Annotated in this window: 45 protein-coding genes, 1 rRNA gene and 2 pseudogenes (1 of these 48 running past the window's edge); 22 read left to right on the forward strand and 26 right to left on the reverse strand. The window is 70.6% G+C overall.

The window, feature by feature from the left end:
- Both rrf and ACWDR4_RS32390 read left to right on the forward strand, forming a co-directional pair.
- Positions 1-86, forward strand: a 5S ribosomal RNA gene (gene rrf / locus ACWDR4_RS32385); the annotation flags it as partial.
- A gap of 88 nt (positions 87-174) precedes the next feature.
- Positions 175-732 carry a GNAT family N-acetyltransferase gene (locus ACWDR4_RS32390; RefSeq protein ID WP_450413680.1) on the forward strand — a complete coding sequence of 186 codons (558 nt, stop codon included), beginning with the start codon at positions 175-177 and terminating at the stop codon, positions 730-732.
- On the opposite strand, the gene ACWDR4_RS32395 is transcribed toward ACWDR4_RS32390, so the two are convergent.
- The 7 genes from ACWDR4_RS32395 to ACWDR4_RS32425 all read right to left on the reverse strand — a co-directional run bounded on the left by ACWDR4_RS32395 (position 721) and on the right by ACWDR4_RS32425 (position 9,750).
- A complete protein-coding gene (locus ACWDR4_RS32395) occupies positions 721-2,178 on the reverse strand; it encodes a type IV secretory system conjugative DNA transfer family protein (protein ID WP_450413742.1) in 1,458 nt (485 codons plus the stop codon). The genes ACWDR4_RS32390 and ACWDR4_RS32395 overlap by 12 nt on opposite strands.
- 5 nt (positions 2,179-2,183) lie before the next feature.
- Positions 2,184-3,611 carry an ATP-binding protein gene (locus tag ACWDR4_RS32400; protein WP_450413681.1) on the reverse strand — a complete coding sequence of 476 codons (1,428 nt, stop codon included), beginning with the start codon at positions 3,609-3,611 and terminating at the stop codon, positions 2,184-2,186.
- Between the two features lie 13 nt (positions 3,612-3,624).
- Positions 3,625-5,175, reverse strand: coding sequence for an SCO6880 family protein (locus ACWDR4_RS32405; RefSeq protein WP_450413743.1), 1,551 nt, complete (start codon positions 5,173-5,175; stop codon positions 3,625-3,627).
- A gap of 14 nt (positions 5,176-5,189) precedes the next feature.
- Positions 5,190-6,518, reverse strand: a complete 1,329-nt coding sequence (locus ACWDR4_RS32410) for a hypothetical protein (RefSeq protein WP_450413682.1) — start codon at positions 6,516-6,518, stop codon at positions 5,190-5,192.
- A complete protein-coding gene (locus tag ACWDR4_RS32415; protein WP_450413683.1) occupies positions 6,508-7,395 on the reverse strand; it encodes a hypothetical protein in 888 nt (295 codons plus the stop codon). The genes ACWDR4_RS32410 and ACWDR4_RS32415 overlap by 11 nt, the downstream gene beginning before the upstream one ends.
- Before the next feature lie 229 nt (positions 7,396-7,624).
- Complete coding sequence (locus tag ACWDR4_RS32420; RefSeq protein ID WP_235477065.1) at positions 7,625-7,942, reverse strand: hypothetical protein; 318 nt, start codon at positions 7,940-7,942, stop codon at positions 7,625-7,627.
- Between the two features lie 428 nt (positions 7,943-8,370).
- Entirely contained in the window at positions 8,371-9,750 is a 1,380-nt protein-coding gene (locus ACWDR4_RS32425; RefSeq protein WP_450413684.1) for a S53 family peptidase, read from the reverse strand.
- Between the two features lie 766 nt (positions 9,751-10,516).
- Here ACWDR4_RS32425 and ACWDR4_RS32430 point away from each other — a divergent pair.
- The 4 genes from ACWDR4_RS32430 to ACWDR4_RS32445 all read left to right on the forward strand — a co-directional run bounded on the left by ACWDR4_RS32430 (position 10,517) and on the right by ACWDR4_RS32445 (position 14,635).
- A complete protein-coding gene (locus tag ACWDR4_RS32430; RefSeq protein WP_450413685.1) occupies positions 10,517-11,305 on the forward strand; it encodes a trypsin-like serine peptidase in 789 nt (262 codons plus the stop codon).
- Between the two features lie 87 nt (positions 11,306-11,392).
- The gene (locus ACWDR4_RS32435) at positions 11,393-12,400 is read left to right on the forward strand and encodes a C40 family peptidase (RefSeq protein WP_450413686.1); all 1,008 of its coding nucleotides are present in this window, start codon (positions 11,393-11,395) and stop codon (positions 12,398-12,400) included.
- 282 nt (positions 12,401-12,682) lie between these two features.
- The gene (locus ACWDR4_RS32440) at positions 12,683-13,411 is read left to right on the forward strand and encodes a phosphatase PAP2 family protein (RefSeq protein WP_450413687.1); all 729 of its coding nucleotides are present in this window, start codon (positions 12,683-12,685) and stop codon (positions 13,409-13,411) included.
- 345 nt (positions 13,412-13,756) lie between these two features.
- Positions 13,757-14,635 (forward strand): alpha/beta fold hydrolase, encoded by an 879-nt coding sequence (locus ACWDR4_RS32445; protein ID WP_450413688.1) that lies wholly within the window; start codon positions 13,757-13,759, stop codon positions 14,633-14,635.
- Between the two features lie 200 nt (positions 14,636-14,835).
- Here the strand turns inward: ACWDR4_RS32445 and fxsT are convergent, their stop codons facing one another.
- The 5 genes from fxsT to ACWDR4_RS32470 all read right to left on the reverse strand — a co-directional run bounded on the left by fxsT (position 14,836) and on the right by ACWDR4_RS32470 (position 23,584).
- Positions 14,836-18,771: an FxSxx-COOH system tetratricopeptide repeat protein gene (gene fxsT / locus ACWDR4_RS32450; protein WP_450413689.1), complete on the reverse strand. Its 3,936-nt coding sequence runs from the start codon at positions 18,769-18,771 to the stop codon at positions 14,836-14,838.
- Positions 18,768-20,135 carry a TIR-like protein FxsC gene (locus tag ACWDR4_RS32455; protein WP_450413690.1) on the reverse strand — a complete coding sequence of 456 codons (1,368 nt, stop codon included), beginning with the start codon at positions 20,133-20,135 and terminating at the stop codon, positions 18,768-18,770. Before ACWDR4_RS32455 ends, fxsT begins: the two co-directional genes overlap by 4 nt.
- Positions 20,136-20,228: 93 nt before the next feature.
- The gene (locus ACWDR4_RS32460) at positions 20,229-21,026 is read right to left on the reverse strand and encodes an AAC(3) family N-acetyltransferase (RefSeq protein ID WP_450413691.1); all 798 of its coding nucleotides are present in this window, start codon (positions 21,024-21,026) and stop codon (positions 20,229-20,231) included.
- Positions 21,027-21,138: 112 nt separating this feature from the next.
- A complete protein-coding gene (gene fxsBH / locus ACWDR4_RS32465) occupies positions 21,139-23,274 on the reverse strand; it encodes a radical SAM/SPASM protein FxsBH, inactivated beta-hydroxylase extension form (protein WP_450413744.1) in 2,136 nt (711 codons plus the stop codon).
- Between the two features lie 133 nt (positions 23,275-23,407).
- Positions 23,408-23,584 (reverse strand): hypothetical protein, encoded by a 177-nt coding sequence (locus ACWDR4_RS32470; RefSeq protein ID WP_450413692.1) that lies wholly within the window; start codon positions 23,582-23,584, stop codon positions 23,408-23,410.
- 218 nt (positions 23,585-23,802) lie between these two features.
- Here ACWDR4_RS32470 and ACWDR4_RS32475 point away from each other — a divergent pair, with 218 nt between their 5' ends.
- The 10 genes and pseudogenes from ACWDR4_RS32475 to ACWDR4_RS32520 all read left to right on the forward strand — a co-directional run.
- Positions 23,803-24,684, forward strand: a complete 882-nt coding sequence (locus ACWDR4_RS32475) for a DUF4231 domain-containing protein (protein ID WP_450413693.1) — start codon at positions 23,803-23,805, stop codon at positions 24,682-24,684.
- A 113-nt stretch (positions 24,685-24,797) separates the two neighbouring features.
- Entirely contained in the window at positions 24,798-25,697 is a 900-nt protein-coding gene (locus tag ACWDR4_RS32480; RefSeq protein WP_450413694.1) for an FAD binding domain-containing protein, read from the forward strand.
- A 5-nt stretch (positions 25,698-25,702) separates the two neighbouring features.
- Positions 25,703-26,248: a (2Fe-2S)-binding protein gene (locus ACWDR4_RS32485; RefSeq protein WP_450413745.1), complete on the forward strand. Its 546-nt coding sequence runs from the start codon at positions 25,703-25,705 to the stop codon at positions 26,246-26,248.
- Entirely contained in the window at positions 26,245-28,677 is a 2,433-nt protein-coding gene (locus ACWDR4_RS32490) for an aerobic carbon-monoxide dehydrogenase large subunit (protein WP_450413695.1), read from the forward strand. Before ACWDR4_RS32485 ends, ACWDR4_RS32490 begins: the two co-directional genes overlap by 4 nt.
- A 9-nt stretch (positions 28,678-28,686) precedes the next feature.
- Entirely contained in the window at positions 28,687-29,481 is a 795-nt protein-coding gene (locus ACWDR4_RS32495) for an XdhC family protein (protein WP_450413696.1), read from the forward strand.
- A gap of 12 nt (positions 29,482-29,493) precedes the next feature.
- A complete protein-coding gene (locus tag ACWDR4_RS32500) occupies positions 29,494-30,450 on the forward strand; it encodes an AAA family ATPase (RefSeq protein WP_450413697.1) in 957 nt (318 codons plus the stop codon).
- A gap of 4 nt (positions 30,451-30,454) precedes the next feature.
- Entirely contained in the window at positions 30,455-31,093 is a 639-nt protein-coding gene (locus tag ACWDR4_RS32505; protein WP_450413698.1) for an SRPBCC family protein, read from the forward strand.
- Positions 31,090-32,307 carry a vWA domain-containing protein gene (locus tag ACWDR4_RS32510; protein ID WP_450413699.1) on the forward strand — a complete coding sequence of 406 codons (1,218 nt, stop codon included), beginning with the start codon at positions 31,090-31,092 and terminating at the stop codon, positions 32,305-32,307. Before ACWDR4_RS32505 ends, ACWDR4_RS32510 begins: the two co-directional genes overlap by 4 nt.
- 293 nt (positions 32,308-32,600) lie before the next feature.
- A pseudogene (locus ACWDR4_RS32515) lies at positions 32,601-32,990 on the forward strand (RICIN domain-containing protein); the annotation flags it as partial.
- Positions 32,991-33,236: 246 nt separating this feature from the next.
- A pseudogene (locus ACWDR4_RS32520) lies at positions 33,237-33,926 on the forward strand (pectate lyase); the annotation flags it as partial.
- 263 nt (positions 33,927-34,189) lie between these two features.
- On the opposite strand, the gene ACWDR4_RS32525 reads toward ACWDR4_RS32520, so the two are convergent.
- The 8 genes from ACWDR4_RS32525 to ACWDR4_RS32560 all read right to left on the reverse strand — a co-directional run bounded on the left by ACWDR4_RS32525 (position 34,190) and on the right by ACWDR4_RS32560 (position 44,360).
- Positions 34,190-35,194 (reverse strand): LysR family transcriptional regulator, encoded by a 1,005-nt coding sequence (locus ACWDR4_RS32525; RefSeq protein ID WP_450413700.1) that lies wholly within the window; start codon positions 35,192-35,194, stop codon positions 34,190-34,192.
- A gap of 241 nt (positions 35,195-35,435) precedes the next feature.
- A complete protein-coding gene (locus ACWDR4_RS32530; protein ID WP_450413746.1) occupies positions 35,436-35,975 on the reverse strand; it encodes a hypothetical protein in 540 nt (179 codons plus the stop codon).
- A gap of 102 nt (positions 35,976-36,077) precedes the next feature.
- Complete coding sequence (locus ACWDR4_RS32535) at positions 36,078-37,613, reverse strand: sensor histidine kinase (protein ID WP_450413701.1); 1,536 nt, start codon at positions 37,611-37,613, stop codon at positions 36,078-36,080.
- 32 nt (positions 37,614-37,645) lie between these two features.
- A complete protein-coding gene (locus tag ACWDR4_RS32540) occupies positions 37,646-38,683 on the reverse strand; it encodes a rod shape-determining protein (protein WP_450413702.1) in 1,038 nt (345 codons plus the stop codon).
- Positions 38,684-38,812: 129 nt separating this feature from the next.
- A complete protein-coding gene (locus ACWDR4_RS32545; protein WP_450413703.1) occupies positions 38,813-40,237 on the reverse strand; it encodes a carboxyl transferase domain-containing protein in 1,425 nt (474 codons plus the stop codon).
- Positions 40,238-40,241: 4 nt separating this feature from the next.
- Positions 40,242-41,735 carry an acyl-CoA synthetase gene (locus tag ACWDR4_RS32550; RefSeq protein ID WP_450413704.1) on the reverse strand — a complete coding sequence of 498 codons (1,494 nt, stop codon included), beginning with the start codon at positions 41,733-41,735 and terminating at the stop codon, positions 40,242-40,244.
- Positions 41,736-41,804: 69 nt separating this feature from the next.
- Complete coding sequence (locus tag ACWDR4_RS32555; RefSeq protein WP_450413705.1) at positions 41,805-43,124, reverse strand: SLC13 family permease; 1,320 nt, start codon at positions 43,122-43,124, stop codon at positions 41,805-41,807.
- Between the two features lie 117 nt (positions 43,125-43,241).
- Positions 43,242-44,360: a MerR family transcriptional regulator gene (locus tag ACWDR4_RS32560; RefSeq protein ID WP_450413706.1), complete on the reverse strand. Its 1,119-nt coding sequence runs from the start codon at positions 44,358-44,360 to the stop codon at positions 43,242-43,244.
- 151 nt (positions 44,361-44,511) lie between these two features.
- Between ACWDR4_RS32560 and ACWDR4_RS32565 the strand changes: the two genes are divergently transcribed.
- Complete coding sequence (locus ACWDR4_RS32565) at positions 44,512-45,393, forward strand: ATP-grasp domain-containing protein (protein WP_450413707.1); 882 nt, start codon at positions 44,512-44,514, stop codon at positions 45,391-45,393.
- Positions 45,394-45,478: 85 nt separating this feature from the next.
- On the opposite strand, the gene ACWDR4_RS32570 is transcribed toward ACWDR4_RS32565, so the two are convergent.
- Positions 45,479-46,060, reverse strand: a complete 582-nt coding sequence (locus ACWDR4_RS32570; protein ID WP_450413708.1) for a hypothetical protein — start codon at positions 46,058-46,060, stop codon at positions 45,479-45,481.
- Between the two features lie 144 nt (positions 46,061-46,204).
- On the opposite strand from ACWDR4_RS32570, the gene ACWDR4_RS32575 reads away from it, so the two are divergent.
- Positions 46,205-46,978 carry an IclR family transcriptional regulator gene (locus ACWDR4_RS32575; RefSeq protein ID WP_450413709.1) on the forward strand — a complete coding sequence of 258 codons (774 nt, stop codon included), beginning with the start codon at positions 46,205-46,207 and terminating at the stop codon, positions 46,976-46,978.
- Entirely contained in the window at positions 46,975-47,904 is a 930-nt protein-coding gene (locus tag ACWDR4_RS32580; protein WP_450413710.1) for an SMP-30/gluconolactonase/LRE family protein, read from the forward strand. The genes ACWDR4_RS32575 and ACWDR4_RS32580 overlap by 4 nt, the downstream gene beginning before the upstream one ends.
- A 33-nt stretch (positions 47,905-47,937) precedes the next feature.
- On the opposite strand, the gene ACWDR4_RS32585 is transcribed toward ACWDR4_RS32580, so the two are convergent.
- Genes ACWDR4_RS32585 through ACWDR4_RS32600 form a run of 4 tightly spaced genes read right to left on the reverse strand, consistent with a single transcriptional unit; the run spans position 47,938 to position 51,899 of the window.
- Entirely contained in the window at positions 47,938-49,335 is a 1,398-nt protein-coding gene (locus tag ACWDR4_RS32585; protein ID WP_450413711.1) for an FAD-dependent monooxygenase, read from the reverse strand.
- Complete coding sequence (locus tag ACWDR4_RS32590) at positions 49,328-50,596, reverse strand: MAB_1171c family putative transporter (protein WP_450413712.1); 1,269 nt, start codon at positions 50,594-50,596, stop codon at positions 49,328-49,330. The genes ACWDR4_RS32585 and ACWDR4_RS32590 overlap by 8 nt, the downstream gene beginning before the upstream one ends.
- Positions 50,593-51,258 carry a toxin-antitoxin system, toxin component family protein gene (locus tag ACWDR4_RS32595; protein WP_450413747.1) on the reverse strand — a complete coding sequence of 222 codons (666 nt, stop codon included), beginning with the start codon at positions 51,256-51,258 and terminating at the stop codon, positions 50,593-50,595. Before ACWDR4_RS32595 ends, ACWDR4_RS32590 begins: the two co-directional genes overlap by 4 nt.
- Before the next feature lie 26 nt (positions 51,259-51,284).
- Positions 51,285-51,899 (reverse strand): transcriptional regulator, encoded by a 615-nt coding sequence (locus tag ACWDR4_RS32600; protein ID WP_450413713.1) that lies wholly within the window; start codon positions 51,897-51,899, stop codon positions 51,285-51,287.
- A 220-nt stretch (positions 51,900-52,119) separates the two neighbouring features.
- Between ACWDR4_RS32600 and arfA the strand changes: the two genes are divergently transcribed.
- A complete protein-coding gene (arfA, locus tag ACWDR4_RS32605) occupies positions 52,120-53,634 on the forward strand; it encodes an arabinosylfuranosidase ArfA (RefSeq protein ID WP_450413714.1) in 1,515 nt (504 codons plus the stop codon).
- Positions 53,635-53,643: 9 nt separating this feature from the next.
- Here arfA and ACWDR4_RS32610 read toward each other — a convergent pair whose 3' ends face one another.
- Positions 53,644-56,616: a beta-galactosidase gene (locus ACWDR4_RS32610; protein ID WP_450413715.1), complete on the reverse strand. Its 2,973-nt coding sequence runs from the start codon at positions 56,614-56,616 to the stop codon at positions 53,644-53,646.
- Between the two features lie 65 nt (positions 56,617-56,681).
- Between ACWDR4_RS32610 and ACWDR4_RS32615 the strand changes: the two genes are divergently transcribed.
- Both ACWDR4_RS32615 and ACWDR4_RS32620 read left to right on the forward strand, forming a co-directional pair.
- A complete protein-coding gene (locus tag ACWDR4_RS32615; protein ID WP_450413716.1) occupies positions 56,682-57,140 on the forward strand; it encodes an RrF2 family transcriptional regulator in 459 nt (152 codons plus the stop codon).
- A 188-nt stretch (positions 57,141-57,328) separates the two neighbouring features.
- Positions 57,329-57,671 carry the beginning of a peptidoglycan recognition protein family protein gene (locus tag ACWDR4_RS32620; RefSeq protein ID WP_450413717.1) on the forward strand. The gene runs 1,937 nt beyond the window's last position, so the window shows 343 of its 2,280 coding nt (coding positions 1-343); it begins with the start codon at positions 57,329-57,331; the stop codon falls past the right edge of the window.

The raw sequence follows: 57,671 nt of genomic DNA on the forward strand, positions 1-57,671 counted from the left end.
GTTACATTCCGAACCCGGAAGCTAAGCCTTACAGCGCCGATGGTACTGCAGGGGGGACCCTGTGGGAGAGTAGGACACCGCCGAACAAATATTGAGAAAAGCCCCGTACCGGGGATACCGGTACGGGGCTTTTTTGTTTTCCGGGATGCTGTCGGGGGGACTACCGTGATCCCTATGAGCAGCTTTGTGATTCGCTCCGTGCGGGCTGATGAGTGGCGTGCCGCCAAAGAGCTTCGGCTGGCTGCCCTGCGGGATCCTGTCGCGCATCTTGCCTTCCTGGAGACGTACGAGGAGGCCGTGGGCCGGCCTGACTCCTTCTGGCAGGAGCGGGTTCGGCGAGCGGCCGAGGGGGAGACCGGCGCTCAGCAGATCATTGCCGAGGGGCCCGACGGGGAGTGGGTCGGGGGGCTCGTGGTGTTCGTCGAGGAACCCGGGGACGTCGACTGGGCCGGGTTCGCCGTTGAGGAGAAGCAGGGGCACATCGTGGCGGTGTTCGTGCTGCCCGAGCATCGGGGGTGCGGGCTGACCGATGTGCTCTTCGATGCCGCCCTGGAGTGGGCTTGGGAGGCCGCGGGCGTCGAGCGGGTGCGGTTGATCGTGCATCAGGACAACGCGCGGGCGCAGCGGTTCTATCGGCGCGTGGGATTCGTACCCAGTGGGGTCACTGTGCCCCTGAGCGGCTCGGACGACTCCGAGCTCGAGTTCGTGCTGGAGCGCGAGCTACACCCGTAGGTCGTGGTGGGGCCAGCGTGCTCGGAGTTGTTCTCTTGAGCGGAGCAGGGCCAGGGTCGGCATGCCTCGGTCCGCTCCGGTGGTGAGCAGGTCCGGGAGTTGGGGAAGCGGGGCGACCGCCGCGACGTCGTCCAGGACGAGCGTCAGTGGTGGGTCGAGGCGACCGGAGGATGACCGTTCGGCCATGCGCCGGCCGCGCTCGACCACGCTTGCGGCCAGTGCCGTCAGGAGGGGCATCGCGCCCGGGTTCGTCCTGGGGTCCTCGATCGGTTCACCGACCACATAAAGCGTGCCCCCTTCGGCGATGAAGGAATCCAGTACGAGGGCGTCACTTCGGTTCGCCGTGCACGCCTCGCGGATGTTCACCGTCGAGAGCGCGGCGAGGGCTCGGCTCGTCAACTCCTGGGCGATGTCCCGGCGTTCGGGGTGCGCGGTGAGGGCGGCTTCGAGTTCGCCGGCGGCGCCGGGGGCCGCCTTGGAGTTCGTGCGGAGGATGCGTACGGCTTCCTGGACGTTGGTGCCCTGCGCCCAGCGGTGTACGTGGCGGATCGTGCGGGCGTCTATGGCGGCGGCGTGCAGGTAGCTGCGGAGGAGCGTTTCCGCGGTCTCCGCTGTGGTCTGGTCGATCTTTGCCGTGGGGCGGACCGGGGAGAGGAGGGCGACTGCTCTTGCGGCCGCTGTGGGTCTGTCCTCGCAGCCGGTGGTGGGGGGCCAGTGGAGGCGGGCCGGGGTGTCGCAGAGGTGGGTGGGGTCGTAGAGGAGGGTGGGGCCGAGCTTGGCTCGGGCGTCCTTCGTCTCCTGCCAGAGGGCGGGGTTGGAGGTGAGGATCAGGGCGGGGCCCTCTGCGTCCTGGATGGCTTGGGTTGCGGTGAGGGTGCGGGTTTCTGGGGGGCTGAAAAGGATTTTTTCCCGCCCACCCACCCGTTCACCGTCCGTTGCCACGGGTGCCGTCGAAAACGCCTTCGGGGGTTCCGGCGACAGGATCTTCGGGGGTTCCGGCGACGGTGTCTCCTCGACGGGCTCAGGCTGTACCTGTGCCGGTTCCTCCGGCTCGGGCTTCGGTTCCGCCCGCTGTGCCGGGATCTTCCTCGCCGCCCGTACCGCCTTCCAGCGGGCCAGTGTGCCCAGTACGAAGATGGTGAGGACGAACAGGACCATCAGCTGGCCGATGAACAGGCCCCAGAACAGGCCCCACCCCGAGAGCCGGCCCGCCGGTGTCTCCGGCCAGGCGCCCGGTACGTCACGTGGGTCCGTGATCAGGTGGCGCAGCGCCTCCGGGGTGCGGGTGAACGTGACTCCCTGGGGCCAGGAGCCGTGGGAGAGGAAGCCCGCGACGCCTGTTGCCGTCCACACCAGTACCGTCAGGCCCAGCAGGAAGGCGATCAGGCCGACCAACAGGCCGTCGGAGACGCCGCGTTCGGCCTGTTGCCGTTCGTCCGGTCTCATCGTCGTCACGCCACCGTGGACTCGGAGGAGTCGTCGAGGTCGGCGAGGTGCTGTTCGACGAAGGCCGCCGCGCGTTCCTCCGCCTCCAGTTCCGCCGCTCTGAGGGCGTCGTCGGTGAGTTCGAGGTCGCGGGACGACTCCGTCATCGCGCGGTCGGTGAAGACGAGGGCGCGTTCCGTCTCCGTGACCAGGTGTTTGACGACCTGGACGTTGCCGTTGACGTCCCAGACCGCGATGCCTGGGGTGAGAGTCGGGATGATCTCCACCGCCCAGCGCGGTAGGCCGATCACTCTGCCCGTCGCCCTCGCCTCGTCGGCCTTCTGGGCGTAGATCGTTCGTGTCGACGCCATTTTCAGGATCGCCGACGCTTCCTTCGCCGCCGCTCCGTCCACCACGTCACTCAGGTGGTGGACGACCGCCACGAAGGACAGGCCCAGGCGGCGGCCGAACTTCAGCAGGCGCTGGAAGAGTTGGGCCACGAACGGGCTGCTGATGATGTGCCAGGCCTCCTCGACCAGGAAGATGCGCTTCTTCCGGTCGGGGCGGATCCAGGTGTGCTCCAGCCAGACGCCGATGATCGCCATCAGGATCGGCATGGCGATGGAGTTGCGGTCGATGTGGGACAGGTCGAAGACGATCAACGGGGCGTCCAGGTCGATGCCGACCGTCGTCGGGCCGTCGAACATGCCTCGCAGGTCGCCGTCGACCAGGCGGTCGATGACCAGGGCGACGTCGAGGCCCCAGGCCCGTACGTCGTCTATGGCGACGTTCATCGCCTCCGCCGACTCCGGCTCGGGGTGCCGTAGTTGCTCGACGATGTCCGTCAACACCGGCTGGCGTTCGACGATCGTCTCGTTGACGTAGGCGTGCGCGACCTTCAACGCGAAGCCGGAGCGTTCGTCGAGGCCGTGGCCCATCGCCACTTCGATGATCGTGCGGAGCAGGGCGAGTTGGCCCGTTGTGGTGATCGCGGGGTCGAGCGGGTTCAGGCGGATACCCATGTCCAGGGCGGCCATCGGGTCCAGGCGGACGGGAGTTATCCCCAACTCCTCCGCGATGAGGTTCCATTCGCCGACGCCGTCCTCGCCCTGCGCGTCCAGGACGACCACCTGGCGGTCCCGGAAGCGGAGTTGACGTAGGACGTACGTCTTCTCCAGGGCTGATTTGCCGTTGCCCGATTCGCCGAGCACCAGCCAGTGCGGGGCGGGGAGTTGTTGGCCGTACAGCTGGAAGGGGTCGTAGATGTAGCCCTTTCCGGAGTACACCTCGCGGCCGATGATGACGCCGGAGTCGCCGAGGCCGGGGGCGGCGGTGGGGAGGTAGACGGCCTGGGCCTGGCCCGTGGAGGTGCGGACGGGCAGGCGGGTCGTCTCGATCTTGCCGAAGAGGAATGAGGTGAAGGTGTCGGTGAGGGCGGTCAGCGGGTCCCGCATCAGCGCATCAGCCCTACCTTCGGATTCCGGTGGCGAACGGGAGTGTGTTGACGAACGCTCGGTGGTGCTCGCGGTCGCACCATTCCAGCTTCAGGTACGACTTGCCCGCCGACGCCCTTATCGTGCGCTTGTCGCGCGCCAGGGCTTCGGGTGAGCGGGAGGAGACGGTGATGTAGCCGACCAGGTTGACGCCGGCCGCGCCGCTCGCGAGGTCCTCGCCGCGCTGGTCGATGCGGTTGTGGGAGGCCACGTCGCGGGGGTCGACCGTGCGGTTCATCTTGGCCGCCCGGCTCGCTTCCGCGTCGTCGTTCGTCTTCTCCGTCAGCATGCGCTCGATGGCCACCTCGGTGGGTTCCAGGTCCATCGTGACGGCCACCGTGCGGATCACGTCCGGGGTGTGGACCAGGAGCGGGGCCAGGAAGTTGACGCCGACCGGGGTCATCGGCCATTCCTTCACCCAGGCCGTGGAGTGGCACCAGGGGGCGCGGGTCGACGACTCGCGGGTCTTCGCCTGGAGGTACGTCGCCTCCATGGCGTCCAGTTCGGCCGGCCAGGCGTTGCGCTTCGTCATCGCCTGGATGTGGTCGATCGGGTGGTCCGGGTCGTACATGGAGTGGATGAGGGACGACAGCCGGCCCTGGCCGAGGGGTTGGCGGACGCGGATGTCCGCCTCCTGGAGGCGGGAGCAGATGTCCGTCAGCTCGCGGGCCATGACCACCGCCAGGCCCGCGTCGCGGTCTACCTTCCTGCCGCCCTGGGGGCGGGCCGCGCGGGCCATCGCGTGGGCCTCGGCGGCCAGTTCGCGGTTGAAGTGCATACAGGCGACCAGATACGCGCGGTGCTGTTCGCTGCTCGTCGACACCATCGACTGCAGCTGCTCGTACGAGTGCTGCAGCCACGGCGGTGACTTCTCGTCGCCGCGTACGGACACGTCCTTGGCGTGGGCGTCCGGGTCGGCGGGGAGGGTGCGGGCGAGCATCTGGAGGCGGGTGACGAAGCCGTCGCCGTTCGCCACGTGCTTGAGCAGCGTGCCGAAGCGGTCTACCAGGGCCTCCTGGTCCTCGCTGTCGCGCAGGCCGACGCCCGGGCCCTCGATCTCGATCGCCGCCGTCACCGTACGGCGGTCCGCGTGCAGGAGTACGGCGATCTCGTCCGGGCCGAACGGGGCGGCGAGCCAGTTGATGCGGCCGATGCCCGGGGGCGGGCCGATCTCGACCTCGCGGCCGTCGATCTGGGTGCCGGCCTCCATGACGGAGCTGCGGTAGGCGGTGCCCTGGCGGAGGCTGCGCTTGTAACTGCGGTTGATCTCGAACCACTTGTAGAACGTGCGGCGCTTGTACGGGACGTACACCACCGCGAGAGCCAGCATCGGGAAGCCGGTCAGCAGCACGATGCGCAGGGCCAGCACGGGGACGACCAGGCCGCACACCATGCCGAGGAAGGCGCCCACGATGATGAGCGCGATCTCGCCGGACTCGCGGTTGCGGCCGACGATCGCGTTCGGTCGGGCGCGGCCGATGAGATACGTACGGCGGGGCGAGATGGCATGGGACACATGGGCCATCTGGGAATCCGTCGTCAACGCCCGTCACCTCCAGGGCGGTTGGATCGGTTGCTGTTGCCGGCGGGGCCGCGGCGTGGCGGGGGTGCGGCGGAGGGGACAGATCCGCCGCCGCCCGAGGGCCGTGAGCTGTGCGCGGCCACGCCGCCGGACGCGGGGTTGGCCGGGCGCGGGGTGGACGACTGGCCGCCGCCTCCACCGCCCCCGTTGTTGTCCGCCCGGCTGCTGTGGGTCTTGATGCCCTGGGCGACGAGGGTCGCCGGGGAGCTGATGACGGCGGCGGCCTTGCTCTCGGCGCCCTGCATGATGCGGTTGTTGCGGGAGTTGGCGACCTCGTCGCCGAAGCCCGGGACGAAGCGGTAGATCATCGCGCTGGCGAAGATGGCGAGGAGGATGATGGACAGGCCGGAGACGACCGCCGAGAAGGCGTCCGGGCCGTCGTCGTTCGTGGCCAGCGCGCCGGCCAGGCCCAGGACGATGGCGATCACCGGTTTGACCAGGATGACCGCGATCATGATGCCGGCCCAGCGGCGGACGTGCCCCCACAGGTTCTTGTCGACCAGCCCCGCGTACACGACCGTGCCGAGCAGGGCGCCGACGTACAGCAGGGCGGCCCGGATGACCAGTTCCAGCCAGAGGACGCCGGCCGCGAGGATCGACACCATGGAGACCACGATCAGCATGATCGGGCCGCCGCCGATGTCCTCGCCCTTGGCCAGCGCGCCGGAGAAGGTGCCGAAGAACGTGTCGGTCTGGTCGCCGGTCGCGCTCGCGAGGACCTCGGTGACGCCGTCGGTCGCCGAGACGACGGTGTAGAGGATGAGGGGGGTGAAGGCGGAGGCGATGACGGTCAGCCAGAGGAAGCCGATCGCCTCGGAGATGGCCGTGGTGAGGGGGACGCCTCGCATGGCCCGCTTGGCGACCGCGAGCAGCCACAGCACCAGGGTCAGGACGGTGGACGCGGCGAACACGACCGCGTACTGCTGGAGGAACTTGGTGTTGGTGAAGTCGACGTTCGCGGTGTCCTTCACGGCCTCGCTGAGCTTGTCGACCGTCCAGGAGGCGGCGTCGGCACACCCCTTGGCGAGGGAGGACAGCGGGTCGAGGGTGGAGGCGGGGTTGGTGACCGAGCCCGTGCCGGTGCCCTGCTGGCTTTCGCAGACGTCCTTGGCCTCGTCGACGAGCAGCTCGCACTCCGCTTTGCCGGCCGTCGGCGAGGGGGAGGGGGACGGTGTCGGGGCCGCGTACGCCTGGGACGCCAGGAGTACGGCGGCCGTCTGTACGGCCGTCACCGCGCCGGCGAGCTTGAGCACGAGGTAGGGCCTAGCTGGCGTGTTACCGGGCATAGGTGAACCCTCCGTACTCGTCGATGGCCTTGCTGATCTCGTCGGAGGTGGAGGCCTTGTCGTCGCCGGGGACCGGGTTGGGGCCGTCCTTCTCCGAGTAGGAGACGATCTTCCAGTCGTCTCCCGACCAACGCATGTCGTACGTCCAGGTGTTCCAGGACGAGGTGACCGGGCTGGTGGAGGTCTCGCCTGCGATGCCGCTCAGGCCGACGTACCAGACCTCGACCGTGGCGGTTGTGTCGCCGTACGCCACCGTCTTCGTGCCGACCGGGGTCACGCGTGAGACGAACGTGCTGCCCTCGGGGGCGTTGCCGTTGGCGTCGAGGCCGAGTCTGGTGAGGAGGCTCGCGGAATAGGCCTTGTCCAGGGGGGCCTTGAGTTTCGCGGCGGCCTCGGTGGTGAAGAGGGCGTCGACGATCTTGTCCCGGCTGTCCTTGCGGTACATGCCGGTCGAGCCCAGGGACACCGCGTAGTTGGCTGCCGCGGACTGGACGCCCTGGCGGTCGTGCGCGAACCCGGAGGGGATGCCCGCCGCCTTCTTCGTGACCGGCTGTTCTCCGGAGGCCGCGGTGGCCGCCGTGTCGGGTTGGTTCGCGCTGTCGGAGCCGCTGCCGCTGCCCGCCGTGGAGGAGGTCGTGGACGTAGAGGAATCGTCTCCTCCACGGTTCGCGAAGGCGATCGCCGCGATCAGCAGGACGACCACGCCGACCGCCGTCACCATGCCCCGCGACGACTTGGTGCGCCGCGCGCCGCCGTAGAGGCCGCTGTTTCCCTGGTCGTGGTAGCGGGTCCGGGTCTGGCCGGTGCCGCCGTACCCGCCGTCGTCGGGGCGCGTGGGATCGCCGTTGCTCTGGCTCTGCCCGTCACCGAGACTCATGCGGTACCCGTCCCCTCGACCGTGTGTCGAATCCACGTGTACGGGAACACGAACACGTGACAGTACGACGGTAGCCGTGCTGGTTCCCGCGCGGGCGCGGTGTGGTGACTCGACATCAGGGAGACGCAACCTCAGTCGGTGGGCACGACGGGTGGGTGGGTGGTGGGAGGGGAGAACCGGGTTCGCCCGGCGGTCCGACTGGAGATGCGCCACGCGAGGGTGGCGCCGGCTACACGGCCATGCCGTACACGATGGTGAAGAGGGTGCCGAGCGAGCCGATGATGAACACGCCCGTCAGGCCCGCGATGATGAGGCCCTTGCCCTGTTCCGCGCTGAAGGTGTCGCGCAGGGCCGTCGCGCCGATGCGCTGTTTCGCCGCACCCCAGATCGCGATGCCGAGGCACATCAGGATGGCCACGGCCATCACGACCTGGACCATCGTCTTCGCCTCGGTGCCCAGGCTGCCGAAGGGGCCCCAGTCCGGAGCGATCCCGCCGATGATGGTGTTGATGTCGCCCTTTTCGGCCGCAAGCCACTTGTAAGTCACCTAAGTCACCGCCCCTGTCGGGTAGTTCCGCGCGCCCCCTGCCGCAGCGCAGAGGTCAGGCCCATTCTCGCCGACAATGACACTGTCGTATGTCGACTTGAAGTCATTGATTGGCGGGATTCGTACGAATACCTTTATCGTCACTCTGTGTATCACGCCTGGTCACGCCGGGCAATGAAGTGTGAGCGAAACCTGTGGTGTGGTTCCGTCGTTGACCATCCCTGGTCATCAGGGTGGTCACGGACCGTTTCTGACGGTCCGTCTCCAGGTGTAGGCCAGGCTATCGCGGACCTCGGACATGGCGACGGGCCGCGGCTGGCAGCCGCGGCCCGTTCCCCAGTGCCCGCCGGTGATCCCCACGACCTCCGGTGGCGTCTTGTGTGTGGTTATTGCTGATTGGCTGGATCTAGTGGTTCCAGGCCGGCCGGTCAGCCGGTGAAGGCGCTCACGCCCTCCGGGGTGCCCCAGCCGGTCGGGCCGTCGTAGCCGGACGTGGCGGTGCAGTAGTAGCTCGTGGTGCAGGTGCCGTTGTTGCCCGAGGTCACGTCGTTGAGGGCCGAGGTGCCGGCCGCCGCGTAGGGGTACGAGGCCGGGTAGTCGCTGCTGCCGGGGGTGCCGGCGAGGGCGTAGACGCCCGCGATGATGGGGGCGGAGGCGCTGGTGCCGCCGTAGGTGACCCAGCCGGTGCCGTCGCCGTAGGTGTCGTAGACCGAGACGCCGGTCGCGGGGTCGGCCACGGCGGAGACGTCGGAGATCATGCGCTTGGTGCAGGTCGCGTCGGTCTGCCAGGTCGGCTTCGCGTCGTACGAGGAGCAGCCGGAGCCGGTGCCCTCGGTGCTGCTGGTCTTCCACACGCTCTCGGTCCAGCCGCGGCTGTTGGAGGAGGTGGAGAGCTTGGTGCCGCCGACGGAGGTGACGTAGCGGGAGGCGGCCGGGTACTCGGCGCCGTAGCCCTCGTCGCCCGCGCTGACCGTGATGGCGACGCCGGCGTGCTTGAAGTACGAGGTGTCGTAGGTGGTGTCGGAGGAGGACTCCGAGCCGCCGTAGCTGTTGGAGACGTACTTCGCGCCCAGGGTGACCGCGCGGTTCACGGCCGTACCGAGGTTGGCCATCGAGGAGGACTTGGCCTCGACCAGCAGGATGTTGCAGTTCGGGCAGGTCGCGCTGGCCATGTCGAGGTCGAGCGAGATCTCACCGGCCCAGCCGCTGTCGGCGGTGGGGAGGGAGGTCGTCGAGCCGGTCTGGCTGACCTTGGTGAAGCAGCCGTTGTCGGTGGTGCAGTCCGAGAGGCCGTAGTACGAGCGGTACTCGGCGAGGTCGGACTCGGCGTTCGGGTCGTCGTACGCGTCGACGATCGCGATGGTCTCGCCGGAGCCGTTGGAGGCGGCGGCGGAGGTCAGGCCGTAGGCGTCCTGGAGGTCGCTGGGGCCGTAGCCGGTGGGGGTGGCTGCGGCGGCGTTCGGCTTGATGGTCGCCGGGGTGACGCCCTTCTTCGCGGCCTGCTCCTCCTGGAAGGCGGTGGTGCCGCCGGTGACGCGGAGGGCGTTGCAGGACGCGAAGCCCTTCGCGGGGGTCGCGTCACACTGGCTGGTGTAGCTCACGTGGGCCTTGGCGACCTGTGCGGCGATCGCCTTGGCGGTGACCTTGGGGGTGACCTTGATGGTCGCGGGGGTGGCCGCTCCGGCCTGGGCGGCGGTGCCGAGCCCGGCGAGAGCGAGCGCGGCGGTGGCGATGGCCGCGGTGCCTATGCGGCGCCAGCTGCCGTATCTGCCTTGCGTGGACTGGCTGTTGGGGGGTGACGTACGCAACGTACAGCCTCCTGTTAGGGGGTGGTCAGGGGCGGTGCGGGTGGTGATGCGGGGGGTCCCGCAGGGGGTGGTGCTTGCCGCCGGTGCGGTGTCCCCGGCGGCGGGTTGGCGGCCCGCCGATGAGATTCGCTTGTTGAGTACGTGACAACAAGATGGGTTGTGGAATCCTGACTTCCGCGTGACTGAAGAGGGTTGAGGGGTTACTGATCACTTACGGGGTGATGGGTGGGGGGTGGGGGTGGCTTGACCGGGGGCACAGATGGTCCACAGGTTGTGGACAGGGGTTTTCCGGGGTGCGCATCGGGGGTGCGTGAGGGGTGCGCGTGGGTTTTTGGGGTTTGACGGGGGTTCACCGGGCGTAGCGGGGGCGACTGTTGCCGGAGGGGGGCGTGCGGCATGACGAAAGGGGGGCACCCTCGATGAGGGTGCCCCCCTTCGTGGCGGAGCCCGGAACCGTGCCGCGTCCAGAGTGATCTGCCGTCGGATGATGCGGTCTATGTACGCGGAGACGTTGCCGTCAGGGGCGTGGGCGCGTGCATATGCGGCGGTTTCGTCCGGCAGGGACACTGTGATCTTTGCGGTCATACCTGAATCAGGCTCGCGTCATGCCTGCTGGTCGGTGGTGACGGCCGGACGCATCGGGCGCCGCCGCGTCGTCGGGAGCGGGGTCCTCCTTTTACGGCTTCACGGACCTTTACGGCTTCACGGAAGATTCTCAGCGAGGGGTCGTACCCGTTCTTGATTTCGCGCGTCAGAGTTGCCCCTGATGAAGCGGATCACTCGTCCCCCTGGCAACCGGCGGTACGCGCTGCTTTCCGTTGGCGCGCTGCTCGCCGTCACCTCCGTCTCCGGGGCCGCCCCCGGGAGCGCCGCCTCAGGATCCCTCGGTGTCGCCGCCGAGGCCCGTGCGGTTCTTCCGCCGCGCAGTGCCCGTGTCGGGGCCTTGTTCAACGGGGATCTGGAGGGTGGGCACTTCTGCACGGCGTCCGTTGTGCGTAGTGCTGGGCGGGATCTGATTCTTACCGCCGCGCACTGTCTGAGCGGGGACGGGGACACCGACGTCGTCTTCGTGCCCGGGTATCGGGACGGGCGGGCGCCGTACGGGTTGTGGCGGGTGACGAAGACCTTTGTGCCGGGGGCCTGGAGCGATCGGGCCGATGAGGACAGTGACTTCGCCTTTGCCGTCGTTGCCTCGAATGCCTCGAAGGGTGGGCGGGATCTCGAGGATGTGGTGGGGGCGAACGTCCTCGTTACCGGGCGGGCCACCGGGGCCGGCGATGTCGTCGTCACCGGGTATCCCAATGTGCTCGACACGTCTCTCAGCTGTACCAACCGGCCTACCGTGCACAGTTCTACGCAGCAGCGCATCGAGTGTCCCGACTTCACGGACGGGACCAGCGGGAGTCCCTGGGTGGATCGGGAGGGGGGTGTGGTGGGCGTGCTCGGGGGGTTCGAGCAAGGTGGGGCCACTGATGACGTGTCCTACAGCGCTGTGCTCGGGAGTGCGGCTGCCGCTCTGTATCGGGAGGCCGCCCGTTTTGGCGGGTCCTCCTGAGCGGCGGCGCGTTTCGTCATGATCACCCTGTGGAGTGGGTAGCGCCTCTACACTGGCGTGGGCGTAATCCCGGGCGGTGAGGGGCGGTTGACGGTGCGTAAGGCATGGATCGTGGCGAGCGTTGCCGTCGGTGGCACCCTCAGCTTCGTGATGCTGCTCGTTGTCGGCGTCTATCTCGTTGCCGGGAACGTCGCCGGTGGGGTCGGGAGCGGGAGCGTCGCGCTCGCCAAGGGGGCCGTGCCGGCCGCGTATTCGGCACTCGTACAGAAGTGGGGCAATCTGTGCCCCGCCATCAACCCCGCGCTGCTCGCCGCACAGCTGTACCAGGAGAGCGGATTCAATCCGAATGCGAAGAGTCCGGCAAAGGCGGAAGGGATAGCGCAATTCATCCCCGGCACCTGGGCCACGCACGGAATCGACGGCGACGGTGACGGCGACCGCGACGTATGGGATCCGAATGACGCGATTCCGTCGGCCGCGTCGTACGACTGCGAGCTTGCCTCGTACGTGAAGGACGCGCCCGGAGACCCGACGCACAACATGCTCGCCGCCTACAACGCGGGGGCGTACGCCGTCATCAAATACGGGGGTGTGCCGCCGTACGCGGAGACCCAGAACTATGTGAAGACCATCACCACGCTGCAGGCGAGCTTTGCGGCTCCTGTGGGGCGCGTCGACCCCTCCGAGCAGGCCGCCGCCGCGATCACCTACGCCCAGGGGAAGCTCGGCACGCCCTACCTCTGGGGTGGCACCGGTACCGCTGACCAGGGCGGACGTTTCGACTGCTCCGGGCTCACGCAGGCCGCGTACGACAGTGTGGGCGTTCAACTTCCGCGGGTCGCCAACGATCAGTACAACGCCGGGCCGCATCCCTCGCGGGACGAGCTGCTGCCGGGGGATCTGGTGTTCTTCTCCGACGACCTCACCAACTCTCGGGCCATCCGGCATGTCGGGATTTATGTGGGTGGCGGTTACATGATTGACGCTCCGCGGACCGGTGCGGTCATTCGGTTCGATCCGATCGACACCCCCGATTACTTCGGGGCGACGCGGGTCACCGAAGATGGCGCGAAAGCGTTGCCCACCGCCGTGTAAGCGCAGTGTGAAACCATCCCCTGAGCTGCGGTGATGTGTCTCTCTTCGATAACGTCTGCGTGATCATTCGGTGGAGAGTGGAACGTATAAACGGAGACCGTGCGTTCCTGGTCCAGTAGCGGATTCACTGTCGCCCGGGGTGGGTGTCCCGTCCGTCACGATTGTCACTTGTGGCACGTGTCAGGCGTGGGCGGCAGATGGGTTCCTACGTCACGGGGTGAGAGCAGGAACGGCGCACGAACCAGTGCGCTCTGGAGATGACGACGAAGGGGCCGCAGCACCATGGCTGGACTCGCCGAATCCGGGTCGAACCCCGACGTCGACCTGCTCTATGACATCAACGGCCTGGCCAAGGACGCGCCTCGGTGGTTCGACCGGGGTGTTGAGGTCGTGGGTGAGTACGGGCTGCTGGCCGCGATGGTGGTGCTGGTGGTTTGGTGCTGGTGGGGTGTGCGGCGGCGGGGTGGGGATGACGCGGCTGTGTCTGTCGCCGCGTTGATCTGGGCGCCGCTCGCCGCGGCGATCGCCGTGCTCGTGAACATCCCCATACGGGGGTTCGTGGAGCGGCCCCGTCCTTTTCTGGACCATCAGGGGCTTGAGGTTCTGGTCTCCGGGAAGACCGACTACTCGTTCGTGAGCGATCACGCGACGATCACCATGGCGATGGGGGTCGGGCTGTTCGTGGCGAACCGGAAGTTCGGGCTGGTGGGGATAGGGCTCGCGCTGGTGGAGGGGTTCTGCCGGGTGTACATGGGGGTGCACTACCCGACGGATGTGGTGGGTGGGTTCGCGCTGGGGACGGCGGTTGCGTTGTTGCTGTCGCCGGTGGCGATGGCTTTGCTGACCCCGGTTACTCGGGCTGTTGCGGGGTCTGGGTGGGGTGGCGGGTTGATTCGGGCTCGGGGTGGTGTGTCTGGGCGGGCTGGGGGTGTGGTGCCGGGGGCTCGGGCGGGGGCCGACTCGGAGGCGGGGGCTGGGGCTGGGGCTGGGGAGCGGGATTTGGCGGCGTAGCCGCCGGGTTTCTCGCCCCCGCCGCCCCTACCCGTCCCATCCCGGGGGGCTGCCGCCCCCAGACCCCCGCTTCGGCCCTGACCGGGCCTTGCCGTCAAACGCCGGACGGGCTGAATACCCAGCCCGTCCGGCGTTTGAGGACGAGCGCGTCTTAGCGCGAAAGGGGGGTCTGGGGGCGCAGCCCCCAGGGGATGGGACGGGTAAGGGCGGCGGGGGCGAAGAAGAAGGTCCGGACATGGCCGGTGGGCTGTGTATGCCCGTTTCGCCCCCTGTCCATCCGGGCAGGGATCGGGCAGCGTGGTCCCGGTCGAGTGAGTCGGCCAGGGGGAGGGAGACGCGGCGGTGGTGTCTGACCATGTGCGGACCGCGGACGGCAGGCGATTACGCGTCGAGGTCTCGGGCGACCCCCACGGCCACCCCGTGTTCCTCCTGCACGGCATGCCCGGCAGCCGTGTCGGCCCCCGGCCCCGCTCGATGTTCCTCTACCAGCGCGGCGCCCGCCTCATCAGCTACGACCGCCCCGGATACGGCGGCTCCGACCGCCGCCCGGGCCGCCGCGTCGCGGACGTCGTGAGTGACGTACGCGACGTCGCCGACGCCCTCGGCCTGGACCGCTTCGCCGTGGCCGGCCGTTCCGGCGGCGCCCCGCACGCCCTCGCCTGCGCCGCCCTGCTGCCGGACCGGGTGACCCGCGCCGCCGCACTGGTCGGGCTCGCACCGAGGGACGCGGAGGGGCTCGACTGGTTCGCGGGCATGGCCCCTTCGAACGTCAGCGAGTTCCGGACCGCGTTCACCGACCCGGAACGGTTCGCGGCCCGGCTCATTCCACGCTCCGCGGCCATCCGCAGCGATCCGGCGAAGCTGCTGGAGGAGCTGCGCCGGGATCTCACCGACGACGACCGGATGATCGTCTCCGACCGTGGCATCCGCTCGATGCTCCTGCGCACCTACCTTGAGGCGCTGCGCACGTCACCGTACGGCTGGATCGACGACGCCCTCGCGCTGACCGGCCCGTGGGGCTTCGACCCGGCACAGATCGATGTGCCGGTGCTGCTGTGGCACGGCGGGAAGGACGTCTTCTCGCCCGCCTCGCACTCCTCCTGGCTGGCCGCCCGTATCCCGCGCGCCACGGCCGTACTGGAACCGGCGGCGGCCCACTTCGCGGCCCTGCGCGCCCTGCCCAACGCGCTCAACTGGCTGCTCTCGGACGCCTCCTCGCACTGAGCCCCCGTACTGGGCCTGCGTACCGAGCCCGCGTACAGGGCCCCTCGTGCCGAGCCCGAGTACTGAGCCTGTGTGCCGAGCCCGCGCACTGGGGCCGCGCACCGAGCCTGTGTGCCGAGCTGGCGTACTGACCCCGCGTACCGACCCCGCGCACTGAACCGGCGTACCAACCCCACGCACCAACCCCGCGCGCCGACCCCTCACACCGCCAGCGGCTCCAGATCCCGGTACACCCGCCGCCTGCTGTGTGCGAACCGGGTGATCCCGTTCTCGTCGCCGAGAAGCATCCGCAGTTCCGCCAGCGCCTCGGCGTGGCGCCGTTCCGCCTCCGCCTCGTGGCCCAGCTCGCTCAGCGTCAGAGCCGAGTTGGCGACCACGGCCAGTGTCTCCGGGTGATGCGGTCCCAGCACCTGGCGCAGGGTGACCACCGCGGTCTCCTCCAGTTCCCGGGCCTCCTCCAGACGGCCCTGGCCGGCCAGTACGTTGGCGTAGTTGACGCCGCAGAACAAGGAGTGCGGGTGCTGTTCGCCCAGCACCTCGCCCATGCGCCGCAGCACCTGCCGGAACACCGTGTCCGCCTTCTCCGTGTCGCCGCAGCCCCAGTGGTAGATACCGAGGTTGTTGAACGCGGCCTGGGTGTACGGGTGGGCCTCGCCCGGTACGTCCATGTACCTGGCCAGCGCCTCCCGGGCGACCTCGCGCGCCCGCTCCCGCTCGTCCGCCGCGAACAGATCGGCGGCCATGTTCAGGTCGCAGGCCAGCGAGTCCGGCGTCGGCTCCTTGTACTGGGCCCGGTACTGGTCCTGGGTCGCCGCCGTGAGCCGCCGGGCGTCCTCGAACTGCCCGGCCCGGCGCAGCGACACCGCGAGGGACTTGGCGCACCGCAGGGTGCCCGGGAACTCCTTGCCGAGGATCCGCTTGTGCGTGTCGTATGCCTGTGACAGCACCGCCACCGACTCCGTGTACCGGCCGACCTCGCGCAGGTCGCGGCCCAGTCCCTCGGCCGAGGCCAGCGTGTAGGGGTGCTCAGGACCCAGCACCCGCATACGCCGGTCGAGGGTCTCCTGGTCCAGGTCGCGGGCCTCGCCGTAGCGGCCCACCATGCGCAGTGCGAGGGCGAGGTTGTTGGCCGCGTTCAGGGTCCTGGGGTGGGACTCGTGGAAGATCTCGCTGAACCCGTCGTGCGCCTCGCGGGCGAGGTTCACCGCGGACCGGTAGTCACCGAGGGCGGCGAGGTCGCTGGCGAGGCTGGACGTGGTGACGTACGTGTGCGGGTGGGTGGGGCCGAGGACCCGGCGCTGGCGGTCCAGCAGTTCGGTGTCGATGTCCCGGGCCTCGATGTAACGCCCTTGGGAGCGCAGCACGTTGGCGAGCTGGCAGCGCAGATACAGATACTGCACGTCGTCCTCGCCGCGCAGCGGCTTCCAGTGCTCCAGCAGGTCCTCGGCACGTTTCTGCGCGTTGGGGAAGTCGCCGCGTTTCCAGTAGTAGCGGACCCGGTCGATCAGTAACCGGCGAGTCTCGCTCTCGGTGCAGTTGCGGGCGTCGGAGGCGGTGAGGTGCGGCCAGATGACGCCGAACCGGGACCAGCTCTCCGGGTCGTCGATCGGCTCGTCGCCGTCGGGCCGGGCACCCGCGAGCACCGTGTGCACGACGTGCCGGGCGTGGCGCTGCTCCTCCTCGGTCAACTGCGCGCGGATCACGGCCTGGACCAGCCGGTGGACCTGGATGCTGTTGCTGACCTGGTCGACCTTGGCGAGCGCGAACCGCCCGATCTCCTGGACGACCCGGCCGAGCAGCAGCGAGTCCTGGAGCGCGGGGTCGTACGGCTTGAGGGCGTCGATCATCTCCTTGCTGTAGAGCAGGTCGGAGGAGATCGGCTCCGGGGCCAGGAACGCGCACAGCTGCAGCAGCCGTACCGAGGCGGGAGAACGTTCCTTCAGCCGGGAGATGGACACGTTCCAGGTCGCGGCGACGGTCTTCGGGTAGTCGGCCGGCTGGTTGAGGTCCAGGACGTCGGTGGTCTGCTCCGCCAGCTGCCGCAGATACGTCTCGACCGGAGTGGCCGTCTCGGCCAGCCAGGCCGCCGCCTGCTCGACGGCCAGCGGCAGATCGCCCACCGCCGTCGCCACCTGGTCGGCCGCCTCGGGGGTCAGCCCCCTGGCCCGCCGGGTGAGGTGCTCGACGCTCTCCTCGCGCAGGAAGACGTCGACGAGCTGCGCCGAACCCTGCTGTGCCCAGGCCTGGTTGCGGGAGGTGACGAGGATGTGCCCGCTGCCGCCGGTCGGGAAGTACGGGGTCAGCGCGGCCGGGTCGTCGGCGTTGTCGAAGACCAGCAGCCAGCGGCTGGTCGGCGTGCCCCGGGACAGCATCTGCCGGGCTTCCTTGCTGGCCATGGTGATGTCGTCGCGGCCGGGCGCGCCGATGCGGGTGCCGAGTTCGGCGAGCGAGGCGACGACGTCGTCCTCGTGCTCGGCGGACGTCCACCACACCAGGTCGTAGTCGCCCATGAAGCGGTGTACGTACTCCAGCGCGACCTGGGTCTTGCCCACGCCGCCGAGCCCGAACAGGACCTGGGGCTGCGAGGGGCCGGTGGACACACCGCCGCCGAGCCGGTCGCGGATCCGCTCCAGGATGACGTTGCGCCCGGTGAACGTGTTGTTGCGGGTCGGCGCGCTCAGGAACGCCGGCACGTTGCCGGGGAAGCGCGCCGCGTGCGGGCCGCCCTCCGGCGCCTGCCCGGGCAGCCCCAGGGTGCGCAGCAGCGCGGCGGCGCACCCGGCCTCGTCGAACCGGTGCAGGTCCACGGGACTGTGGTCGCCGTACGTGTCGGGCAGCCGTACCTCCTCGACCCGCAGCGGAACCGTGGAACCGGGCGGGGAGTCCGGGCCGCCGTCGGTGAGGGTGCGCCAGACGGCGTCGGCGTACCGGGACTTCTGGAACGCGGTGGACAGCAGGACCAGGGTGCGGGTGGCCGCGTCGGTGCGCTCGACGGGCCCGCCGGAGATGTCGTGCGGCACGACGTTGCAGCCGACCCGCTTGAGCAGCGACTCGACCCAGTCGGCCCACATCCGGTTCTCCGCCGTGTACGCCACGACCACATCGGCCGCGCTGGTCAGCGGGCGCCGCCTGAGGTAGGCGTCGCGGCAGCGCAGCCGCACCGGCTCGGGGATCGGCGGCAGCGAGGTGATCTCCCCGTCGGAGATGACCTGGGTGAGCCGCTCGAATGCGGACAGCAGCGACTTGGGGTCGCCCTTCGCGTCACCGAAGGTGGCGAGGGTCTCCTCGTACGCGTAGTACGGGCGGTACGGGATCTCGACGCTGCCCCAGTAGGCCGTCTGCTCGTCCGGGCCCAGTTTCTCGCCCTTGAGCCCCCTGGGCAGCCCCTGGAACCGCAGCCGCGCCAGGGCCCGGCCGGCGTCGACCTTGTCCTTCTCGCCCTCGTCGATGCGCATCGGCACGGGCAGTACCCGGATCGGGTGGGCGAGGGAGCTGCCCTCGACACTGCGGGCCACCGCGGCGCCGCCGTCCAGGGACTGGTCGCTCAGGGTGAAGCAGTCCACGAGGACGTCGGGCATCTCCATGGTGCAGATGTCCGCGTTGTCGGACAGTCCGGTACGGCTGTCGATCAGGACGTAGTCGTACGACCTTTTCATGTTGGCGCGCAGCGCCTTGAGGAAGTCGCCGCCGCCCAGCCGGTCGTAGAAGTTGTCCCACTCCAGGGAGGACACCGTCGCCGAGTAGGCGGGCTCCTGGCGGCCCGCGGACAGGAAGTCGAGCGAACCGCCGTCCAGGAAGCTCAGCCCGAGCCGCTCCGGGGTGAGGGAGATGGCGTGCTGCTCGACGTTCGCGTAGTCGTCCTGCCAGTCGTCGGTGCGCTGCGGTCCGGTGGTCGCCGCCCACGCGTAGTCGTGAATGATGTTGATGACCCCGGTGGTGGCCACCAGCGCGTTGGGCTCCAGGAACGGGTGGAAGAAACGGTGCAGGCCCGGCGCCTCCAGGTCCCAGTCGACGGCCAGGACCCGCTTGCCGTTCGCGGCGAGGATCCACGCCGTGTTGGCCAGGGCCATGGTGCGCCCGGTACCGCCCTTGTACGAGTAGAAGGTGATGATGCGTCCGTTCTGCACGGCCGTCATGCTTCTCCTCCGTTGTCGGGTCCCGCTTCCGGGTACGGCTGCTGGATGGGGCCCATCAGACGGGGCCTGGGGGTGCGCGGGCCCGGTGGCGGATGCGCCTCCGCGTGCTTGAGGAACTGCCGGGTCGTATGGGCCACGACGGCGGGGAGCACGTCGGTGAAGGCCTTGAGCGTGGGCACACCGGTCACGGCGATCCGGCAGTCGGCGCGCCGGCCACGGTCCAGGATCAGCGGGAGGGTGCGCTCCAGCTCCTCGGAGAGCTGCCGTCCCTCCGAGCTGTGACACTGCAGGTCGAGGCGGTTCCACGGGACGATCGCACTCACCCAGGGCCGGGCATGGGAGTCGAAGATCTTGAGCCGCCGACGCCGCTCCTCGTCCGCCAGCGCCCATCGGTCGACCAGCAGGATGCCCGGCCTGCCCACCGCCTTGTCGTCCTTGTCGCCGTTGTCGTCGGCATCGCCAAGGTAGTCCGGGGATCCGTCGAGGGGCAGCGCCGGCGGTTCCCCGGTGTCCTCGTCGTCGAAGGAGGAGATCGTGATCCGGTAGTCGAGGGAACGGATGAGTTCCTCGGCGAGCGCCGGCAGCGGACGGGTGGACTCGCCGTGGTACGGGTTCCAGTCCTGCGAGTCCTCCCCGTACGGCCGGATGTCGCGGTACTCGGGGACGCTGTCCCGGGTCGGCGCGGCCACGGTGAGGTGGATGTGCCGGGGGCCCGAGCCGCGCGGCTTGAACGCGCTGGGCGTGTTCTCGTAGTTGCGGGGTCTGCTCGGCGGCAGCGGCGACTCGTGGGCGACGCGCACGATCCGCTGCGCCAGCCCCAGCACGGTCTCCTCGTACTCGTCGTGCAGCCGGTTGAGTTTGATCAGGCCGTAGATCCCGTTGGCGGCGTAGCGGTCGCCGTAGGTCGCGTGGTCGAGGTGGATGTGCCGTACGGAGTCCGGGAGTTGGTCGTAGTCCACGCGTGTCCACAGGGCGGGGACGATGGCGGACGTGGAGCCGATGCCGGTGGCCTTGGCGTGCAACACCCGTTCGTGGAAGGCGAACCACTCGCGTCCGCACATCTCGCTGGTGAAGTAGCGGGGCGAGAACAGCGGTACGAACACCCGGCACTTGGCCAGGTTCTCGCTGAGCTTCTCCGGCCAGCCCTCGCCGGAACGCATTTCCCGGTCCATGAACCCGGCCTGGGAGCCGGCGGGCAGATCGGTGAGCGCCATGATGTGGTTGCACAGGTCCCGGTACAGCACGTGCACCCAGTGATCGGGGTCTCCGCCGCCCGTGCCCCACGGTGGTGTGTGGGCGTAGGAGAGGAAGAAATAGGGCTGGGTGTCCGGCACCCGTTCCCGACCCCGTTCAGGTATGTCCACACGCCCCCCTGCCCGCCGGTGCGCCCCGCAGCCGGGGCCACCTGACCGGAACCAACAATGTGCCCGACGGGAGGCTCGCCCGGGTTGCTTGTTTTACGTCATTCCGGTGCGATAACCGGCCATCTGATCGACTGCGTGGTCCACAACGGCACGCATCCCGAGGAGAACGACCCCTTTCCCGGCCCATTCCCGCTCCACCACCAGCTCACACGGCAGTCGCTTCCCCATCACCCCGAAGTCGCTGTCGTCCAGGGCGAGATCCTCGTACGAGATCCAGTTCCCGGTCCTGCCCACCACGCACCGGTACGTACGCCGGGGCGCGGGCGGTGTGGTCCGGTACTCCGCCAGATGGAACGCGCTGCACACCTCGAACCCGACGCGCAGCAGCAGGATCTGGGCATCCGCCGCGTACAGCGCGGCCAGCGGCGAGCGCTCCCCGAGATGGCAGTGCGGGTCGTGCCGGCCGAGCAACTCGGCGGCCCTCGGGCCGAGTCCGGCGAACGAGGTCTGCGGATGCGCGCTGCGTACGGCACCCGGAGTGGTCCGTACACATTCGGCCAGCGCGCCCATGGAGCGGCAGGGTGTGGTGTCCGGCTCGAAGGGCGGCATCGAGGCCCGGAACGCGGCCTTCTCCCGCTCGGTCAGCCTCTCGGTGGCGGTGTGGTACGCCCGTGAGGTGTCGGAGTTCTCGGCGGTGAAGGCGGGGACGATCAGTGTCCCTGCGGGGCCCAGGGTGGTGAGGAGGGTGTCCCGGACGAGGGAGGGGGTGAGGGTGGTGCCGTGGAGGGAGGCGTGGACCAGGAGGGGGGTGGTGGGGCGGATGGGTAACTCGGCGAGGACGTCCCGTAGTTGGGCGGCGGGGTTTTCTTCGCCCCCGCCGCCCTTACCCATTCCCATCCCCTGGGGGCTGCGCCCCCAGACCCCCCTGTCGCGCTGGACGCGCTCGTCCTCAAACGCCGGACGGGCTGGAATGCCCCGGCCGGTACTGAAGGGTGACGGTTGGTCAGGCATGCTGGGCCCACTCCGTCCACAGCTGCGCCGCCAACACCGCTCCCGTTTCCGTGAGTTCGCGTTCGGGGAGGGTGGTCAGCTCCACCAGGGCTCGTACGGCGGCCTCGTGGCGGGAGTTGCCGAGTTGCTCGAAGGCCTCGTCCAGGAGGCGGCCGGCCCGGTTGCCCAGGACGTTCAGGTCGCTCGTCTCCCGGAGAGAGGTGAACCTGGCCCGTCGGCCCAGCCCGGGCAGCTCGCGCACGAACTCCTCCGGTGTGAAGTCGACCGCCACACCCAGCGCCCCCGGCCTGTGTCCGCCGAGTCGCAGTCCGCTGCCCGGTGCGAGCGGGGTGACCGTGGTGACCTGGAACGCGTTGCGGTCCTCGGACCACCGGGGCAGCCGCGCGTTCAGGAGTCCGTACGCCTGTACCAGGCGCTCGGCGAACGACGCCGGGGTCGGCCCGGCGGCGAGGGAAGCGGAGAAACAGTCGCGGTAGGGGTCCGCGTCGTCGATCAGCAGGGGCGGCCGGCCGGGCGGTCGTACGGTCTCCAGCGGGCGCCACCGGGAGGCGTGCGCGGCGCCGGTGAGCTGCACCTGTTCGGAGCCCGAGCCGTCGAACACACAGAAGCCGTCCGCCGTCGTCTTGACCTCGATCCGGCCGGGCTCCGCCAGCGTGAACGTGCCCAGCGTCGGGAGATGGACGGCACGTTCGGGCTGGTCCCAGCCGAGCGTCACATCGGCGCCGGCCCGCACCGCCGCCGTGAAGGCCAGCGCCATGAAGCGGGGGAGGTCGGCGGCTTCGTGCCGGGACCGGAGCAGTGACGTACGGACGTACGGGTGGGCGAGAACGGCGTTGAGGTGCTCGGCGCTGCTGTCCCCGGAGTCCAGCTCCAGCAGGGCCCGCCAGGCGTCCTCCCAGTCCGGCTGGGGCGCCAGGTCGTCGTGTGTGACGCTCAGCAGGGTCCGGTCCAGCTCCAGCTGCGAGAAGCTCAGGGCGTCCGCACGGCAGACCGCCGGGGACAGTGCACGCGAGGTCACCCGCTCGGCGATCCCGTCCACCAGGGCGCGCAGGTCGGCGCAGAAGACGGACGGGTTGTCGAAACCGCGTTCGGCGCTGTAGCGGTGGGCGTACAGACCGCCGCCGCAGGAGTCGACGACCGGGCAGCGGCGGCAGGCCTCGCTGACACCGGCGAGTCCGCGCTGGCGGGCCAGCACCCCCTCGTGCCGGGCGAACTCCTCGAAGCCGTGCCGGAAGACGTCGTACCCGGTGGCCGCCGCTCCGTCGAAAGCCGTCTTGAGCGAGTCCGCCTGTTCGAAGCTGCCGTCCGTCTCGACCACCGCGAGGTCGGAGGGGGCGAGTCCCATCGCCTCGGTCAGGCTGGGGCCGCCGCGCAGGGTACTGAGCACGGACTCGAACGTCCGTACGGGGATCCTGCGCCCTTGCTCCTCCCAGAGGTCGAAAACCGTCAGCAGCCAGTCGGCGTACGGGGTCGGAGATCCGGAGGGGTTCGGCGGAGGGTGCTCCCAGGTGGAGTGCGGCAGCAAATAGTCGATACGGGGAGGATCGAGAGCCGTGAGCGTTTCGTGCACTGTGACGGGGTCGTTGGCGACATCCACGGTGCACAGCAGGCCGCCGAAGAGATGGCGGTATTCGGGGGTGCGCAGGAGCTCGATTCCGCGCAGTACCCGGTCGTAGCTGCTGCGGCCTCTGCGATCGAGTCGGTGCCGGTCGTTGGCCGCACGGTCCCCGTCGAGCGAGATACCCACCTTGACGCCGAATTCCGCGAAGACGTCCAGATGTCTGGTGCTCAGCTGGATTCCGTTGGTGTGGATCTGGAGGTCCAGCGAGGTGACCGGGGCGAGGGAGCGCGTGAGTTCCGCGCAGATTCTTCTGAGCCGGGCGGGGCCGCAGAGGAGGGGCTCGCCCCCGTGGAGGATGATCGCCACCGAGGGCAGCCTGTGGGCCTCGACGTAGGAGGCGAACCGGCGGGCGGTCTGGGTGAGAGCCTCGTCGGAGATGACCACCGGGCGGGCCCGCCAGCCCTGGTCGGCGTGCTCGTACACGTAGCAGTGGTCGCAGGCCAGGTCACACCTGCTGTGCACCTTGAGAACCAGCTGCTGGAGGGATGGGCTCGTCACCCCTCGCATCATGGCAAAGATCCGACCCCTCCGAAGGGCAACTTGGCTAAAAATTCAGCAAGTTGACGATCGAGGGGGCCCTGACGTGGGTGCATCCGGCGGGAGTCACCGCCGGATCCACCTGTCCGCGTGAACCTCGGACTCAGACCGCAGAGTTGAAGGTGGGGTGGGACGGACGCCGGTCAGGACTGTCCAGCAACCGCCCGATCGCGCCCGTGACCGCGGGCGAGTATCGGGGGATGCCCCCCAGCGGGGTCTGCCGCTGCGGCGTCGGCTGAGCGTCGGTGGTGGGCTCTGCCGGTGACTGAGAGAGGGTCATGGCCGGTTCGTGGCTCCTCGTGCTGTTCCTCGTCGACGGTGGGACCTGCCGACGACGAGAAAGGCTGGTTTTGACGCGGACGATACCGGAGGCCGACGGCGAGGGTGACATTGGCCGTTCGAGTTCATACTCTGATTCCCGAAGAGTGGACAATTGTGTGCGCAATGACCGCGGGGGTGAGTCAATTGCACGCCAGGACTCCGGGGCCCAGTGTCACGTTGAGTGAGAGTGATCTTCCACCGCTGTTCGTGGTGAGCGATCGGCGGGCGCTGAGCCGTCAGAGTGAGTCCTTCTACGCGGTACGCACGCAATTGACGCTGCTGCTGTCGGCGACGGCGATGGCCATGCTGGCGGAACGTTTCCACAGTCATATTCCAGCGGCGTTCTCCGCAGTGCTTTACGCCTGCACGATCGCAATCGGTCTGCACACCGCCCGCCGCCGCGCCCGCGCCCAGTGGCGGGCGCACCGCGACGTGGCCGAGCTGCTGAAGTCGCTGGCCTGGCAGTACATGGTGCACGGCGGGCCGTTCCACACCCGGGTCGCGGACCCCGACGGGCTGTTCGCGGAACGGCTGGAGGAGCGGCTGCGGGAACTCAGGCGGGTCGGCTGGGAGGACTCCCGCAACGGGATCCACGCCCGTGGGGTCGGGCAGATCACCCCGGTCATGCGGGCCGTGCGCGCCAAGCCCTTCGCGGCGCGCCGGGACTTCTATGTGCGCGAGCGATTACTGGAACAGTTCGTCTGGTACAAGAACCGGGCCGCGCAGTCGCACCGCTCCTCCGTACGCTGGTCCTCCATCACCGCCGCGCTGACGCTGCTCGCCCTGATGGCCGCCGTGCTCAGGGCCCTCGGCGTCATCGGCGGCTGGGATCTCACCGGGCTCCTCAGCGCCGGTGCGGCGGCCGGGGTGGCCTGGCAGGAGGTACGGCGGCACAGGCCGTTGAAGTACGCGCACTCCCTGATCGAACAGGACCTGGAGACACTGCGCGTCACGATGATCAGGACGGTGACGGAGTCGGGCTGGGCGGAGGCGGTCGCCGAAGCCGAGAGAATCGTTTCGCCGCAGCACACCGACTGGCTGGTGCGGTTCGGGGGCTGAGCAAGTTAAGTGAACGCTTAATCAGCCGTTGACACCGTTCACCAACAGGCGGTGAAGTGCCCCCGGACACCACGTCCGCACAACTGACACGGGGAAGTCAGGGGGGATGCGGTATGCAGGTTCCCGCTCCGTTCGAGTATCGGCGCGTCGGCAGTGTCCCGGAGGCCGTCGCTCTTCTGGACCGCCTGGGTGACACCGCCCGACTGGTGGCCGGCGGGCACAGCCTGCTGCCGATGATGAAGCTCCGGCTGGCCAACTTCGAGTACCTGATCGACATCAACGACCTGCACGGCGAGCTGGGTTACATCCGCGCCGAGCCCGGACTGATCCGCATCGGCGCGATGACCCGGCACCGCGAACTCCTGGAGTCCGACCAACTGGCCGCCGCCTTCCCGGTGTTCCGGGACGCCGAACGCGTCATCGCCGATCCCGTCGTCCGCAACCGCGGCACGCTCGGCGGCTCGCTCTGCCAGGCCGACCCCTCCGAGGACCTGTCCGCCGTGTGCACGACGCTCGACGCGAGCTGTGTGATCCAGGGTGTGGACGGTCAACGGGTCGTGCCCATGGGCGAGTTCCATCAAGGGCCGTACGAGACCGCCGTCGGTGACGCCGAGATGCTGACCGAGGTGCGCCTCCCGGTCCGGCCGAACGGGTCCAGCGCGTACGAGAAGGTCGAGCGCCGGGCCGGGGACTGGGCGGTGGTGTCGGCCGGAGCGGCCGTGTGGCTGGACGGGGACGGACTCATAGCCGACGCCCGGGTCGGACTCGCCGCCGTCGGCCCGAACACCGCCGGGATCGAGGGCATCGGCGACGCCCTGCGCGGCCGGCCGCCCGGCGAGGAACTGTACGCCCGGGCCGGGGACATCGCCGCCGAGGCCTGCTCGCCCGTCACCGACCGGCGGGGCAGCGCCGAGTACAAGCGGCACCTGGCACGGGAGTTGACCGTGCGCGTGCTGCGCAGGGCCGTGGCGCGGATCAGCGGACTCGACGGACTCGACGGACAGGGGGTGTGACGCGCATGCAGGTCACCATGACCGTCAACGGGGACGAGGTCACCCGGGAGATCGAGGGACGGCTGCTCCTCGTCCACTTCCTGCGCGACCATCTCGCCCTGACCGGTACCCACTGGGGCTGCGACACCAGCAACTGCGGTACGTGCGTGGTGTGGTTGGACGGCGAGCCCGTCAAGTCCTGCACCGTACTCGCCGCCATGGCGGGCGGGCACGCCGTGCGGACCGTCGAGGGACTGGCCGACGCCAACGGCCAACTCGACGCCGTGCAGCGGGGGTTCGTCGAGTGTCATGGGCTCCAGTGCGGGTTCTGCACGCCCGGCATGATGATGACCGCCCGTGCTCTCCTCGACCGCAACCCCGACCCCTCCGAGCCCGAGATCCGCGAGGCCATCTCCGGGCAGATCTGCCGCTGCACCGGGTACGCCACCATCGTCCGGTCCGTGCGGTGGGCCGCCGCGGAGGAGGCCGGGACCCGGACCGAGCAACCGACGGACGAGTCGGAGATCGAGTCGGAGATCGAGTTGGCTTCCGGCTCGGGGGGCGTCTCATGACCACCGTCGCCGGCCGTGGCTCCGCCGCGCACGACGGCCAGGGCAGTCAGGGCAGCCGCCCGACCGCCTTCGTCGACAACGACCAGAAACCCTGTGGGCACGGGCGGATGCTTCGCAAGGAGGACGCCCGCTTCGTGCGCGGCAAGGGGCGTTACGTCGACGACCTCCAGCTCCCCGGCATGCTGCATCTCGCCGTCCTGCGCTCCCCGTTCGCGCACGCCCGGATCGTGTCCGTCGACACCACCCTGGCCGAGGCGCACCCGAAGGTCCGGCTCGTCGTCACCGGCGCCGCGCTCGCCGCACAGGGACTGGCCTGGATGCCGACCCTCTCCGGCGACGTCCAGGCCGTCCTCGCCACCGACAAGGTCCGTTTCCAGGGGCAGGAGGTCGCCTTCGTCGTAGCCGAGGACCGCTACTCCGCCCGGGACGCCCTGGAGTTGATCGACGTCGAGTACGAGGCACTGGACCCGGTGATCGACGTACGCACCGCGCTCTCGCCCCAAGCCCCCGTCATCCGGGACGACTTGGAGGGCAAGCGGGACAACCACTGCTTCGACTGGGAGACCGGGGACGCCGCCGAGACCGAGGCCGCGTTCGCCCGCGCCGACGTCGTCGTCACCGAGGACATCGTGTACCCGCGGGTGCATCCGGCGCCCATGGAGACGTGCGGTGCCGTCGCCGACTACGACGCCGTGGACGGCAGGTTGACCCTCTGGTCCACCACCCAGGCCCCGCACGCCCACCGCACCCTCTACGCGATCGTCGCCGGACTGCCCGAGCACAAGATCCGGGTCGTCTCCCCGGACATCGGCGGCGGCTTCGGCAACAAGGTGCCGATCTACCCCGGTTACGTGTGCGCGATCGTCGGCTCGCTGCTCACCGGGAAACCCGTGAAGTGGATGGAGGACCGGTCGGAGAACCTCATCAGCACCGGCTTCGCCCGCGACTACGTCATGCGCGGCGAGATCGCCGCCACCCGCGACGGGAAGATCCTCGCCATCCGCACCAACGTCCTTGCCGACCATGGTGCGTTCAACGGCACGGCGGCGCCCGTGAAGTACCCGGCCGGCTTCTTCGGTGTCTTCACCGGCAGTTACGACATCGAGGCCGCCTACTGCAAGATGACTGCCGTCTACACCAACAAGGCCCCGGGCGGGGTGGCTTACGCCTGCTCGTTCCGCATCACCGAGGCGGTCTACCTCGTCGAGCGGATGGTGGACTGTCTGGCGTACGAACTGGGCGCCGATCCCGTCGAGTTGAGGATGCGGAACTTCATCCGGCCCGAACAGTTCCCCTACCGCAGCAAGACCGGCTGGGTGTACGACTCCGGGAACTACGCGCCCACCATGGAACTCGCCAAGCAGCTCGCCGGGTACGACCAACTCCGCGCCGAACAGGCCGAGAAGCGGGCCCGCGGTGAGGTCATGGGCATCGGGGTGGCGTTCTTCACGGAGGCGGTCGGCGCCGGGCCCCGCAAGGACATGGACATCCTCGGACTCGGCATGGCCGACGGCTGCGAGCTGCGCGTGCATCCGACCGGGAAGGCGGTCGTGCGACTGTCGGTGCAGACCCAGGGGCAGGGCCACGAGACGACGTTCGCGCAGATCGTCGCCGAGGAACTGGGCATCCCGCCGCAGGACATCGACGTCGTGCACGGCGACACCGACCAGACACCCTTCGGGCTCGGCACCTACGGCAGCCGGTCCACGCCCGTCTCCGGGGCCGCCGCCGCACTGGTCGCCCGCAAGGTCCGGGACAAGGCGCGGCTCATCGCCTCCTCGATGCTGGAGGTGTCGGTCGCCGACCTGGAATGGGAGAAGGGCTCCTTCCGGGTCGCAGGGGACCCCGAGGCCTCGGTCACCATCCAGGCCATCGCGATGCGCGCGCACGGCGCCGGCGACCTGCCCGACGGTGTCGAGGGCGGCCTGGAGGCGCAGATCTGCTACAACCCCGAGAACCTCACCTACCCGCACGGCGCCTACATCTGCGTCGTCGACATCGACCCGGGGACCGCCAAGGTGACGGTACGGCGGTTCGTGGCCGTCGACGACTGCGGGACCCGGATCAACCCGATGATCATCGAGGGGCAGGTGCACGGCGGGCTGACCGACGGGGTCGGGATGGCGCTGATGGAGATGATCTCCTTCGACGAGGACGGCAACTGCCTCAGCGGCTCGCTGATGGACTACCTCATCCCCACCTCCCTCGAAGTCCCCGACTGGGAAACGGGGTTCACCGTCACACCGTCCCCGCACCACCCCATCGGCGCCAAGGGCGTCGGCGAGTCCGCGACCGTCGGCTCACCGCCCGCCATCGTCAACGCGGTCGTCGACGCGCTGAAGCCGTACGGCATCCGGCACGCGGACATGCCGCTCACACCGTCACGGGTGTGGGAGGCGATGAACGGGCGCCCCGCGCCGCCTATCTGAGGGGTCGTCATGAAAACGGTGAGTGCTCGTGCGCGTGAACTGACCGAACGACGCGTGCCGTTCGTCCACGCCCGCGTGGTGCGCGCCCAGGCGCCCGCGTCCGCACGCCCCGGCGACGAGGCCATCGTGTACGGCGACGGCACGATCGACGGCTTCGTGGGCGGCGTGTGCGCGGAGGGCTCGGTGCGTACGGCGGCACTCGGCGCCCTGCACGGCGGTGGGCCGCTGCTGCTGCGGGTACTGCCCGAGGGCGAGCCCGAGTTCCCGCCCGCGCCCGGCGCTCACGTCGTCGTCAACCACTGCCTCTCGGGCGGTGCGTTGGAGATCTTCCTGGAGCCGGTGCTGCCGCCCCCGCTGATCGAGGTCGTGGGCGGGACCCCGGTCGCCGAGACGTTCATCGCCCTCGCCGACGTCCTCGGCTACGCCACCGCACGCTCCCTGCCGGAGGGCCCGCCCGCCGAACAGACGGTGGCGGTGGTCGTGGCCGGGCAGGGGAGAGGGGACGCCGAAGGCCTGCGGGCCGCTCTCGACGCCGACGTCCCGTACATCGCGCTGGTCGCCAGCAGACGCCGGAGCGCGGCTCTGATCGAGGAACTCGGCCTGGAGGAAGGGGAGTCGGCCCGGATCCACACCCCGGCCGGGCTGGACATCGGCGCGCGCACGGCGCCCGAGATCGCGCTGTCGATCCTGGCGGAGGTGGTGTCGGCCGTACGGCAGACAGCGCGGCCTCTGGCCGAACGCCCGCCGGAGACGGTCGCCGACCCGGTGTGCGGCGGCACGACCGCGACCGCATGCTCCGACTGACGGGTGGGCGCGATGTCCGAACCGCCCGCCCGGCCCGCGCCGCCCGCCCTGTTCAAGGACGCCGACGACGTACGCCAACGGCTGGACGACGTCGGGTACTTGGTGGACGAGGGCACGGCGACCGCCCTCTTCCTCGCCACCGTCCTCGGCCGGCCGCTGCTGCTGGAGGGCGAGCCGGGCGTGGGCAAGACCAGCGCCGCGAAGGCACTCGCTGAGGCCCTGGACACCCCGCTGATCCGGTTGCAGTGCTACGAGGGACTGACAGCCGGGGAGGCGCTGTACGAGTGGAACTACCAGCGCCAACTGCTCGCCGTCCGGCTCACCGAGGCACATGGGCATCAGGGACAGCAGGGGTATGACGGCCAACAGCGGCTGAGGGAAACCGACTTGTTCACCGAGGAGTTCCTGCTCGACCGGCCCCTGCTGCGGGCGGTGCGCCACCAGGGTCCGCTGCCGCCGGTTCTCCTCATCGACGAGATCGACCGCGCCGACGACGAGTTCGAGGCGCTGCTCTTCGAGTTCCTCGGCGAATCGGCCATCACCGTCCCGGAGTTGGGCACCTTCACCGCCGTACGGCCGCCCGTCGCGATCCTCACCTCCAACCGCAGCCGCGAACTCCACGACGCGCTGCGCCGCCGCTGCCTCTACCACTGGATCGACTTCCCGGCGCCCGAGCGCACGGCGGAGATCCTGCGCCGCTCGGTACCGGCGGCGAACGAGCCGCTGATCGCGTCGGCGACGGAGTTCGTCGGACGGGTGCGCGGCCTTGACCTGGACAAGGCGCCGGGCATGGCGGAGGCCATCGACTGGGTGTCGGCGCTGGCCGTGCTGAGGGTGGCGCGGCTGGCACGCGGGGACATCGTCGCCACGCTCAGCGCCGTCGCCAAGAGCCCCGACGACCGTGTCGCCGTCACCGAGGCTCTCGAAGAGCTCGGCTATCCCGGTCCCGGACAAGCGAGGAGACCATGAAGCCATGAAGATCGACAACGAGTTCGAGGTCGGCGTGCCCGTCGAGCGGGCGTGGCAGGCGCTCACGGATCTGGCGGGACTCGCCCCGTGCATGCCGGGCGCCCAGCTCACGGGGGTGGAGGGCGAGGTCTACCAGGGCCGGGTGAAGGTGAAGGTCGGGCCGGTGATCAGCCAGTTCGCGGGCACGGCACGCTTCGTGGAGAAGGACGAGGCTGCACATCACGCGGTGATCAGCGCGGTGGGCAAGGACACGCGCGGGGCGGGCAACGCGTCGGCGACGATCGACGCCCGGCTGCGGGCGGAGGGCGCGGGGACGGTCGTGACGGTGAGCACCGACCTCAACATCAGTGGAAAACTTGCCCAGTTCGGCAGCGGGATGATCAAGGAGATCTCGGAGAAACTGTTCACCCAGTTCATCGAGAACGTGGAGGCGCAGCTCCTGACGCCGGACGCGGGCGAGGACGCGGGCGAGGGCGAGAGCGAGAGCGAGGACGCGGCGGATGCAGAGGCGGAGGTTCCTGTCGCGGCGCCGGAGCAGTTGGACCTGATGCGGTTGGCCGGAGGGTCCGTCTACAAGCGGTTGATCCCGGTGGCCGTCGTCGCAGTCGTCGTGGCCGTGGTGATCTTTCTTCTGGTCCGGTGACACCAACCGGGCCTGTACTGCCCGCAGTTGACCGGGCGGCGTTCGCCGTCGCACTCGCCACCCGGCTGCGGGAGCGGGGCGTACCCGTGGGCCTCACCGCCACGCAGGACTTCGTACAGGCGCTGGCCGCCGTTCCGTCGGCCTCGCGGACGGCGCTGTACTGGACGGCCCGGGTCACCCTCGTCCGCGAGTACGGCCAACTGGCGGCATTCGAGGAGGTGTTCGCCGGTGTCTTCGGCGAGGCGGTGCTTGTGCTTGCCATGGACCCGCACGCGCGCCGGAACGGACGTACACCGGTGGGTGAGAAGGGCCTCTCGTCGTCGGCCAACTCCTCCGCCGCTACTGGCGATTCGGGCCTGCCCTGGATCACCCTCCCGCCCACCGTCACCGGGGCCGACCAGCGGGACGACCGCGCCCTGGCCGCCGTACCGGAGCGGCTGCCCAGTGAACTGGCCGGTTCGGTGGACACGCCGTTCGAGCAACTGGCCCCGAGGGACGCGGAGTTGCTCGGGCGGTGGCTGGAGAGGACGCTGGGGGAGTGGCCCAGGCGGCGGTCGCGGCGGTACGCGGTACGGGCCGGCGGGCCGCGCGTGGCGATCCGGGAGACCGTGGCGCGGGCCCGCCGGACGGGCTGGGAGCCGGTGCGGCTGGTGCGGACGGGGCCGGTGGAACGGCCCCGCCGGGTCGTCGTGCTGTGTGACGTCAGCCGATCGATGCAGCCGCAGGCGGTCGCGTATCTGCATCTGATGCGGGCACTCGCGCTGACGACGGACGCCGAGGTGTTCGCGTTCGCGACGACACTGACCCGGCTCACCACGGTCCTCGGACGCCGCTCGGCCGAGGCGGCGGTCGACGAGGCCACCGAGCGGGTCGGCGACCGTTTCGGCGGCACCCGGATCGCGCACTGCCTCGCCACCCTGCTCGCCTCGCACCACGGCGGCACTCTGCGCGGAGCCGTCGTCCTCATCTGCTCGGACGGCTGGGACGGGGACCCGCCCGCCCGGCTCGCGACGGCCATGGCCAGGCTGCGCCGCCGCGCCCACACGGTCATCTGGCTGAACCCGAGGGCCGCCGCCCCCGGCTTCGAACCCCGCACGACGACGATGTCCACCGCGCTGCCGTACGTCGACCTGCTGCTCCCGGCGGACAGTTTCGGGGCGCTGCTGAGGGTGCCGGGCGAGGTGGCGCGCCTCGGGACCGCGAACTCCCGCTGATCGCTTGGCACTCGCCCGGTGCTCACCCGGTACTCACTCAGCACTCACCGGCTCTCACTCGGGAAGCACAAAGTTCCCACAAAGTTCCGTGGACGCGGCAACCCCCACAGCACCGGTGGCGACAGACGGGCGTCGGAAACGAACAGCGCGAACTCCCGAACGAGAGTGACGACGTGGGCAAGAGAGCAGTGGGGCGCGGACCGCGCCGCAAGAGAACGAGCCGCCGCAGGGGCGTACTGATCGGCGCGCTGGTCGCGGTCCTGGGCGGTGGCGCGGTCGCCGGCGGGATGCTGATGACAGCGTCCGCGGCCGGCCCGGGTTCCGGAACGTACCGCCTGGTGAACGCCGCCGACAGCACCTGCCTGACGGGGGCGACGGCGGCCACTGCGAGCGGTGCGCAGCTGGGCACGGCCACGTGCGACGACTCGGCCGCCGGGCAGACCTGGCAACTGACCGACAGCGGCGGCGGGTTCACGATCAAGGCTGTGGTCGGCGCACTGTGCGCCGGGGTCAAGGGCGCGTCGGCCTCCGCGGGCAAGGCGGTGCAGCAGCAGACCTGCGACGGCGGCTCGTCGCAGGTGTGGAAGCTGACGGCGGTGGACGACGCGTACCACCTGGTCAACGCCAAGAGCTCCAAGTGCCTCAACATCAAGGGCGGGTTGGCGCAGCAGAACTCCTGCGACAAGGCGAGCAGCAAGAGTTGGACGCTGGTGGCGGAGGACAGCGGTTCGTCGCCGACGAAGTCACCGTCGGCCTCGGCATCGGCTTCGGCGACCAAGTCGGCGTCGCCCTCTCCGTCGGTCTCGGCGTCGGCCTCCAAGTCCGCGTCCCCATCTGCCGCCACCTCCGCCTCCGCCTCGGCGAGCAAGTCCGCGAGTGCCTCCACCACCCCGGCCTCCGGAACGGACTCCGCCGGCGGCACGACCCTGGGCGCGTGGCCCACGGTCGCCGGCGTGCAGGCGGTCACCGCGAGCATCGAGGTCTCGGGTACGTACGACGGCGGCCTCAAGCGCTTCTACGGCTCCGGTGACCTCGGCAGTGCCGACCAGGACGAGAACCAGGGCCCGATCTTCGAACTCGCCGACGGCGCGGTCCTGAAGAACGTGGTCCTGGGCGCCCCGGCCGCCGACGGCGTTCACTGCCTGGGCAGTTGCACGCTCCAGAACGTGTGGTGGGAGGACGTCGGCGAGGACGCGGCCACGTTCAAGAGCAAGTCGGCCTCGGCCACGTACCTCGTCTCCGGCGGCGGCGCGCGGAACGCGGACGACAAGGTCTTCCAGTTCAACGGCGCCGGCACGCTCACCGTCCAGAACTTCCAGGTCGCCGACTTCGGCAAGCTGGTCCGTGCGTGCGGCAACTGCAAGACGCAGTACGAGCGCCACATCGTGGTGAAGAACGTCCAGGCGACCAGCCCCGGCAAGGTCCTGGTCGGGATCAACGCCAACTACGGGGACACGGCCACGATTTCGGGGGTCACGGTCGTCGGCGACAGCAGCAGGAAGATCGTCATCTGCGAGCGCTTCCAGGGCAACTCCACCGGCGCCGAACCACCGTCCCTCGGCACCGGCCCGGACGGCACACACTGCCGCTACAGCAACTCGGACATCACGTACAAGTGATCCACCGGTGATCCGGCCCTGCCTGCGCGCCCCGGACGAGGGCGCGCGACGAGGGTGCTCAGCGCACGGGGTCTGAGCACCCCTCGGCCCTCACCGCCAGGCCGCGGCGGTGGGGGCCGATGTTCCTGGGCTGCCTCGGAAACGCCGGGCGCGTGAGCGCGCCCCTTAGGGGCGCGGGGCTGTGTCGATGTGCGGCTCCGCCGCGTGGGCGCGACCAGCCCCCACCGACCCGCAGCGAACGAACCACGTGCGCAGCGGTTCGCTCAACTCCACAGAGTCACGTGAATGGCGGGCCGAAACCGCCCCGCAGTGACCCCCGTGCCCCGCAGCATCGCCTGGAGGGCACGGGGCGTGGTGACGAAGCGCCGGAGCTCTGCGGCCGTCGGCGGCTCCTCGCGGTCGGCGAGAGCGAGGACGTTCCAGGAACCGCGGGCCGGGAGGGCCGGCGCGTCGAGCCGGCAGAGCCCGCCACCGGCGATGTCCTTCGCGACCGCGAACGCCACTGCGAGGGCGACACCCTTCCCGCGCTTGGCCTCCTCCACCGCGGCGGCATGGCTCTGGAAGATGCGCTGGTTGTGCTCGGGAACGCCCAGGCAGTGCAGTACGGACGGCACCATGCCGACCCGGCCGACGGCGGACGGCCCCAACAGCCAGGTCTGCTCGCGGAGTTCGCGTACCCCGGCACCACCGGCGGCCCCTGTGGCGAGCGGGTGGTCGGGACCCACGACGGCGATCAGCTGATAGTTGAGGAAGGGAGTGCAGTTCATACTCATCGCCGCGTGCCTGGTCTCGGCGGCGGCGGCGTCGACGACGGTGGCAGCGGCGGGAGGCGGCCCGATGGCCACGTCCACAGCCCGGTTCACCAGCAACGCCCCGAACCGCTGCGGACTGTGCACGCTCAGCTCGACGTCCAGATCGTCGGCGCGCCCCGCGAACAGTTCGATGAGACCGGGCGCGGCATGCTCCGCGAACAGACTCGACGCGGCCACCCGTAACAGCCGTCGGCCGGAACCGGCCTGCCGGACTTCGAGGACCGTACGGTCCTGGAGCCCGAGCAGCTCCGCCGCCCGGCTGGCGAGCCGCAGCCCGCCCGGGGTGAACGCGAGCCCCTGGGCGGTCCGGGTGAAGAGCTTGTCGCCGAGTTCCCTGCGCAGATGCGCGACGTGCGTCGACACGGCGGCCTCGGTGACGGCGAGATCGGCCGCGGCGGCCTTCACGGAGCCGAGCCGGACGGTCGCGGAGAAGGCCCGCAGCTGTGCCGGGGTCAACAGAACCTCCCCCGCTCACCACGGGTGTCCATTCACCGGTGACCTGCACCACAAATTAGCGCACCAGTTCGCCAAGGGCCATGGATCGGACCGGAGGTCCCGAGGCCGAGGATCGTGACCGCCCAGGCCGGAAGCCGTGCCCCCGCGGCCGGAAGCCGTGACCGCCCCAGGCCGGAGACCGTGACCGCCCGAGACCGGAAGCCGTGACCGCCCCAGGCCGGATACCACGACCGCCCCGAGGTCAGGAGCGCAGCATCCCCGGCCGCCACAGCACCGTCACCGCAACCCCCGTGCGCCGCGCGTACGCCACCACGTCCCCCGTACCGCCGAGCCCCCGCGCGGGCAGCCCGTCCCACACCGCGACCAGCCGGTCGACGTGGTCGACGATCCAGCGGCCCGCCGCGAAATAGGCCTCCTCGTGCGTCGCCTCGACGGGCAGATTCACGCGGGTACGGCAGGAGTTGAGGAGGCGGCGGTACGAGGCCCGGGTGTCGGCGTCGCCGAGGTGGGCCTCGTAGTCCATACCGGGAATCACGGCCGTGAGCGGGATACCGCGCTCCAGGGCGATGTCGGCGAACAGCTGATCGGCCCCGGCGGCGAGGCTGCTCAGCGCCTCCAACTCCTCGTCGCCCTGGAGGAGTCGGCGGATGCCCGTGCGCACGGACGGCAGGACGGCGGCGGGGATCGAGCGATGCCCGGTCACGCCGATGCGGGTGCGGACACGCGCCACGACACGCGTACCCCTGCCGGTGGTCCTGCCGGGATCCCTGCCGGTATCCATTCCCGTGTCGATGCACGTGCCGAGGCGAGTGCTGACGAGCGTGCCGTTACGCGTGTCAATGTCCGTCACCGACTGCCCCTCCGCCGTCTACGTTCCGTCACCTCACTCCAGAGTGCCGTCTCCCAGCGGGGCCTGCCAGAGCGCCGTCGTACCCGCGCCTGCGCCCGTTGTGCCGTCGCCGCTGTCGCCATCGTCGTAGACCGTCAGCCGTACGCCGTCCCGACCGTCCGGCAGGACCGCCGGCGCGTCGACCGTGATCGCGACGCGCGTGACACCGGGACGGCGTACGGCGGTGGCGAGGGCACGGCGCAGGGCGGTGAGGAGCTGGGCGGCGACCGGGGGCGGGACGCGGTGCTCGACGGGCCCTGTGAAGTGGACGGAAGGCCGGCGGCCGAGCACCGCCGCCGCACCGGCCGCCTCCCGAAGTACCTTGCCGCGCAGGGTGGTTGGCGCGTCGGCCGGGGGCTGCTGGAGGGCGAAGATGGTCGTACGGACCTCCTGGACCGTGGCCTGGAGTTCGTCGACCGCCCGCCCGAGAATCTCACGCACCTTGTCGTCGCCCACCGCCCGGCGCTGTGTGGACTCCAGCATCATGCCGGTGGCGAACAGCCGTTGGACGACGAGATCGTGCAGGTCACGGGCGATCCGGTCGCGGTCCTCGTACACCGCGAGGCGGGCGCGCCGGCGCCGGGCGTCGGCGAGGACGAGCGCGAGGGCGGCCTGCGAGGCGAACTGCGTCGCGAGAAGCTTTTCCGTGTCGGTGTACGGGCGGTCACCGCGCCGGCGCGGCAGCGCGAGCGTGCCGATCAGCCGCCCCTCGGCCTGCAACGGCAGCAGCATGCTCGGCCCGAACCGGTGCCGTACCGGGGTCGTCATCCGCGGGTCGGTCGCCGAGTCGTCGACGAACACCGGTTCCCCGCCCAGCAGTTGGACGAGGACAGGACTCCCGGGCGCGACGACGGTCCCGACGATGTCACCATCACGACCACCATCACCGTCACGACCGCCATCACCAACACCATCACCGGGATCGTCGAGCGTGGCGGCGGTCACGATCTCCATGCCGCCCTCGGCCGTCGGCTGGAGGATGACACCGGCGGCGGCGTCGGCGAGAAGCCGGGCGCGGTCCGCGACGGTCAGCAGTGCGTCGTCGTCGGCCCCACCGGTGAGCAGCGCGGTGGTGACGGCGGCGGCACCCTCGATCCAGCGCTCGCGCTGCCGGGCGGTCTCGTACAGCCGGGCGTTGCCGATCGCGATACCGGCCTGCGTGGCCAGGACGCTCAGCAACTGCCGGTCGTTGTCGGTGAATTGAGTCCCGTCGAGCTTCTCGGCGAGGTACAGCCGCCCGAACTCCCCGCCCTCCACCAGGATCGGTACGTCGATGACGGCGATGCCCGCCCGTTCGGCGCGCCCCAGATCGGCCTTGCGGAGCTCCACGAGACCGTCGGACCCGGGGTCGGCCATCCCGAGCCCCGCGTACCGGGCACCGGTCAACTCGGCGGCGCCGTCCACGATGTGCTGGAGCGTGGTGCGCAGTTCGAGATCGGTACCGATGCCGAGCACGGCTTCGAGACGGGGCGGGAGGGGAGGAGAGGGAGGGGAAGAGGGAGCGGGAGGAGGAGACGCGTCGCCTGGCATACGGATCGAAAGCCGGAGGGGCTACCGGCTGCTCAGGTGGCCAGCGGATCCAGCACCAGCGGCTCGATCTTGCCCTCCAGCATGTACCCGAGGCCCTGCACCGCGCACACGTCCGGCCGTTCCGCGATGTGCACCGGCATACCCGTGGCGTGCCGCAGCATCTGGTCGAGGCCGGGGAGCAGCGCGCTGCCGCCGACCATCATGATCCCGCGGTCGGCGAGGTCGGCCACCAGGTCGGGCGGGCAGTCCCGCAGCACCTTGCCGATCCCGTCGAGTACGGCGGTCAGCGGGGTCTGGATGGCGTTGCGCACGGCGGCGGTGTCGACCTGGACGGAACGGGCGAGGCCGGTGGCGACGTCCCGTCCGTGGATCTCGGTGGACTCCGGGCCGTGCGGGGTGAGCCCGTTGCCGGAGAGGGCGAGCTGCAGCGGACGTACCGACTGACTGGGCAGCATCAGCTCGTGCTGATGCCGGAGATGCTGCACGATCGCGTGGTCGACGGCCTCACCGCCGACCGGGATCCGCTCGGCGGTCACGATCGAGCCGAGGGAGAGCACGGCGAGCTGGGTGGCGGCGGCCCCGCACACCATGACCATGGTCGCCTCGGGCTGCTCGACGGGCAGTCCGCATCCCACGCCGGCGGCGATGAGCGTGTCGACGAGTTCGACGCGCCGGGCGCCGAGCCCGACGAGCGTCTCGATGGTCGCGCGCTGTGCGAGGGGGTCGGCGTCGTGCGGGTAGCAGGCGGCGGCCCGCAGGAACGGCTTGCGGCGCAGCGTACGCCGTACCTTGTCGCCGATCAGGTGCCGCAGCATGCGCTGCGCCATCTCGATGTCGACGACGGTCCCACCGGACACGGGCCGAACGACCCGGATGTAGTCGGGCGTACGGCCCGTCATCTTCTCGGCGAACTCGCCGACCGCGATCAGCGCGCCGGTTCTGGTGTTCACGGCGGCGACGGACGGCTGGTCGACGACGAGCCCGGCACCCTTGACGTAGACGCGGGTCCGCGCGGCTCCGAGGTCGACGGCGAAATGGCAGCGGCGCATCTGTTCCAGACTGACGGTCATGGCAGATCCTCCCGAGAGCGCAGACCGTACGGGCCCGCCGGTCGACGGGCCTCCACTGGCATCGTGCGGGTGGCGGGGGAGGGGGCGCCTGTTGTAGGGGGCCGGGTGGGGTGCCGCCGTACGGGTAATTTATCCCTTATGTCCCAATCGGGACCAAGGTCCCGAGTTCCCGGTTTCCGGGTTCCCGAGTTCCACGATGCCCCGCACCACCCCCAGCTCCACCAGATCCTGCGGCCGGATCCGGAGCTGGTCCGCCGTAGCCTCCACCTCGCCCTCGGGGCGCTTGAGGATGGCCGCCGCCAGCTCGGGTGCGATGACGGAGAAGTAGCTGTCCGGTGTGGCCCAGGTGTTGCCGGGGGCGGCGAGGGCCAGGGCGCCGCCCGAGCCGCCCTCGCCGATCAGCAGCGTGGTGACCGGCGTACGGGCGGCGGCGACCGCGCCGAACAGGTCCGCGATCGCGGCGCCCGCGCCCTCGCGCTCCGCGTCCGCGTCGTTGGCGGCGCCCGGGGTGTCCACCAGGGTCAGCACCGGGATGCCGAGCCGGTCCGCGAGGCGGATCAGCCGGGCGGCGGTGCGATAGCCGGCGGGTCGGGTGGCCGTGCCGAGCTGGGCGGCGTACGCGACGGTCCGCCCGTCCGCCGCCAGCTCGCCGAACCCGCACGCCATACCGGCGTCGGTGCCACCGCAGCGGTCGCCGCTGATCGCCGTGCGCCGGGTGAAGTAGGCGTCCAAGTAGGCCTCGGCGCGCGGGCGTTGAGGGGACCGGGCGCGCTGGACGGCGTCCCAGCCGGTGGCGGGGAGGGACTCGGTGGCGAGGGACGGCGGTGGCGGGGCGGCCTCCGTCGACCTGTCACCGACGCTCAGCAGCCAGAGCCAGCGGGCCAGCGTCTCCCGGAGCGCCTCCGGACGTACGACCGCGTCGGCCGCGCCCGCCGCCACCTGGGCCTCGGCCGTGTACGCCGCCGGGTCCGCGTCGGCCGGCCGGACCCGGGAGCCCGCGAAGCCCACCTGGGCGCCGGGCAGGGCGAGGACGACGTCGGCGCCCGCGCCCAGGGTCGCCCAGCCGCCGCCGGTCGTCGGGTCCCGGAGGACCGCGATCTGCGGCAGGCCCGCCTCCCGCGTGAGCGCCGACTGCCGGGCCACGCGCTGGAGTTGGGTCAGCGCGAGCATGCCCTCCTGCATCCGGCTGCCGCCCGTCGCGACGAGCGGCACGACGGGCAGACGGTGGGTGCGCGCGTGCTCGTACGCCAACTCCAGCCGGTCTCCGGTGCGTTCACCGAGCGAGCCGCCGAGGAAGCCGAACTCGAAGACGATCAGCACGGCCGGGGTACCGCCGATGCGCGCGGTACCGCAGACGACGGACTCCTCCTCGCCGGTGCGGGCGGCGGCGCGGGCGCGCGAGGCGTCGTAACCCTGCCAGGAGAGGGGGCCGTCGGCCTTGAACTCCACGATCGGGTACGGGAGTTCGGTGAACGTGGAGCTGTCGGAGACGAGGGTGATGATCTCGCGGGCGGAACGACGCGCAGGTACAGCGTGAGGCGTGGGGTCGGTCATGGGGTCAGCCACTGGGCAGGGCCCGCTTCATGATCTTCCCCATGTCGTTGCGCGGGAGGGCGTCCAGGTAGCGCACGACCCGGGGCCGTTTGTGCGGGGCGAGACGACCGGCGACATGGTTCGCCAACTCGTCGGCGTCCGGCGGGGATTGGGGATCGGCGGGCACGATCCAGGCGACGATCCGCTCGCCCAGGTCGGCGTCGGGCTCCCCGGTCACGGCAGCCTCACGCACGCCCGCGTGTTCAAGGAGCGCGTTCTCGATCTCGCCCGCGCCGATCTTGTAACCGCCGCTCTTGATCAGGTCGGTGGCCTTCCGGCCGACGATACGGACGTAGCCGTCGGGATCGCGCACCGCCATGTCACCGGTGCGGAACCAGCCGTCGGCGGTGAAGGCGGCGGCGGTGGCGTCGGGCCGGTTCAGGTACTCGGTGAACAGGTTCGGCCCGCGCACCTGGATCTCGCCCACGGTCTCGCCGTCGTACGCCGTGATGGGCGCGCCGTCCTCCTCGACGAGCCGCAGCTCGACGCCAGGCAGCGGTACGCCGACCGTGCCCGCCCGGGGCTCGCCGTCCGCGCGGACGCTCGGCCGGGGGTCCGGGGGTGTCCACCGGGACGAGCACAGCATGAGGGTCTCCGTCATGCCGTACCGCTCCACGACCCGCCGCCCGGTCGCGGCCGTGATCCGCTCGTGGTCGTGCACGGGCAGCGCGGCCGACCCGGAGACGAGCAGACGGGCCCGGCCGAGGGCCCCGGCGAGTTCAGGGTCGCCGGGGAGCGCCTCCGCGATCCGGTGGTACATCGTCGGTACGCCGAACAGCATCGTCGCCCCGTCGTTCAGCTCCCGGGTCACGCCCTCCGTCCCGAACCGCCCGAGGTGCCGTACCGAGCCGCCGCGCCGCAGCGGGCCCAGGATGCCGAGAACCAGACCGTGCACATGAAAGAGCGGAAGCCCGTGCACCAGCACGTCCTCGGAGGTCCACTGCCAGGCGTCGGCGAGCGCGTCCAGGGTGGTGGCGATGGCCCGGCGCGGGATGACGGCACCCTTGGGCGGGCCGGTGGTGCCGGAGGTGTAGACGATCAGGGCGGGGGTTTCGGGGGCGGGCTCGGGGGATGCGCTCGTGGCGGGGGCCGCTGTGGGGCGTACGTCGATGTCGACCCGCTCCAACGCGCCGAAGGCGTCGGGGAGTTGGTCACCGGGTGAGGCCAGTACGAGCGTGGGCGAGCTGTCCTTCAGGATGTGCCCCAGCTCGCTCTCGCCCGACTTCGGGTTGAGCGGTACAGCCGGGACCCCGGCCAGCAGCGCGGCCACGACGCCGACGGCCGTCTCCAGCGTGGGCGTCGCCCAGACGGCGACCCGGCCGGCGCCCGCCCCGGTGATCCGGTCGGCGAGTGCGCCGGCCGAGGCGGCGAGTTCGGCGTACGTCAGCGAGCGCTCGCCGAAGCGCAGGGCGGGCCGGTCGGCCGGGGCACCGGTCAGGCCGGGAAAGAGAGAGGACACGCGTCGTACTCCTTCGGTCGTCAGTCGTCACTCGGCACACCAAGTCGTACAGGTGTGCCGTGGCGCCTGTCATCCCCAGCCGGGCACCACCAGCACCAGCCACACCACCGCGGGGACCACGGCCACCACGATCCCCCCGTACATCATCAGCTGCCGGAAGAAACGCTCGCGGTCGACATCCGCCGCCGAGGCCAGCACCAGCGCCCCGTTCGTCGAGAACGGACTGACGTCCACCACCGTCGCCGACACCGCGAGCGCCGCCACCATCCCGACCGCCCCGATCTCCCCCTGCGCCAGGAACGGCACCGCCAGCGGAATCAGCGCCCCCATGATGCCGACGGAGGACGCGAACGCCGAGATCACCGCGCCGATGTAGCAGAGGAGTACGGCGGCCAGCAGCGGTACGCCGATGTCGCCGACGCCCTCGCCGGCCCACGTGATGGTGCCCATCTCGTCCAGCACCCCGACGTAGGTGAGGACACCGCAGATCACCAGCACGGTCGTCCAGGCGATCTGACCGACGGCCTTGCGACTGTCCTCGGGCCAGATCGCGGCGAGCAGGACGGCAAGCGTGATGGAGGTGAGCCCGGCGTCGAGATCGAAGGCGAGCACGGCGACGACGAGAAGGACGAGGGAGGCGAGGGTGGCGATACGGGCGGGGGTGAGACGGAGGGCTTCTTCCGTACGGACGGCGACTCCGCCCCCATCACCGGCCTCGTCAGTGTCCTCACCGCTCTTGTTGTCGCCGACGTCCCCGTTCCCACCGTCCTCCCCGCCCCCTCCACGGCTCAGTTTCAGCCCCCCGAACAGCACGAACACCACTGCCGCGATCGCGAGGTTGACGAAGAGGGAGGCGAGGAAGAGGGCGATCTCGTTGCCGGGAAGCTTCTCCTTCTCGACGATGCCGTTGACGATCGACCCGTAGATACTGATGGGCGAGAAGCCGCCGCCCTGGGCGCCGTGCACCACCATCGCGCCCATCAGCAAGGGGCTGATGCCGTAGCGCGCGGCGAAACTGAGCGCGATCGGCGCGACGATGGCGACGGCCGCCGGACTGACCGCGCCGATCGCGGTGAGCGCCCCCGTCAGCACGAACATCACCCACGGAATGAGCACGACCCGCCCGCGCACCAGCCGGACCGAGGCGTGCACCAGCCAGTCGGTGGTGCCGTTGGCCCGGGCGATCGCGAACAGATAGGTCACCCCGACCAGCACGACGAAGAGGGAACCGGGAAACCCGGCGAAGATCGTGTCGGTGTCGAGGTCGGCCACGAGTTCGCCGACCCCGAAGGCCGCGGCGAACGCGAGCGCGCCCATGTTGATGGAACGGGTCGTGGCGATCACGAACACCACGACAAGCACGAGGATCGAAATCAGTTCGGCGGACATACGGGCTCCCGTCGTTGGGTCCCTTGCTGGCCATGACCAACGGCCAATGACCAATGACCGATCCGGGTGAGTCTCCCAACAACTCCCGTTGTCCGAAACACCTGTTGACGCTGTAGGTCACATAGGCCGCACCACATCGGCCACTACGCAACTCACGTTGTCCGGACCCCCGTTGGCGTTGGCAGCCTCGACAAGGGCGGCTGTGGTCGCGTCCGGGTCGGAGGTCGTGGTGAGCAGGTGCCGGATCGTGTCCTCCGGTACCGCCCTGGTCAGGCCGTCGGAGCAGAGGAGGTAGCGGTCACCCGCCTGGGCGTCGTGCAGGCGGAGGTCGGGGAAGGCCGGGGTGCTCGTCAACGCCTTGCGGAGCAGGGTGCGTTGGGGGTGGGTCTCGGCCTCCTCGGGGGTCAGCCGGCCCTCGTCGATCAACGACTGGACGAGCGTGTGGTCGTGGGTGATCAGGAAGAGTTCGCCGTCGCGCAGCAGGTATGCGCGGCTGTCTCCGATGTGTACGAGGGCCAGGCGCGAGCCCGTCCACACCATCGCGGTGAGGGTGGTGCCGACGTCGTCCGTCACCTCGTCCCCTGTTTTCCCGTACTCGGTCCCGGCGACGTCCCGGACCGCCTGGGCGGCGCCCTGGACCGCGTCCTCCAGGAGGTTCAGGACGCTGCCGGCGGTGAGCGGTTCGGCGTCCAGGAACTTCAGGGCCTCGACGGCGGCCGTGCCGGCCTGCGCGCCCCCGGGTCCGAAGCCGTCGGCGACGGCCAGTACGCGTGAACCGGCGTACGCGGTGTCCTGGTTGGCGGCGCGGACCAGACCGATGTCGGTGCGGGCGGCGTAACGGAGTTCGAGCAGGTCGGTGCCTGTCATGGGTGTGGTGTCCTTCCTCGGCGGTGTCGAGAGATGGTCGACGAGGAACGTGGCGAGATCCCGCCGGGCCGCCGTCTCCGCCTCGACCCGGGCCCAGAAGGCCCGGATCTCCTGGGCGGCGGCCGGCGGTTCCAGGACCCGGACCTGCTGGATACGGGCCAACGGCATCCCCAGCCGGCGCAGCCAGGCCACCAGCCTGGCCTGCTCCAGCTGCTCGGCCGCGTAGTAGCGGTATCCGGTGTCGGGGTCGACGCGGGCCGGACGGAGCAGGTCCAGCTCGTCGTACAGCCGCAGCGCCTTCGGTGACAGCCGGCACGCTCTGGCGAACGCCCCGATCGTCAGCATCTCCGGCATCTCCGGCCGCGTCATGGAGCACCCCCTTCTTCTTCCTGGCTTCCCGCTGAGTTCCTCGTTCCGCCACCGATGCTGCGGCTTCCCCGAAGGTGAAGGTCAAGCAGCGGTTAACCTTCACTCGGTATCAGTGGTGTACGGCAGTACACGCCTTACAGAGGGAGTCCCCGTGGTCCGCATCGCGATCGTCACCTACGACCCCCGTCCGGGGACCAGCAAGGACCGCGATCTCCCGGTTCTCGTACGGGAGTTGACCGCGGCCGGCGCCGACACGGCCGCCGTGTACTGGGACGACCCCGACATCGACTGGGCGTCCTTCGATCTCGCGCTGGTCCGGTCCACCTGGGACTACACCTGGCGTGCGGAGGAGTTCGCGGACTGGCTGGAGCGGTGCGGGAAGCTCACGCGGGTCGCGAATCCGGTCGGCGTCCTGCGCTGGAACATGGACAAGCGGTACCTCGGTGAGCTGGCCGCGACCGGCGTCCCCACGGTCCCCACCACCTACCTCGCCCCCGGCGAGACGCCTGGCGACGCCGACCTCCCCGACGACCGCGAGTACGTCGTGAAGCCCACCTCCGGCGCCGGCGCCCGGTACGCCGCCCGCTACACACCCGAGGACCGGGAGACGGCCGTACGGCATCTCGCGCGGATGCACGCCGAGGGGTTCACGGCGATGGTGCAGCCGTACGTCGGGAGCATCGACGTCACCGGGGAACGCGCCCTGCAGTTCTTCGGCGGACGGCTGCTGCACGCCAGCCGAAAGGGGGCCGTGCTGGCTCCCGGCACGGCGTACGACGCCGACAAGGTCGCCCACCCCGGGCTTGAGGTCTGGGACCCGGCCCCGGCGGAACTCGCTGTCGCGGAGCGGGCGTTGGCTGCTGTGCCGGGCAACTCCGGTCTGCTGTACGCCCGGGTGGACCTCGTCCTCGGGGACGACGGTGAACCCCTGGTCATGGAGCTGGAGTTGATCGAGCCGAATCTGTTTCTCAATCTGCATCCGGGGTCTGTGGCGGGGGTGGCGGAGGCTGTGCTGCGGGCTGCTGCCGACTAAGGGGTCGGGGGAGAGGCGGTGTGTCGGCTGCGGGGCCGTCGTGGCTGGTCGCGCAGTTCCCCGCGCCCCTTTGGGGGCGCGCCCGTCAGTCCTTCAGTGCCGTCCGCTGTAGCAGCCCCCACGTGAACTCCGCCGCGCACTCCCGTCGTACCCCCGTTCCGTCCGGTGCCGTGAACGCCAGGCCCCAGCGGGTCGGGGCCGTTCCCTCCAGGGGGCGGGCGGGGGTGAAGGCGCGGGCGACCTCGTCGACCGTGCAGGACCAGGGGTGCAGGTCGTCCAGGGTGCGGAGGTCGGGGGAGGGGGCGCCCGGGGCGCGTACCAGCCAGTCGTTCCAGGCCGTGCCGTTGGGGGCGACGAGGACCTCGAAGCGGAGGTCGGGCCAGAGGGGGAGCGGCCACAGCCAGGCCTCGCACTCCAGGTCGCCGATCCTGCGGGCCGTCACCGACTCGGGGGTGCCGAGGACCGAGCGGTAGCGCGAGGCGGCGGCGCGGGAGCGCGGGGAGCGGACCATCGCCTGCCAGCGTTTGTTGGCCTCCCGCATGTCCGTGAGCGAGACGCCCAGCTCATGGCGGGCGTCCTCCACCAGGTCCGGGTTGTGGTCGGCCATGCGGCGCAGCAGCACCAGCTGGAAGTCGAGGACCGTGAAGGGGAGCGGCATGCGGACCATCGTCCCCCACCTCGCACGCCCATTGCCCGCCCGGGACCTAGTGGTTAGCCTGTGCTCTGTTCGTCATCCCGATCGTCTGTTGAAATCTCGAACGCCGTCATTACCGTCGCCACCGAAAAGCAATAAAAAACAGAGGGGGCCGTCATGGGACGCCTCGTACCTGCCGTGACCCGGGCTCTCGACATTCTTGAGCTCTTCCTGGACGGAGACGGGACGCTCTCCGCCCCGGACATCGTGCGCCGGCTCCAGCTGCCGCGCACCACCGTGCACGAACTGGTGACGACGCTCGCCGCCCGTTCGTACATTGTGCAGGTCCCCGGCCAGCCGGGACGCTACCGTCTGGGCGTCCGCCCGTACCAGCTCGGCAGCCGTTACGCCGAGCAGCTGGACCTGGCGGCGGAGGGTCAGCAGGTGGCCCGTTCCGTCGCCGAGACCTGCGACGAGACGGTGCACGTCGCGATCCTCGAAGGCACGGACGTCATCTACATCGCCAAGGTGGACTCCACCCACGCGGTCCGGATGGTGTCGGCGGCCGGCCGTCGGCTGCCCGCCCACTGCACCTCCGTCGGCAAGATGCTGCTGGCCTCGCTCCCCGACCACGAGCTGAGCGCGCGTGTCCCCGACAGCGTCCCGCTGGCCGCGATGACGCCGAACAGCATCACCGACCCGGCGGCCCTGCGCGAGGCCCTCGCGGAGATCCGCCGCCGGGGCGTCGCCGTCGAGAACCGTGAGTCGAACCCGGACGTCAGCTGTGTCGCCGCCCCGGTGTACGACCGCACGGGCCGGGTGGTCGCCGCACTGTCGATCTCCGTGCCGATGATCCGCTGGAGCGACGACCACCGTTCGGAGCTGGAGCAGCTCGCCGCCAAGGGCGCCGCCGAACTCTCCGAGCGCCTCGGTCACCGGAGCGTGGCATGACGACGTACGAGCCCGCCCTCGACGTGGCGGTCCAGGCGCAGGCGACCCTCGGCGAGGGCCCCACCTGGGACGCGGCGAAGTCCCGCCTCATCTGGATCGACATCCTCGGCTCCCGCGTCAACACCTACGACCCGTCGACGGGCCGCCGTACGGTCATGGCGACGGAACAGCACGTGGGCGCGGCCAAGCCCCGCGCGGGCGGCGGCCTGGTCCTGAACCTGCGCGACGGGGTGGCCCTGTACGACGACGAGGGCACCGCCTCCGCTACGGACTCGGCCCCCGCCCCCGACGCTGTTCCCGCCCCCGCCCCACCCCCCGGCATCTTCCGCTGGCTGCACCACGACCCGACCCCCGGCCGCCGCGCGAACGACGCGGCGGTGGCGCCCGACGGTTCCCTGTGGGCGGGCACGATGCGCTACGACGAGGCGGCGGGCGGCGGCACGCTGTCCCGGCTGACGGGCGACGGCGAGGTCACGACCGTCCTGGACGACGTGGCGGTGAGCAACGGCACGGGCTGGAGCCCGGACGGCCGCCTGATGTACTACATCGACTCCCCGACCCGCCGCGTGGACGTCTTCGACGTGTCGGCCGACGGCCAAAGCGTCACCAACCGGCGCCAGTTGGCGCTGATCGAGGAGGGCGCGGGCTGGCCGGACGGCCTGACGGTCGACGCGGACGGCTGTGTCTGGGTCGCTCTGTGGGACGGCGGAGCGGTCCGCCGCTACACCCCGTCCGGCACTCTCGACCGCACGATCACCCTCCCCACGGTCCGCCCGACGGCCTGCGCCTTCGGCGGCCCGAACCTCACGGACCTGTACATCACCACGGCCCGGGTCGGCCTGTCGGCACCCCACCCGCTGTCGGGCTCGCTCCTGGTCGTACCGGGGGCGGGCAAGGGGGTGGCTCAGCCCGCGTTCGCGGGCTGAGCCCCAAAAAACCGAACTACCGAGCAGCCGAGGTCACTCGGCTGCTTTCCACTCCTCCGGTAGCAACGGCGGCCCGCTCAGCGGTGGCTTGAGCGGGCCGATCGCCGCCGCCAGCACGACACTTGGCGTCAGGAGCACCTCCGGGCCGCGTTCCAGGGACGTCACGTCCGTGACCCGGCGTGCGATCCGGCCGTTGCCGGTCGCCGTGCGCATCAGGCGGCCCACGTACGCCGCCAGCAGCCGGTCCCGCAGGGTGGGGCCCTTCTCCGTGGCGCCCGGGTAGAAGACGTCCTGGCTGGTCGCCAGGTCCCAGGCCGCGGCGACCGGACCGGCCACCGCCTTCTGGATACGGCGGGACAGACCCGGCGTGCCCCAGCCCTGACGGCGGATCACATCCCGTAGCGCCACGGCACTTTGGGCCGCGACCGACATTCCGTGGCCGTAGATCGGGTTGTACGCGGCCAGCGCGTCGCCGATCACCGTGAAGTTCTCCGGCCAGGCGGGCATGCGCTCGTAGTAGTGGCGGCGGTTCGACGTCGTACGGGTGACGGAGACGGCCGTCAGGGGCTCCGCGCCCGCGAGCAGGTCGGCGATCACCGGGTGGCGCAGCTCCTCGCGGGCGAAGCGGGTGAACTCCGCGCCGTCGGAGGGGGGTTCACCGCCCCGGGTGCCGGACAGGGAGACCAGCCAGCAGCCGTCCTCGATGGGCAGGAGGACCCCCGCCCGGCCCGGGCCGCCCCCTCTCGGGTCCGCCTGGACGTTGACCACCGGGTAGCCCTGCCACGCCGCTTCGGGCGCCCGGTACATCCGGCTGGCGTACACGAGCCCGGAGTCGACCACACGGCGGGCCGGTTCGGGCAGACCCAGTTCGCGCAGCCAGTGCGGGGCGCGTGAGGCGCGGCCGGTGGCGTCCACGACCAGGTCCGCGTGCAGGGTGCGGCGGCTGCCGTCGGCGCCGCGCAGCCGTACCCCGGTGACGGCCTCGTCGGTGCCTTCCAGGCCCAACACCTCGGCGTGCTCGACGAGTTTGATCCGGTCGTCGTCCAGGACCTGGGCGCGGACCGTCGCGTCCAGCAGATCCCGGCCGCACAGGAACGCGTGGTGCGACTCGTGCCACCGCCGGAACCAGCCCTGCGGCGCCAGCGCGACCATGTCCGTCGTGACCGCCAGCCGGTGCGCACCGGCGTCTAGCAGCAACTCGCCCACGCCCGGCACCAGTTCCTCGACGGCCCGGGAACCGCCGGACCACAGCATGTGCACGTGCCGGGCCTGCGGCAGGTTTCTGCGCGGCTCGGGGCCGTCCGGCAGGACGTCACGCTCGACGACGGTCACGCGGTCGGCGAACTCGACCAGGGCACGGGCCGCGAGCAGCCCGGCGAGCGATCCGCCGAGCACGACGGCGGATCTGACGGGGGACGGTTGATCACTCATATACGTGCAGGCTCTCTGCTGGGGCGGTCGCGAGGGCGCGCACCGCCTCGATCTCTTCGGGGTGACTCAGGACCTGGGACACGGCTTCGATGTTCTGGAGCAGCTCCGTGAGTAAGTCCGTGGCCCGGTCCGGGACTTGGGGACAATGAGGGGACTGAAGAGACTGAGGAGAGGAGAGCCGGGCCATGGCGGCTCGCGCCTCGATCGCCTCCTGGATCGTCACCGTCGCCGCCAGCGCCCCCGCCCGCCCCGGCCCGCACCCCAGGTCCAGAGCGGCCTCGTACGCCCGTCGCCGCAGCTCCTCGTCGAAGTGCCGGGAGAGCTGGAGCAGCGCGTCGCGGATGAACGTCTCCCTGCGGATCAGCCGCAGCTCCGGGGTGGCCCGCAGGGAGAAGGGGACGCCCTTGCCGGTGGCGGCACGCAGCAGGTCGTACAGCGGGCCGAGCCGGAGGTGGCCGCGCCGGATCTGCCAGCGGTCGCGCAGATACTGGCCGGCGTGCGGCAGCACGAACCCCGTCGCGATCAGCACGGCGGCCGATCCGGCGGCGAGCGGGGCCAGTTCGGTGGAGAGCGGGTCCAGGTCGCGGCCCGTCCAGCGGGCGACGACGGCCGTGCCCTTCGCCGCGTCGAACACCAGGTTGGCGGCATAGCCGACGGCCAGCGACTTCAGTCCCCGGCGCAGCCACACGTCGAGTCCGGCGGTGTGGATCCAGTCGCGGATCAGCCGGTACGTCAGGACACAGGACGTGGTGTGCGCGAGCAGGTAGAGCACGATCAGCTCACGCATGTAGGGCGTACGGGCGTAGTACGTGTCCAGGTCCCGCCTGCGCTCCACGGACGCGTCCGCGAGCCCGAACAGCACCCACAGCGCGACGATCACACCCGCGTGGCCGACGGTGACCCACCGGCTCGCGCGACGCGTCCTGGCCGATCTCTCCGACCGGCCGGCATGGCCGTCGCGCCACGCGATCATCAGCAGCAGACTCGCTCCGCAGAACGCGACGAGGAAGCTGTAGACCAGGGGCGCCGCGAAGTTGGGCACGCCGGTGACCCGGTTGGTCCAGGCGACGGCGGGCGGCGCCGCGAAGACGAAGATGCCGCAGGCGAGCAGCAGCAGCCCGCCGGCCGCGCGCCGCAGCGGATCGCGCCACAGCCTGACGATGCTGGGCAGCTTGAACACCAGGGCGGCGGTCAGCACCGCGATCGGTGTCCCGAACACGAGGACGGGGTACGGCTCGCCCAGGAAGCCGGAGGGGTTCATCGCCGTGCGTTTCCGCTTCCCCGGCCGCGATACCCGAGGGAGGCCTGCACACCGCTGCTGCCCGCGCTCGCCGTACGGCCGCCCTCCAGGCCCTCCACCCACGGCCGGAAGACGGTGGCGAGACGATGGCCGAACTCCTCGGCGTCGGCCTCCTCGGTCTCGCGGGAGCCGTTGCGGGCGGCGACGGCGAGCGCCCGGTCCTGCCCCCACTGCTCGTCGGCGAGAGCGCGGGCGGCGGTCGCGCCGACGCTGTGGTGGTGACAGTGCCCGGCGTGCAGATGCCACAACTCATGGCCCAGGATGACGAGTTGCTGCACGGCCTCGGCGCGCTCCTCGACGATCACCAGGTCGAAGTCGTGGAACTCCACCCACAGACCGGTGACTTCGATCTCGTCGGGGAAACGCTCGAAACGCAGCTCGACGCGCCGCCCGCGCCGCTCGCTCATCTCCTCGCACAGCACCCGGCACAACTCCCGCACGCCCGAAGGGCCGTTGTCCCGCTCGCGTTCCTCCCGCTCCTCCCGCTCCTCCCGCTCCCGCTTTCGCAGTGCCGTGTCGAGCGCTCCGGTCAGGTCGCGCATCGCGCCCCGGGTCCGGAACCGGTGTGCGGCCCGGGCGGGCAGCAGAGCCGCCAGCGCACCCCTTGCCGCCCGCCTCGTCATCCCCCTGGTCAGCCCCCGTGGCGTCGTCATCGCTCCGTCTCCTCGCCGCCGCTCAGCAGTCCTTCGAGCATCACCGCGAGGGCCTCCTGCTTGCGCGGGGTCAGCTGCCGGCCGCGCAGGGCCAGCGTGACGACACCGTGCCGGGTCGCGAACCGGACCAGCGGGCCGTCCTCGGCGCCGCCGAGTTCCGCCAGCAGCCGGTGGAGTTCACGGTTCAGGACGACGGGGGCGGGGTCGGTGAAGAAGCCGGTGCCCTGCTCGACGCCGAAGTACGCGGCGAGCGCGGTGAGATCGGGAACGTTCGGCATCTTCTTGCCGAGGAGCAGCTGACGGGCCCACTCGGGGCTGATCGACAGCGCGTCCGCGACCTCCTTGCAGACCTCGGCGCGCTTTCTGCCGCTCGCCGCGAGCCGCGTCTCGTGCAGCGTGCGCACCCGGCGCCGGATACGGCCCTCGATGTCGTCGGCCGGCGCCTGCGCGCCCCCGGCCAGCAGCGCCAGGATCTCGCCCTCCGCGAGGGCGGTACGGGCCGACAGACCGCGTACGTCCAGCACGTCGGCGCGATCGAGACGGGCCTCGGCGATGCGCTCGTCGAGACGCGCGAGGGTGTTCGAGAGGGGCTCCGAAAGGTTCTCACTCACGGGCCGACCCTACGCGTCCGGACCCCGCCGCACCAGGAAAATCCAACGATCGTTGGAGGCGGCGGAACGATCGTTGGGCGGGCACGCCATTGACGTGCGGACACTCCAAAATTACGGTTTTGTTCGAAGTTGCGAGCGGGCGCCGATATACCGAACGCCGACGAACGCCGATGAACGCCGATGAACAGAACACCGCACGCCGAATGTCCGAGAGGAACCCATGTCCCGCACCGCCCGCTTCACGATCGACCCCGCCTTCACGGTGGGCGAGGTCAACCCCCGTCTCTTCGGCTCCTTCGTCGAGCACCTCGGCCGCTGCGTCTACACCGGTGTCTTCGAGCCCGGCCACCCCGCCGCCGACGAAGCGGGTCTGCGCACGGACGTGCTGGAGCTGGTCCGCGAACTGGGCGTCACCGCCATCCGCTACCCCGGCGGCAACTTCGTCTCCGGCTACAAGTGGGAGGACTCGGTCGGCCCGGCCGAGGAGCGCCCCCGCCGCCTCGACCTCGCCTGGCGCTCGACGGAGTCCAACCGCTTCGGCCTCTCCGAGTACATCGACTTCCTCCGCAAGGTCGGCCCGCAGGCCGAGCCGATGATGGCCGTCAACCTCGGCACCCGTGGCGTCGCCGAGGCCCTCGAACTCCAGGAGTACGCCAACCACCCGGCCGGCACGGCTCTGGCGGAGCGGCGGATCGCCCACGGCGACAAGGACCCCTTCGGCATCAGCCTCTGGTGTCTGGGCAACGAGATGGACGGCCCCTGGCAGACCGGCCACAAGACGGCGACGGAGTACGGCCGTGTCGCCGCCGAGACGGCCCGCGCGATGCGCCAGATGGACCCCAGCGTCGAACTCGTCGCCTGCGGCTCCTCCAGCCAGTCCATGCCGACGTTCGCCGAGTGGGAGGCGACGGTCCTGGCGGAGACGTACGACCTCGTCGACTACATCTCCCTGCACGCCTACTACCAGCCCGAGGACGGCGACGTCGACTCCTTCCTGGCCTCCGCCGTCGACATGGAGTCCTTCATCGAGAACGTGGTCGCCACCGCCGACCACGTGGGCGCGAAGCTCAAGTCCAAGAAGAAGATCAACCTCTCCTTCGACGAGTGGAACGTCTGGTACATCTCGGAGTGGCACGCGATCGAGAACTCCGGCGCGCGGGACTGGGCGGAGGCCCCGCGCCTCCTGGAGGACGTCTACTCCGTCACCGACGCCGTCGTCTTCGGCTCGCTCCTCATCGCCCTGCTCCGGCACGCGGACCGCGTCACCGTCGCCTGCCTCGCCCAGCTCGTCAACGTCATCGCGCCGATCATGACCGAGCCGGGCGGCCCGGCCTGGCGCCAGACGACGTTCTTCCCGTTCGCGCAGGCCAGCAGGTACGGGCGCGGCGAGGTCCTCGACGTACGGGTGGACTCGCCGACGTACGAGACGAAGAAGTACGGCGAGGCGGACCTCCTGCACGCCACCGCAGTACGCGCCGCCGACGGCACGGTCACCGTCTTCGCCGTCAACCGCGACCGCACCCAGCCGCTGCCTCTCGAAGTCGCCCTGAACGGCCTGGAGTTGACGTCGGTCGTCGAGCACAGCGCGATTGCCGACGCCGACCCCGACGCCCGCAACACCCTGGCCGACCCCGAGCGCGTCACCCCGCACCAGGTCACCGGCACCACCCTCCAGGACGGCACGCTGACCGCCGTACTGGAGCCGCTGTCGTGGAACGTGATCCGGCTCGCGTAGGTCTGCGGACTACCGGCCGGGGGAGGGAACGACCGTGACCGGAACTCCCCCGGCCGAACTGCCCGTCAACGTCAGCCGTACGTCCCCCGGCCCCGACACCGTCGTACCGTCCGAAAGCACCGCCAGGGCAAGGGTGTTGGCGCCCCGGGTGCGCAGGATGCCGTTCGGGAGGGCGAAGGTGTGCTGGGGGCCGACGTCGTTGACGTACTGGCCCATGTTCCAGCCGTTCAGGAAGATCTGGACGCGGTACGCACGCGCCGGATCGTCGGTCAGCTCCAGCCCGATCGACGCGTCGACCCCCGGATCGACGGCGAGCCGGAACCCGGTCCGGTACCAGGTCACCCCCTGCCGCCGCCCCTCGGCACGCGGCAGCTCGACCACGGGCCAGCCGCCGTCCCCGTACCCCGGCAGATGCCAGCCCGACCGTTCCCCGTACAGCCCACCGGTGTTGAGCGGCCCGCGCACCGGATCGGCAGCGACCTCGCCCTGCAACCGCCACCGGACGACGGGCTTCGCGCCCCCGAAGGTCACGGCCGTCAGCCCTCGCGCGACCTTGTGCGTGTCCCGCGCCTTGCCGTCCATGTCGTGCTGCATCCGCCGCACCAGCACGGACAGCACATGCCGACCGCGCGTACGCGCCTTCTCCGGCACGTCGAAGGTCGCGGTCGCCGCCCAACTCCCCTTCCGTACCGTCTTCTTGTCCGGCACCGGCATCCGGTGCGACCCCAGCGGCACACCGTCGAGCCACGCCATCAGCAGACCCTGCGTCCCCGTGCTGTAGGCGAGGGACACGGACTCCGCACCCGTGGCGTCGGTGAAGGCGCCCCGGTACCAGACGTCCCCGTAGTGGAAGCCGTAGTCGTCGGCGAACAGCACGGGCTGTCCGTCGGGCACGGCGGTCGTACTGAACGTCGAAGTCCGGTCGGCCACCGTCCACTTGGAGTCGTCGAACCCGGGATCGGACTCGGGGTTCTCCGCGCGCCGACGCCAGCCGCCCAGCACAGGGAGGGCGACCTTCCCGACCCCTGCCAACGGCTGCTCGGCCCGCAGACTCCCGGAGTCGGTGGCCGATGCCTTCAACAGCCCCTGGTTCCAGGCGACTTCACGTGTCCCGCGCGGCGCCCACACCTCCAGCTCGGCGGCCTCGACGGTGTCCCCGGTCAACCGCACGACACCGTCCCGCAGTTCGGCGGTACGCAGCAGCGACGGCCCGTACACCAGCACCGACCCCGACGGAGTCTCGCGCGGCCACAGCCGTACGGAGGTCTCGTCGTCGGCGAGGAGGAGCAGGAGAGGAGCCGAGGCGCCACCCCCTTCCACCAACACACGGGTGAGCCCGCCGAGTCGGGAGGTCACCCGTACCACTCCATCCCCGTACGAGAACTCCGCAGCGCCCGCCAGCACGGTCACCGTCGGCTCGTTCGCGCACTCCAGTGCCGTCACCGTCGGCTCGCCCGAGGGTCCCGTCAGTACGGCGATGTCCTGGCGCCCTGCCGTCAGCCACAGCATCGGCTGGGCGTTGGAGTACGCCAACTTCCTGCGCCCCAGGGCGATTCCGGCGGCCAGGAGACGGGCGTCCGAGGCGGGGACGGTCACCGGCAGCGAGGTCCCGGCGACCGGAAGCGTCGAGGTGACCGGCTCCGGGGAGTCGTTGCGCAGGACGTACACGTGGGCGTGGGTGTCCGGGTTGGTGAGGTGGTAGACCTTGATCCGCGTGTCGCCCGCAGACACCTGCCGGGCCCGGTCCAGCTTGGCCAACTCCGGTACGGACCGCACCAGATGACCGAACTGGTGCATCGGCACGACCTTCGGGGTCGCCCGGCGCCCCTCGTCGAAGGCGGCGCCGTAGTCGTACGACGTGTACACCTGCGGGGCGGGCAGCCAGCCCCAGCTCGTGCCGCCGAAGGTCATGTAGACGTTGTGGACGGTGATGCCGTTGGCGAGGTTGGTGAGGTAGAAGCGCCGTTCGTAGGCCGCGTCCCGGGTCCGCGCCGAGCCCGCGTATCCGGCGCCGTCGAACTCGGCCCCGCCCCAGGGATCGAACCAGCCGCCCCCGAACTCGGGGATGAACCCCGGGGTCCCGGGACTCGCCGTGGCCCCGCCCTTCTTGCCGCCGATGCCGAAGTGCCCCCAGTCCGGCGGGAGTTGGTCCGGGTCCGGATAGCCGTCGAAGCCGTACAGCCAACGCCCGCGCTCACCGCCGGTGTCGAAGGTGCCGGGGGCCCAGTAGCCGTTCCTGCCCAGGTCGTTGTGGAAGAGGGGGACGTCGACGCCGTCGGCGCGGACCTTGGCGTACAGGTGGGACATGTAGTCGATGCCGGCCCGCTGGGTGACGTACGAGCCGTACTCGTTCTCGATCTGGTAGAGCAGGACTGTGCCGTCGCCCTGGGTGTAGAGGTGGCGGGCCACGATCCTGTTGACCGCCGTCAGCCACTCGTCGACGTACCCGAGATAGGTGGGGTCGGAGGTGCGGGCGCGGCCCTTCGTCGCGGTCAGCCAGCCGGGGAAGCCGCCCGCGTCGACCTCGGCGTTGATGTACGGGCCGGGGCGCAGGATGACGTACAGGCCGGTCTCGGCGGCCTGGCGCAGGAACAGGTCGAGGTCGCGGACGCCCGTGAAGTCGTACCGGCCGGGGGCGGGGGAGTGGTAGTTCCAGGCGACGTAGACGCTGACGGCGTTGTAGCCGTGCGCGCGCATCTTCTGGAGCACGTCCAGCCACAGGGACGGGCTCGGCAGCCGGAAGGGGTGCAGCTCGCCCGACCACAGGACGAGCCGTCTGCCGTCGACGAGGAGGGAGTAGCGGTCGAAGCCGACGGTGTGCGGCTGGCCGTCGGCCGTGGGTGGGGCGGGCGGTGGGCCGGTGGGCGCCGTGTCCCCGGGGCCGCCCGGGGCGCCGGAGCCCATGCCCGCGCTGGCGCCGAGGGAGAGGCCGAGGGCGGCGGTACCGGCGGCTGCGGTGAAGGTTCGTCTGCTCAGCACCAAAACGGGATCTCCTCGTACACGTGTCCGGTCATTGTCCACACACCGCGACGACCGACAATGACCCCATGAGGATCTCGGCGCGGGCGGACTACGCGGTGCGAGCGGTGCTGGAGCTGGCCGTACGCCAGGACGAGGGTGCGGTGAAGGCGGAGACCGTCGCCGCCGCCCAGGCCATTCCGCACAAGTTCCTGGAGGGCATCCTCGGCGATCTGCGGCGCGGCGGGATCGTCGACTCCCGGCGCGGCGGCAACGGCGGCTACCGGCTGGCGCGGCCCGCCGACGGGATCACGGTCGCGGATGTCGTCCGGGCCGTCGACGGGCCCATCGTGTCGGTGCGCGGCGAACGCCCGACCGGCCTCGCCTACACCGGCCCCGCCGAACCGCTGCTGCCGCTGTGGGTCGCGCTGCGCGCCAACGTCCGCAAGGTGCTGGAGGGGGTGACCTTCGCCGATCTGGCGGCGGGGGAGCTGCCCGAGCCGGTACGGGGGCTCGCGGCGGAACCGGCGGCTTGGGAGAACCCGTAGTCGAGCAGCGCAATTTGTAAATTTTCAGTCTTTCAGGGCCGTTTATCGTGCTCCATCGGAGCGCTCGTAAACCACCGTGAAGGATTAAGTTCTGGATTGGTCGTTGACGCGCACCACTCTCCCGATACCTTGACCTCTGCATGTTCATGTAACAGGTGGGGCCTAGGTGAAGGGTTGTGCGTACGGGGATGAGATCGCTGAGATCGCGTCGAGGGTGGGGCATCGGGGCCGTAGTGGCCGCCGGAGTGTCCGGGGTTCTGATCGTGCAGGGCGTGGGCGTGGGCGGTGCGGACAGCGCGGCCGACGACGGCAAGCCGGGGGCGGGGCCGATCGCGAGCGAGGAGTACGCGGCGGCGCTGAAGGTCGCCGCCGACGGTGACTCGGCGACCCTGGCCAAGCGGGACACCAAGCCGTTCAGCATGCTCGGCGTCACCTGGGCCGACCCGGCGGCCACGATCGCGGGCAAGGTCGAGGTCCGTACCCGCGAGGCCGGCACCGACACCTGGTCGTCCTGGCTGGAGCTGGGCACGG

It is taken from the genome of Streptomyces sp. NPDC000878 (assembly GCF_053599695.1).

What these genes read in the sequence shown, in the direction of transcription:
- ACWDR4_RS32440 (WP_450413687.1), top strand. Translation starts at nt 12,683, where the DNA reads ATGGCTGGACTCGCCGAATCCGGGTCGAACCCCGACGTCGACCTGCTC.
- ACWDR4_RS32595 (WP_450413747.1), bottom strand. Translation starts at nt 51,258, where the DNA reads ATGACGAGGCGGGCGGCAAGGGGTGCGCTGGCGGCTCTGCTGCCCGCC.
- ACWDR4_RS32470 (WP_450413692.1), bottom strand. Translation starts at nt 23,584, where the DNA reads ATGACCCTCTCTCAGTCACCGGCAGAGCCCACCACCGACGCTCAGCCG.
- arfA (WP_450413714.1), top strand. Translation starts at nt 52,120, where the DNA reads ATGTCCCGCACCGCCCGCTTCACGATCGACCCCGCCTTCACGGTGGGC.
- ACWDR4_RS32415 (WP_450413683.1), bottom strand. Translation starts at nt 7,395, where the DNA reads ATGAGTCTCGGTGACGGGCAGAGCCAGAGCAACGGCGATCCCACGCGC.
- ACWDR4_RS32545 (WP_450413703.1), bottom strand. Translation starts at nt 40,237, where the DNA reads ATGACCGACCCCACGCCTCACGCTGTACCTGCGCGTCGTTCCGCCCGC.
- ACWDR4_RS32535 (WP_450413701.1), bottom strand. Translation starts at nt 37,613, where the DNA reads ATGCCAGGCGACGCGTCTCCTCCTCCCGCTCCCTCTTCCCCTCCCTCT.
- fxsT (WP_450413689.1), bottom strand. Translation starts at nt 18,771, where the DNA reads ATGACGGCCGTGCAGAACGGACGCATCATCACCTTCTACTCGTACAAG.
- ACWDR4_RS32615 (WP_450413716.1), top strand. Translation starts at nt 56,682, where the DNA reads ATGAGGATCTCGGCGCGGGCGGACTACGCGGTGCGAGCGGTGCTGGAG.
- ACWDR4_RS32405 (WP_450413743.1), bottom strand. Translation starts at nt 5,175, where the DNA reads ATGGCCCATGTGTCCCATGCCATCTCGCCCCGCCGTACGTATCTCATC.
- ACWDR4_RS32540 (WP_450413702.1), bottom strand. Translation starts at nt 38,683, where the DNA reads ATGACCGTCAGTCTGGAACAGATGCGCCGCTGCCATTTCGCCGTCGAC.
- ACWDR4_RS32585 (WP_450413711.1), bottom strand. Translation starts at nt 49,335, where the DNA reads ATGAGTGATCAACCGTCCCCCGTCAGATCCGCCGTCGTGCTCGGCGGA.
- ACWDR4_RS32590 (WP_450413712.1), bottom strand. Translation starts at nt 50,596, where the DNA reads ATGAACCCCTCCGGCTTCCTGGGCGAGCCGTACCCCGTCCTCGTGTTC.
- ACWDR4_RS32485 (WP_450413745.1), top strand. Translation starts at nt 25,703, where the DNA reads ATGCAGGTCACCATGACCGTCAACGGGGACGAGGTCACCCGGGAGATC.
- ACWDR4_RS32395 (WP_450413742.1), bottom strand. Translation starts at nt 2,178, where the DNA reads ATGAGACCGGACGAACGGCAACAGGCCGAACGCGGCGTCTCCGACGGC.
- ACWDR4_RS32580 (WP_450413710.1), top strand. Translation starts at nt 46,975, where the DNA reads ATGACGACGTACGAGCCCGCCCTCGACGTGGCGGTCCAGGCGCAGGCG.
- ACWDR4_RS32555 (WP_450413705.1), bottom strand. Translation starts at nt 43,124, where the DNA reads ATGTCCGCCGAACTGATTTCGATCCTCGTGCTTGTCGTGGTGTTCGTG.
- ACWDR4_RS32400 (WP_450413681.1), bottom strand. Translation starts at nt 3,611, where the DNA reads ATGCGGGACCCGCTGACCGCCCTCACCGACACCTTCACCTCATTCCTC.
- ACWDR4_RS32430 (WP_450413685.1), top strand. Translation starts at nt 10,517, where the DNA reads ATGAAGCGGATCACTCGTCCCCCTGGCAACCGGCGGTACGCGCTGCTT.
- ACWDR4_RS32490 (WP_450413695.1), top strand. Translation starts at nt 26,245, where the DNA reads ATGACCACCGTCGCCGGCCGTGGCTCCGCCGCGCACGACGGCCAGGGC.
- ACWDR4_RS32460 (WP_450413691.1), bottom strand. Translation starts at nt 21,026, where the DNA reads ATGGGTAAGGGCGGCGGGGGCGAAGAAAACCCCGCCGCCCAACTACGG.
- ACWDR4_RS32500 (WP_450413697.1), top strand. Translation starts at nt 29,494, where the DNA reads ATGTCCGAACCGCCCGCCCGGCCCGCGCCGCCCGCCCTGTTCAAGGAC.
- ACWDR4_RS32570 (WP_450413708.1), bottom strand. Translation starts at nt 46,060, where the DNA reads ATGGTCCGCATGCCGCTCCCCTTCACGGTCCTCGACTTCCAGCTGGTG.
- ACWDR4_RS32530 (WP_450413746.1), bottom strand. Translation starts at nt 35,975, where the DNA reads ATGGATACCGGCAGGGATCCCGGCAGGACCACCGGCAGGGGTACGCGT.
- ACWDR4_RS32505 (WP_450413698.1), top strand. Translation starts at nt 30,455, where the DNA reads ATGAAGATCGACAACGAGTTCGAGGTCGGCGTGCCCGTCGAGCGGGCG.
- ACWDR4_RS32560 (WP_450413706.1), bottom strand. Translation starts at nt 44,360, where the DNA reads ATGACGCGGCCGGAGATGCCGGAGATGCTGACGATCGGGGCGTTCGCC.
- fxsBH (WP_450413744.1), bottom strand. Translation starts at nt 23,274, where the DNA reads ATGCGAGGGGTGACGAGCCCATCCCTCCAGCAGCTGGTTCTCAAGGTG.
- ACWDR4_RS32575 (WP_450413709.1), top strand. Translation starts at nt 46,205, where the DNA reads ATGGGACGCCTCGTACCTGCCGTGACCCGGGCTCTCGACATTCTTGAG.
- ACWDR4_RS32410 (WP_450413682.1), bottom strand. Translation starts at nt 6,518, where the DNA reads ATGCCCGGTAACACGCCAGCTAGGCCCTACCTCGTGCTCAAGCTCGCC.
- ACWDR4_RS32480 (WP_450413694.1), top strand. Translation starts at nt 24,798, where the DNA reads ATGCAGGTTCCCGCTCCGTTCGAGTATCGGCGCGTCGGCAGTGTCCCG.
- ACWDR4_RS32495 (WP_450413696.1), top strand. Translation starts at nt 28,687, where the DNA reads ATGAAAACGGTGAGTGCTCGTGCGCGTGAACTGACCGAACGACGCGTG.
- ACWDR4_RS32390 (WP_450413680.1), top strand. Translation starts at nt 175, where the DNA reads ATGAGCAGCTTTGTGATTCGCTCCGTGCGGGCTGATGAGTGGCGTGCC.